This is a genomic window from Snodgrassella sp. ESL0304 (genome assembly GCF_013344995.1).
Lineage (GTDB): Bacteria > Pseudomonadota > Gammaproteobacteria > Burkholderiales > Neisseriaceae > Snodgrassella > Snodgrassella alvi.
This window is the reverse complement of the sequence record NZ_JAAEDR010000006.1, coordinates 1-57,671: the sequence shown is the minus strand read 5'-3', so window position 1 is coordinate 57,671 and position 57,671 is coordinate 1. Positions and strand designations below refer to the sequence as shown.

The following is a 57,671-nucleotide window of genomic DNA, read 5'->3' as shown; positions in this document are numbered from 1 at the left end:
AAGTACATTAAAGAGTATATTTTTAACATATTCACTTATAATGTACTTCATTTATTGATATTTTATCTTGTTTATATTAAGTATTTAAAAATACTTCAATGTTAATCGACTAATCCAAATCTATATTTCTGGCTTTTACTTAACAATGATCTGTTTTACATATTTAATTTATTGGTTTTGATTAATTAGTAAAATTAAAATACTTTCTCTCTATGCAATTATTGGCACTGTATTAATCATCGATATAAATACATCAAATATATTAATCAGCAAAACAAATATACTCTTGCAAAGGGTACAAAATGAATAAAATAACAATACATGATTTGATTATTAAATATAGTTAAAGTAATCGGACATTTACTCGGAGTGCAGAAGAAAAAATTTTATTAGCTGCTACAGATATGCTTTAACAGTCAGAGCAAAATTCAAAAACCAAGAAAAGCTGCTCATATCATAGCACTGCAATTCAGATCAGATTTTTAGACTATGAATTCTGCCCACAATCAATGAATTGTATGATTACAGCGGTAAATCCGACTTTAAATAAAAAATCATATTTATCAAATATCATTATTTATCTCTTATATTGTATACAATATAATCTTAAGTCAGAATTTGTTCGTTCAAATTTTTCCATAATATAATCAGCCCGAATCTTTTTCTATAAAAAGAAAGTTCAATATCCGTCGGACATTAAAGGCAATATGTGATTAGTAAAACATTATTTTTATTAGCCAGTGCACTAAGTATTATATGCTGGGCCCGGCTTCTGTTACAGTGGGCTAAATTACCTTTTCTGCATCCTCTGGCTCAGTTTTGTGTACGCAGTACCAACTGGCTGGTACGCCCTCTGCGTAAAATTATACCGCCATTGTACCAATGGGATATTGCCTGCATTCTGGCTACTGTCATTATTTATTACCTGGCATGTACGCTAAATCTGTTTATCAGCCTTAGATGGGTATTACCGGATATTCGCACTATTGCAGCCAGTCTGGCTCTTTGCATTCTGTTTTCCCTGAAAGCACTGTGCTATGTATTATTCATCGGGCTGGTAATAAGAATGTTTTTAAGTCTGAGCAAACCTTATTCAGTACTGCTATTTACCTTGCAGCGTATTTATGCTCCATTAACCCGTCCGTTTGCCTTTATGCGTATTGGTAAATATGATTTTTCTGCGACAATTATTCTGCTTGTGCTCTGGCTTTGTCTCGAATGGTGGCTGCCGCAGGCAAGCAGTAAGATTTCACACTGGCTGATATTCGGATAATGTTGTCGAATGCAAAATTATTAATAAATTATAAAAACATGCTATTATGCCCGAACTTTTTTAACAGCCTGAAATCCAGTATCTGTTATTTTCAAATCCAGATTAAGCTGTCAGTTCCTGAGCTAATTGCTTAATCGAGCTATGCAAAAGAAAGACTGTACAATGGCCAAACTCACAGAACAAGACATCCAGGCCTGGAATGGCCCTGAAGAAGAATACATGAATGAAGAACACCAAGCTTTCTTCCGTGATTTGCTGTTAAAACTCCAGGATGAGCTGATTCATAATGCCAACAATACGGCCGGACATTTACAGGAGCAGGCTACTACGCCTGATCCTGCAGACCGCGCAACACTGGAAGAAGAATATGCATTAGAACTGCGCACCCGTGACCGTGAACGTAAGTTATTGAGTAAAATTCAGGCTTCATTGCGTCAACTAGACGAAGGCGATTATGGCTTTTGTCAGGATACCGGCGAACCTATCGGTCTGAAACGGCTACTCGCTCGCCCTACTGCAACTTTGTCGGTAGAAGCGCAGGAACGGCGTGAACGAATTAAAAAACAGTTTGTTGATTAATTTATCTGTTATGGATTAAAAACGCTTTCCTGCCGGAAAGCGTTTTTGCATTATTGCTACATATCATCATTGCGATAATGCATGTCTCACCGCTGATTTGCTTAAATATTAACTGCTGCTAATTATTTGAAATTAATTCAATAAAAATCATAAAATGTTGATATAACAGCGATGTACAGGTTAAGCATAAAAAGTACAATCCCGCGGTTGAATAGCCTCAGAGACAGTATTTTCCCTGCGCCAGCAAAGCTTTCACAGGTGCAAAATCCTGCCGATGCTGTGGCAGTACACCAAACTGCTGCAATGCAGCAAGATGTGCGGCTGTACCATAGCCTTTATGACGGGCAAAACCATACTGCGGATAACATTTATCCAGCTCATACATCTCTGCATCACGTGCCGTTTTGGCCAGAATAGAGGCGGCAGAAATAGCGGCTATTTTGAGATCGCCTTTAACTACTGCTTCTGCCGGCAACGTCATATCAGCAGGTATGCGATTGCCATCTATCCACACTTTAGCCGGCTGAATATGTAAACCGGCTACAGCACGAGCCATGGCACGCATAGTTGCAAACAGAATATTAAACTGGTGTATTTCTGCCACGTCTGCTGCAGCTACAGACCATGCAGTTGCCTGCTGCTTAATTAATATTGCCAGCTCATCACGCTTTTTCTCGGACAATTTTTTTGAATCAGTAAGACCGGGTAAATTATAATCTGCCGGTAAAATAACAGCTGCTGCATATACACTGCCAACTAACGGACCACGACCGGCTTCGTCTACACCGGCATGGCTGGGTAAAACCATCAGCTCTGTATTCATATTTGCCCCGTTGCATGCTGCAATACCGCCTGTGCAGACAGTTCATCAGTATTCAAACGCAGCTGCTGATGTAGTGCTGAAAAGTCTGCCTGCAAATCCTGTACTTCCTGTGGCGATTCGTACCAGTGAATCACAGCCTCTGCCAGTTTTTGTGGCGTTGCATTACTTTGCAGTAATTCAGGTACCACACCTCTGTCTAACAGAATATTAGGCAAACCAACATACGGCACTTTAATTTTATGTTTGACATATGCATAGGTTAAAGGTGAGATTTTATAGCTGATTACCATCGGGCATTGGCATAAAGCCACTTCGAGCGTGGCCGTACCGCTGGTAACCAGTACAACATCGGCTGCCTGACAGGCCATTTCTGCATGTGCAGACATTAAACGTATCGGCAATTTTTGCCATACCGGCTGAGCCAGGATATCCTGCATACGCTGCCGTGTTGCCGCCGTAGCCAGTGGTAGTAAAAACTGAGCCTGAGGATAACGCTGGTGAATAATTTCAGCAGCCTGTAAAAAAATCGGTGCCATGAAATCAATTTCACTGACCCGGCTGCCCGGCATTAAAACAAACACTGGAGCCTGTTCAGACAGTTTCAGCTGCTGCCTTTTCGCCTTTCTGTCAATAACCAGTGGCAAAGTCTGAGCAAGAGGATGCCCGACAAAACGTGCCCGTCCGCCTGCCTGCCGGTATAGTTCCGGTTCCATCGGAAACAGGCATAATACCTCGTCCACCTGTTTAACAATCTTTTTTACCCGTTTACGCCGCCATGCCCAGACAGACGGACTGACATAATGTACGGTAGCAATACCGGCCTGTTTTAAACTTTCGGCAACACCCAGATTGAAATCCGGTGCATCAATACCAACAAATACCTGTGGTCTGATTTGTTTCAGTGAACGAATCAGACCGCGGCGGATGGCCAGAATTTCCGGTAATTTTTTGACAACTTCAACAAAACCGCGTACTGCCAGTTTTTCCTGATCATAGAGACTTTGTATTCCGGCTGCCAGCATCCGCGGTCCGCCAATACCAACAAACTGTACCCGCGGATAACGTGCACGAATCGCATTCATCAAATGGGCACCCAGTAAATCACCAGATGCTTCGCCGGCACACAAGGCTATGGTTAAAATGGGAAGTTCAGTTGCAGCTTTATTCATAGCAGGATAGCAGTTTTATAAGCAACTATTATAGTAAGACGTAATAGATAGCAAGTTTAGCAGGCGATAGTGTATTCCCGAAGGGTATCATAAAAATTAAAAGCCCAAGCAAACGGCTTGGGCTTTTATATTGGGGTGGCTGATGGGGCTCGAACCCACGACAACTGGAATCACAATCCAGGGCTCTACCAACTGAGCTACAGCCACCATAAAACTTTTCAAACTTTGGTGCGCCCGACAGGAATCGAACCTGTAACCCCCGGCTTAGAAGGCCGGTGCTCTATCCGGTTGAGCTACGGGCGCGTACTCTCAAATCTATCCGGACAAGGATTCGGTCGATATGGTCGGGGTGGTGGGATTCGAACTCACGACCCTCTGCTCCCAAAGCAGATGCGCTAACCAGACTGCGCTACACCCCGACGAGAGAGGCGAACTATACAGCCCTGAAAAACTATCGTCAAGAGGTAAAGTAAATTTTTTTGCCATATTTTTGAAATATGGCTGATTTATATGAATGGCTATATATAAAAGCAGATGAAACCGCTTAAAAAAAATGCGACAATGCTATTTTTGTAAATATTAGCTGATAGTTACCTGCCATCGGCATAATCTTTTTCTCTGGAATTTTCTCATGACCGCTCAACTCATTGATGGTAAAAAAATTTCCCAACAAATCCTGCAAGAATTAACCATTCGTGTACAGCAGCGTCTGGATAATCAGCTACGCCGCCCCTGTCTGGCCGTGGTTCTGGTTGGTGAAGATCCGGCCAGTACAGTATATGTACGCAATAAAAAGCGTGCCTGTGAAACCATTGGCTTTGAATCCCGCAGTTACGAGCTGCCTGTACATACCACTGAAGCCGAATTACTGGCCTTGATTGACGAAATGAATGCAGATAATGGTATAGACGGAATTCTGGTGCAATTACCACTGCCTGCACATATTGACAGTCAGCAGGTACTGGAACGGATTGTGCCTCATAAAGATGTAGATGGTTTTCATCCGTATAATGTTGGCCGGCTGGCGGTAAAAATGCCATTAATGCGTCCGTGTACACCTAAAGGGGTAATGACATTACTGGATGCCTGTCAGGTACCAATCACCAGTAAAAAAGCTGTTGTAGTAGGCGCTTCAAATATTGTCGGCCGGCCGCAAGCATTAGAATTACTTCTGGCACGTGCGACTGTCACAATCTGTCATAGTGCCACCCGGAATCTGGCACAGGAAGTTGCTGCGGCTGATATTGTGGTTGTAGGCGTCGGCATTCCGAACTTTGTTAAAGGTGAATGGATTAAACCCGGGGCTGTAGTAATAGATGTGGGAATTAACCGTCTGGAAAACGGACAGTTATGTGGGGATGTAGAGTTTGATGCAGCCAGAGAACGTGCATCTATGATTACACCGGTACCGGGCGGAGTAGGCCCTATGACCATAGCTACCTTAATGGAAAACACATTGAAAGCAGCAGAAATTCACGATACAAAACAATCGTGATGCTATCGGTAAAGCTATATTGTGTATTGATTACACAATAATATCAGCCATCATACATAACAACAAACATGTTTGCTTGATAAAATAGACATACCAGTCTTCTGACCTGTACTTGATTATGATGCTGTAGAATGGCTGCCGGTTAAAATAGCTATCCTTATTTACAACCCTAATTGTGGTATTGACCTGATGTATCAATTTTTTCTGGACGCCTGTGCTGCTCTGCGCCTGCGCTTTTATCCCAAAACACATTATCGTTACAATCCATTAATCTTCGTTACCGTTTTACTTGCGCTTGGTCTGATGAATATGGCCAATATGTCACAGATTCTGGGACGGCAAACCGGCATAACCATCTTTGTCATTGTATTAACGGTAGTGCGCTGGAGTGTTCTGAGCATGGCAATGGAGATCATTCTAGGCTATTACAATAAGCAGCCAGGACACTGGTATGGTTATGTACTGGCCACTGAGGTGCTGATCCTGCCTACACTGGCCACACTATACTGGCCACAGGTATTAGCTGCTCCGGGATCTTTATGGCTACTATGGACATTGATAGTACAGATCTTTGGCTTTGTTCGCATCAGTCAGCAAAATATATTTAAAGTATTTTTGGGATATATTATCTATTTCTTAATTACCTGTCTGGCCGGAGGCATACTGCTGTTGTTATTCAGCACCATGGGCTGGGTGGATATTAACAGCATGTCAGATGCATTCCGGCAAATGCTGGAAGCACAGTCAGCTGGAACAGGTATGCGCTGATACAGATGTGGAAACAGGCTGATTCAGCTATAATACATGATGTTTTTGGTACGGTTTAAACCATTTCGCCCTGTACATCCCAAATTTGCCTGATTGGTTTTGTTGATCTAAAAAGGAATAAGCATGACGTTAAAAGTTGCCATTAATGGTTATGGCCGTATTGGCCGCCAGATATTGCGTGCAATCTATGACTATAACTTGAGCAACCAGTTGGAAATTGTTGCGGTAAATGCCAGTGGTTCACTGGAAACCAGTGCACACCTGACAAAATTTGATACGGTTCATGGCCGTTTTGCCGCAGATGTTTCATCTGATAATGATGCTTTAATTATTAATGGCGACCGCATCCGTTTTTTTTCTACCCGTAACCCGGCAGAATTACCCTGGGGTGAACTGGGTATCGATCTGGTGCTGGAATGTACCGGTGCTTTTACTACCAAAGAAAAAGCCAGCATTCATTTACAAAGTGGTGCCAAAAAAGTTCTGATTTCCGCACCCGGCGGTGCCGATGTGGATGCCACCGTGGTATACGGAGTTAATCATCAGGTGTTAACACCGGAAATGACAGTAATATCCAATGGTTCTTGCACAACCAACTGTCTGGCACCGGTGGCAAAAGCCATTAACGACGAACTGGGAATGGTAAAAGGCTTAATGACAACCATTCATTCATTTACCAATGATCAGGTACTGACTGATGTTCGCCATAAAGATTTACGCCGTGCCCGCAGTGCTGTTGAAAATCTGATTCCGACCAAAACCGGAGCAGCCAAGGCTATCGGACTGGTATTACCGGAATTACAGGGTAAGTTTGATGGTTTTGCAGTACGTGTTCCCACAATTAATGTTTCACTGGTTGATTTAACGTTTGAAGCCGCCCGTAACACCAGTGTCGAAGAAGTTAATGCCATAGTTAAAGCAGCCAGTGAAGGCAGTATGAAACATATTCTGGGCTACAATACTCTGCCATTGGTTTCCACCGATTTTAATCATACAACTCAGGCTTCCATATTTGACAGTACATTAACTAAAGTTACCAATGGTAATATGGTAAAAGTACTGGCGTGGTACGACAATGAATGGGGCTTTAGCTGCCAGATGCTGAATACTGCACGTGCTATGTTTGGCATGGAAGTTACTCCACTCGCGTAACCCGTTTTACCAGCAGAAGTACAGGCTGTCTGAATCCGCTTATACAGGCTTCAGACAGCCTGTACCTATTGTGGCAAACAGAATCAGTACCTGTTTGCCATACAAATACCAGAACAAATTAAACCGAATTAATATTAATCTAGGCAATTTCTCTCTGACAGACAGCGCTGATATTTTTTCCGCTTCATTGAGGCACAAATTATGCTTAACTATCATTTGCAACCCCATTCTCTGACTCAGCATCTGTGGCAAGTACGCCTTAGTTTTACACAACTGGATAATCAGAATTTCAGTCTGAGTTTACCCAGCTGGGTACCCGGTAGTTACATGATTCGTGATTTTGCCCGTCATATTGTCACTTTATCGGCCAGTTGCAACAATACACCGGCATCAGCTGAACAGATAAATAAAAATACCTGGGCTTGCAACGGACAGGCAGGTAAATGGGAGATCACTTATCTGGTATATGCTTTCGATACTTCTGTGCGCGGCTCTTTTTTAAATACTGAACGAGGTTTCTTTGATGGTGCCTGTCTGTTTTTACGGCATAATCAGCGTGAACAGGAGAATTGCCAGTTAATCATTACCGGTCTGCCTGAAAACTGGGATATTGCCACTACCATGCCGCAAACATCACAGCCCCATGTTTATCAGGTGAATAATTACCGCTCTTTAATTGATTATCCGGTGGAAATGGGCTATTTGCTGCGTCTGTCATTCAGTGCAGGCGGCATTGAACATGAAATTGTTATCAGCGGCCATTTCTCGTCTTTCGATCAGCAGCGTCTGGTAGATGATGTAAGCAAAATATGTGCCAGTGAAATTGCTATGTTTGCCGCACCGGCACCGTTTGAACGCTACAGCTTTTTACTTTTTGTCGGAAATGGCATTTATGGCGGACTGGAACATAAATCTTCCTCTGCCCTCATGGCCGACCGGCATGATCTGCCGCAAAAAGACGGAAAAAATACCGACGCTTATATCACATTACTGGGTTTGTTCAGCCATGAATATTTTCATGCATGGAACGTAAAATCTATTATTCCTTCTGCATTTTTAAACAGCAAACTGGATGATGAAGCTTATACACAGCTGTTGTGGGCTTTTGAAGGTATCACTTCCTATTATGATGACTGGTTTCTGGTACGCAGCGGTGTGATTACACCAGAACAGTATCTGCAATTACTGGCCAAAACCATTACCCGTGTACAACAGGGCGCCGGCCGTTTAAAGCAAAGTCTGGCAGATTCCAGCTTTACTGCATGGACAAAATATTACAAACAGAATGAAAACAGTGCCAACAGTATTGTCAGCTATTACCAGAAAGGCGCACTGGCAGCCCTGTGTCTCGATCACTATATCCGCCGGCATACCGGCCAGCAAAAAAATCTGGATGATATTATGCGTGCCCTGTATCAGGACTGGCGTCAGCGGGGTATGGGTCTGGCTGAAAATGAATGGCTGAAAATAGCCCAGCAAGCTACCGGAACAGACTTAACTCAGGTTTATCGGCAATATATTATGACCACGGCAGACTTGCCTCTGGCAGAACAACTACAGCAGGCTGGTGTACAGCTTCACTGGGCTGCCCTGCCTCGCCAGCATGGTGGTGCATATGTTGAGCATTACTCCGCTGCCGAACAGCCCGGTGCAGATCTGGGTGCCCGCGTTCAGCCAGCCTCATTCGGCGTCAGCCTGCAACAAGTATTTAATCAAGGCAGTGCCGAGAATGCCGGTATGTGTGCCGGTGACCAGCTGATTGCTATTAATGATGAAATTATTACCGATTTTAATAAGCAGTGGGCACGTATTCATGTTGGTGAAACAGTACAGATACACTTCATCCGTGATGGTTTGCTGCGACAGACTACCTTACAGGCGCAGGCAGCATTAACAGATACTGCGCTGCTAAGTATTGATGATGTATTGCTGTTACAGCAATGGTTACAACCACAATCTTAAATTCAACCGCATATTTTTACCGTTATCTTTACAATGGTTTTAGAATGACAAAAATAGCGAACATTTTTTTATGGTGCTGCTTATGTTTAATCATTAGCAGCTGTCGATCCAATGATAATTCTAACCAGTTACCCGACAACTTTTATAAAGTATCTGACGATATATACCGGTCTGAACAACCTTCTTTAAAAGAGATTGAACAGCTTAATACGATAGGGATTAAAACGATAATTAATTTGCGTTTATGGCATAGTGATCGGGATAAACTGACCAATACCGGAATTGCTGAGGTTCGGATTAATATGCGGGCAGGTAAGGTTACTGATGAAAAAATAATTCAAATCCTTAAAGCCATCAAAAATTCGCCTAAACCGATATTAATTCATTGCTGGCATGGCAGTGACCGCACCGGAGTAGTTATCGCGATGTATCGGTTAATCTTTCAAAATTGGACTAAAAAACAGGTTATTGATGAATTAATGAAGCCTGAACTGGAACATCATTACAATGTTTACCCTAACATACAAAGGTATATTGAAGATGTTGATGTTGAAAAAATTCGTCAGGCTGTATTCGAATAATTCCGTGATGAAATAAATTAAAAGTATAGCATCAAATTAACAATCTGATTTGATAAAAAAATTCAAAGTGATATTGACTTTTATACTGGGAATATTGTGTATTCATGTCTGCCGATTTAAGTATAACTCTCATTCTGCCTGGTTTAATATGGCCGCATCAGGAAGCTGCGGTACCTGACTTACAGCTACCGGCACTGAATACCCTGCGGCAATGGAGCAAACATACATTACAAACCATAAACAGAAGTCAGTTATACCGGCAATATCTGTGGGAAGGTTCATGGGTGCAACAGGCTCAGCAGCAATTAAACCTAAACCCGGAATATTGCGGCTTTATTGTCACACCAATAAACCAGACAGCCGGCATGCATCAGCTTCAGTATCTTGACGGAAATGCTCTTGGTTTGAATCCAGAAGAGGCAAAAGCTTTCTGCGAAGTATTAAGCACATGGTTACAGCCAGATGGCTGGCGGTTTTCTCCGGTCAGACCCGATTTATGGCTAGTTACCACGCCACGGGTACTTGATTTTACCCTGTCATCTTTACTTGATTTGTCAGGTTGCATAGATGGTACCGCCAAACCTTCGGGTAAAGATGCAACCCTGATTCTGCAACAGCAAACTGAGCTGCAAATGTTGCTGCATCAGCATCCACTGAATCAGCAGCGCAGCACACGCGGTCTGCCCACGATTAATGGTTTATGGTTTGAAAAAGACCTTATTGGCACAGCAAAGCACGACACACTACTTTATACCAATAGTTCGTGGGCATTGCATGCGCATGAATTACCGGCAAATTACGCAGCATTAATAGATACTCTGTCTGATTCAGGCCAGCAGGAAATTGTATTGTTTAATGATAGTTTATGCTTACCAGTAAATCAGGGTGATGTTTATACCTATGCACAAATACTGCATCAATGGGAACAAGACTGGTGGCAACCTTTGCTGTCAGGATTAAAAAACAGACATATCAGCCAGCTGAATATCCGCTGTGAAGCCGGATTGCTTCAGATTCGCAAGCCCAGATTTCGTTTGTTCCGGCCTAAAACCCAACCTTTTACCGGATTAAATTTATGAAGCCGGCACATATTATTACCCGTTCAGTAGATACTGATGCTCTGCAAACTCTGCTTGCTCAGGGTGTTGATCCTCTGCTAGCCAAACTGTATGCAACACGGGCAGTTAAAAACAAAAGTGAAACTGAATACAATTTGTCTGCGCTGTTACCGTTTCAGAATTTGAAAAATATTCAGGCCGCCAGTGAGCGACTGGCTCAGGCAATTGAACGGCAGGAAAAAATTCTGATTGTTGCCGATTATGATGCAGACGGAGCCACAGCATGTGCCTTAGGGATACGCGGATTACAGGCAATGGGAGCGCAAACCGATTTTTTCGTCCCCAACCGCTTTGAACATGGTTATGGCTTAACTGAACAGATTGCTGAGCTTGCAGCTCAGGCAGGTACGAACCTGCTGCTTACCGTGGATAATGGTATCGCCAGTGTAGCCGGCGTACAACGCGCACAACAGCTAGGAATGGACGTCCTGATTACTGACCACCATCTGCCGGGTGAACAACTGCCTGAATGTATTATTGTTAATCCTAATCAGCCAGGTGATCAATTTCCCAGTAAAGCATTGGCTGGTGTGGGTGTGATGTTCTACGTACTAATGGCTTTGCGTTACCATCTGCGCCAGCAAAACTGGTTTAGTAAACATCCGGAACCCAATCTTGCTCAATGGCTTGATTTGGTGGCACTGGGCACCATCGCCGATGTGGTACCTCTCGATCAGAATAATCGCCTGCTGGTAGCTCAAGGGCTCAGACGAATTAAAGCTGATAAAATGCAAGCAGGAATTCGTGCCTTGTTTGCAGTGGCCAAACGCAATCCGCAACAGGCACATGCATTTGATCTGGGTTTTGCTATCGGACCCCGTCTGAATGCTGCCGGCAGACTGGATGATATGAGTCTGGGTATAGCCTGTCTGTTGAGCGATGATATGGAAAGTGCAACCGATCTGGCCGAACAACTGAATGATCTGAACCATGAACGTCGTCAGATTCAGCGCAGCATGCAGGATGAAGCTAATCTGCAACTGGCCGGCTTCAATACAGAAAACAGCTATAGCATCGTTGCTTATCATGATAACTGGCATCAGGGAGTAACCGGAATTTTAGCAGGCCGGTTACGCGAAACCTTTCATCGACCCAGTATTGTTTTTGCTCAGGCAGAAAATGGTACATTACGCGGCTCCGGCCGGTCTATTACCGGTTTACATCTGCGTGATGCACTGGATATGGTCAGTAAACGCCGGTCGGATATTATCCAGAAGTTTGGCGGACATGCTATGGCTGCAGGCTTAAGTATTTCCGAAATACATCTGGCAGCTTTCCAAAATGAATTTGAGGCAGTCTGCCGGCAACTCATCCGGCCGGCAGATTTAAACTATACGTACCAGACTGATGGTTCATTAGACAATCAATATCTGAACTTAGCCACAGCACAGCAATTGGCGGCTCTGGTATGGGGCCAGAATTTTCCTGAACCCCGTTTTTGCGATGAATTTAAAGTAATCAGACAACAAATAGTGGGTACCGGCCATATTAAAGCAGTGTTACACAAGAACAACTGTGAATATGAAGTTATGTTTTTCCGCTGTACAGCCACCTTACCGGAACATATTCGCGTGGTTTACCGGCTAATTGCCAACCAGTGGCACCAGCAAATGGAATTACAGTTATATGCAGATTACTGGGAAATTTGTAATTAAACCGATATATAGGCTGTTTAAATACACAAATTCACTTATAATTAGCACAATTAAACATTAACATGAATTTACTCTGGTCTTTTATCTGATACAGGTTAGAAAAAAGTGTGCTGTATGCAGTAATATTTCAGTCAAACCTGAACAGGTACAGTATTTACCAGAATGTAAACTCAGAAGTTATGGAGACGGGAATTAATTTGTATGAGTCTTGGACTGATCAGGGTTTTATATAAGCACCAGATTATTGACGCAGAAAAAGCAGAAAAACTGCGTCAGGAACTGGAACAGAAACGTCCGGTTATACCGGCATTACTACAATCTGGAGCCATCAATGCTGATAAACTGGCCAGCTTTCTGTCCGGTGTATTTGGTATTCCTTACCTGAATCTGGAGCCATATAACCAAAGTCTGGTACCGCTGGATTTAATTAATCTGAAAATAATGCAGCAATACATTTGCGTGCCGCTATTCAAGCGCGGTAATCGACTGTTTTTGGCTGTATCTGATCCTACATCAATTCAGCATTACCAGAAAATTGCCACAGATGCCGGCTGCGTACTGAATCTGGTTATAGTCCGCGATAGTCAGTTACGCCAATTACTGGAAAATCTTGGTCAGGAATCCACCAACCTTCTGGAAGATATGGATTCAATTGGTGACTCCAGTGCTGTAGAAAATAACGCCATGTCTGCAGATGACGAAGATGGCGAAAATGGACCAATTGCAAAATTTGTTTTTAAAATACTTGGAGATGCATTAAACAGCGGCGCATCAGATATCCATTTTGAATTTTATGAAGAAATGGCACGAGTACGCTTTCGCGTTGACGGACAGTTGCGTGAAGTGGTACGTATGCCACTGAATATTCGCAGCCAGATCGCTTCACGTATTAAAGTGATGGCCAAACTGGACATTTCTGAAAAACGTATTCCTCAGGACGGACGTATTCAGATTCAGTTCCGTAAAGGTGCCAAGCCAATTGATTTCCGTGTCAGCACACTGCCCACTCTGTTCGGGGAAAAAATCGTAATGCGTATCCTGAATTCGGATGCGGCTACTCTGAATATTGAACAACTTGGTTTTGAGCCATTTCAGAAAGAATTACTGCTTGAGGCCATCCACCGGCCATACGGTATGGTGCTGGTTACCGGCCCTACTGGTTCCGGTAAAACCGTATCACTGTATACCTGCCTTAATATTCTTAATACCGACAGTGTTAACATTTCCACTGCTGAAGACCCTGCGGAAATTAACCTGCCTGGTATTAATCAGGTAAATGTTAATGATAAACAAGGACTGACATTTGCTGCTGCGTTAAAATCATTTCTGCGCCAGGATCCGGATATCATTATGGTGGGGGAAATCCGAGATTTGGAAACCGCAGATATTGCCATTAAAGCTGCACAAACCGGCCATATGGTATTTTCAACTCTGCATACCAATAATGCCCCTGCTACATTATCCCGTATGCTGAATATGGGCGTTGCTCCGTTTAATATTGCCAGCTCAGTAAATCTGATTATGGCACAGCGTCTGGTGCGGCGTTTATGTACCTGCAAGGCACCGGCAGAGCGTCCGCCTGAATTTGCACTGAAAAAAGCAGGTTTTTCAGATGAAGATCTCGCCAAAGAATGGACATTCTACCGGCCGGTCGGCTGTGAAAGGTGTAAGGGCAAAGGCTATAAAGGACGTGCCGGCGTATATGAAGTTATGCCGGTCAGTGATGAAATGCAACGTATTATCATGAATAATGGTAATGAAGTAGATATCAGCACTCAGGCGCTCAAGGAAGGTCTGGTCGATTTACGCCATGCCGGTTTACTGAAAGTGATGGAAGGCATTACGTCTCTGGACGAGATTCTTGCAAGCACTAATGATTAAAACTGATTGTTCGCCTATACAATTAAGTCAATACTGTGAGAGAACACTATGAATAAACCCGTAGCAGTATCCAAAACCAAATCTTCCGGTACCAGTTTCAGTTTTGAAGGCAAAAACCTTAAAACTGAACAGATTGTACGCGGAGAAGTTGTCGCAAAAGACGAGGCTGATGCACGCGCCAAGCTAACCCGGCGTCAAATTCGTGTAATACAGATTGCCAAGGTCAAAAAACAGCGCCAAAAGAAAATCAGTCAGGCAGATATTACCGTCTTTACCCGACAATTATCCACCATGATGAAATCTGGTCTGCCTATGATGCAGGCTTTCGATATTGCAGCCAAAGGGCATTCTAACCCGGCAATGACCCAGCTACTGTTGCAAATCCGCTCTGATGTTGAGCAAGGTACATCTCTGGCAGAGTCTTTTTCTAAACATCCGAAATATTTCGATCATTTTTACTGTAATCTGGTGCATGCGGGTGAAGCCGGTGGTGTACTAGAGGCTATTCTTGACAAGCTGTCGGTATATAAAGAAAAAACTCAGGGTATCAAGAAAAAAGTTAAAAGTGCCTTGACCTACCCAGCTGTGGTAGTAGTCGTAGCAATCGCACTGGTAATCGTCATGATGATGTTCGTATTACCTTCATTTGGTAAAGTTTACGAGAGTATGGGCGTACCATTACCTGGTTTGACTCAGTTCATGATGAATATTTCCAATTTCTTTGTACATTACGGCATATTTGTCATCATTGCACTGATAGGTGGTGTAATTGGCTTATTTAAGTGGTATCAGAACTCAGATGATCTGAAAAAACGTTTTGATTATATGCTGTTAAAAATGCCTATTTTTGGCCAAATCGTTCGTAAAGCCACCATTGCACGCTGGTCTCGTACAACAGCAACTCTATTTGCAGCAGGCGTACCATTGGTAGAAGTTCTTGATTCAGTTGCCGGAGCTTCCGGTAATATTCGCTATGAAGAAGCTACTCAGGAAATCCGTGCCAAAGTTAATCAGGGTATTTCTCTTACCTCAGCCATGCAGGCAACAGAGTTGTTTCCGAACATGGTGATGCAAATGGCTTCAATCGGTGAAGAATCAGGTTCTTTGGATGACATGCTCAATAAAGCCGCAGAATTCTATGAAGAAGATGTAGATACTGCCGTTGCACAACTGTCTTCATTGATGGAACCGATTATTATGGTTGTACTTGGTGGTATTGTCGGGATAATTCTGGTTGCCATGTATTTACCGCTATTTAATATCGGTAATGCTGTAGGTTAATACCTGATGTTAACTGATACTCTGTTTTTTAGCGTCATTGCATTAATATCGGGATGTGCTGTTGGCAGTTTTCTGAATGTAGTGATCTATCGTTTACCCATTATGATGGAACGAAGCTGGCAGGCAGAAGCACGAATGGCATTGCAACTGCCTGCAGAACACACCAGTCACTTTAATCTCTGTGTTCCGCATTCAGCCTGCCCGCACTGTCAGCATAAAATCCGCTGGTGGCAGAATATACCTCTTGTCAGTTATATACTGCTACGCGGACGCTGTGCTTCATGTTCAGCATCCATCAGCCCGCGCTATTTTTGCGTGGAATTATTAACCGGTATTGCATTTGCTGCAGTAGTCTGGCGTTATGATGTCACACCTGTTGCTGCGGGCGGTCTGATACTGACTGCCGCACTGATTGCACTGACCTTTATAGATGCCGAAACCCAGCTGTTACCTGACCAAATCACCTTACCTCTACTCTGGCTGGGTTTACTGTTTAACTGGTATTGTGAATTTGTTCCCTTAGCTTCTGCTGTCTGGGGTGCTGCATTAGGCTATCTGAGCTTGTGGTCACTTTTCTGGTTATTCAAACTACTAACCGGTAAAGATGGTATGGGTTATGGTGATTTTAAACTACTGGCTGCCCTTGGTGCGTGGATGGGTGCTTCTGCATTGCCTTTAATTGTATTTATGGCAGCAATTGTCGGTATTATTGCTTCACTTATTCTCAGAGTTGCCCGCAGCCAGCCTATGGCTTTTGGTCCGGCACTGGCCATTGCAGGCTGGATTGTGTGGATGACAAACAGTCAGATTAATCAGTTGATTCACTGGTGGCTGCGTCTTTCCGGGTTTAGTACATGACGTTCTGGATAGGTCTGTCCGGTGGCATAGGTAGTGGAAAATCTGCCGTAGCAAGCTGTTTTACTGCTCTGGGCATACCAGTACTGAATGCAGATGAAATCGCACACCAGCTTACTGCTCCTGGTGGTCTGGCTTTACCTGAAATCCGCAGACAGTGCGGGAATAATCTGTTTCTTACTGACGGCAGTCTGGATCGGCCAAAGCTGCGTAATTGGGTGTTTGCCGATTCACAGAATCGTATTCTGCTGGAAAATATTCTCCATCCGTTAATTCTGCAAAGTCTTCAGCAAGCAAAACAGCAAATCGTTTTGAATCAGCATTATGGAATTATTGAAATTCCTTTACTGGCAGAAAAACCGGAATTTCAACAACTGGTACAACGTATACTCATTATCGAAGCACCGGTTAACATATGTATTCAAAGAGTTCGGCAGCGCAGTAATCTGGACGAATCAACAATCCGTGCTATCATGGCGCAGCAGGCTGACAGCAATAGCCGGAAAGCCATTGCCGATGACATCGTTATCAACGATGGCAACTGGCAGGAACTTAACTGGAAAGTTATCCAGCTGCATCATTTCTATCAAGCTCTAACACCAGCCAAGTTATGACAGATATTATCCATTTCGAACATCCTTTGTCTGAGCGCGTCCGTAATTTCCTGCGCATAGCACATCTGTTCAAACACTTCCATGAAGTAGTGATACGCAGTGAAATCTGGGCACATCATTGTGCATTATTCTCACTATTCGAAATCATGGAAGCAGCAGCACGTGCCGAATTGAAACTGGATATTCTGCAAGAACTGGAACGACAAAAAAGTCTGGCCAGACAACGTGGTGAAGAAGGTAAAAATGTCCTGGTAGATATACAAACTGCAATTACAAATCTGCAAAGCGTTCAGCAAAAATTCGGACAGCATTTGCGCGAAAATGAATGGCTGATGGCAATCAAGCAGCGCATGTTCGTACCCGGCGGCACCAGCCCGTATGATTTGCCTTCCTATTATTACTGGCAGCAAAAAAAGCCGGCAGAACGTGAATTACAGTTACGCCAGTGGATCCAGAGTCTGTTACCTACTTATGAAGCCATCAAACTGCTACTGGAAATTCTGCGTCAAAACAGTCTGTCTGTAGACTGTCTGGCAACAAGCGGAAGTTATCAGCATAACAGTCTTGGACAGAACATTCACCTACTGGGTATTAATGTTTCCCAGAATGCCACTGCACTGCCAGAAGTATCTGCTAATAAATATTTTACCCATATTCGCTTTTTACAGGCATCACAACAACAGGCACGTGGCCAGGTTTTAACCACTGATATACCATTTACTCTGGTCATGTGCAGCTTTGATCCGGTAATCAAATAATGACTGAAAAAATCACCACTGTTATTTGCCCGATATGCGGGAAAAATGTTGACTGGACTCCGTCCAGCCGCTTTCGTCCGTTCTGTTCAGAGCGTTGCAAAATGATTGATCTGGGAGCATGGGCTAGTGAAAATTATAATCTGCCAGCCGATGAAGATCAGCCGCTAAGTGAAGAAATAACATCATTAAAGCATTGATAAACAGCGGCAAATATTACTTATAACCTCACAAATATTCAATTTTATGACTTCCCCTGCTCTTTGTATTAAACAAGCAGTAAAAACCTATGCTAATGGTTTTACTGCTTTAAAAGGTGTCAGCTTTAGCGTCCAGCCCGGTGAGTTTTTTGGTTTACTCGGCCCTAACGGTGCCGGCAAAACTACTCTCATTTCCGCAATGGCCGGACTAAGCCGCCTGACTTCCGGACAAATCAGCATTTGTGGTCATGATGTACAACTGGAAGCAAACACTACCCGTAAACTTCTGGGTGTCGTTCCGCAGGAACTGGTTTTCGATCCTTTTTTTAATGTACGTGAAGCACTGAAGTTTCAGTCCGGCTATTTTGGTCTGCGTAATAACGATGACTGGATAGATGAAATTATCGCCGGTCTCGGACTGACAGATAAAGCCGATACAAACACACGTAATCTGTCTGGCGGGATGAAACGCCGTGTTATGGTTGCTCTGGCTTTAGTACACCGGCCGCCTGTTATCGTACTGGACGAACCCACAGCCGGAGTAGACGTAGAATTACGTCAGAATCTGTGGCAGTTTATTACCCGGCTGAATACAGACGGCCATACCATTATTCTAACCACACATTATCTGGAAGAAGCACAATCATTATGCAATCGCATCGCCATGCTGAAACATGGCGAAATTGTTGCACTGGACAGCACACGCAACTTACTGGATACCGAAACAGAATTACGGCTGGCATTAACTACAGATCAAACATTACCGGATAATTTACGTCATTATCTGATTAAAGAAGATGATAATAACCATTATCTGCTCAAACTCGCTGACTACAACCAGCTAACAGCCTTATTACAAATTCTGCAGACTCAGAGAATTAACGTTATCAATCTGAATATTCTGGAAAACGATCTGGAAAACGTCTTTCTGCGCCTGACCAGTGACCATGCGAAAGGCACAAAATGAATACAATTGGTTGCTACACCCTTTTTAAAAAAGAAGTATTGCGATTCTGGAAAGTAGGTTTTCAAACTTTATCTGCTCCTATCCTCACCGCCTTGCTGTATCAGCTGATATTTGCTCATGTAATGCAGGGGCGTCCTGATATATTACCGGGAGTCAGTTACAATGTATTTCTGATACCGGGCCTGGCTATGATGTCCATGCTGCAAAATGCTTTTGCCAACTCATCTTCCAGCCTGATTCAGTCACGGATTACCGGTAATCTGATATTTATTCTGTTGCCGCCATTGGGTACCATTGCTTTTTTTTGCGCTTATGTCGGCGCTTCCATCCTGCGCGGACTGATGGTAGGTATTGGAGTCATAGCAGTAACGGCTTTTTTCGGATTATCCATGCCACATCATATCGGCTGGATAATAACATTTGCTTTGCTCGGATGTGCCATTATGGGTATGTTTGGCTTACTTGCCGGCATTGTTGCAGAAAAATTTGATCAACTGGCCGCTTTTCAGAACTTTCTTATCATGCCTTTAACATTTCTGTCTGGTGTATTCTATTCCATCAACAGTCTGCCTGAATTCTGGCGCTCACTCAGCCATTTCAATCCGGTTTTTTATATGATTGACGGCTTCCGTTTTGGTTTTTTCGGTCAGAGTGATGCCTCTCCCTGGCTTGCACTAACGGTAGTCGGCAGCTTTGCTATCGTTTTGTGTATTCTTGTCTGCGGCATCCTGAAATCAGGCTGGAAATTACGCAATTAGACATAGCAAAACGCTATAATAGCGGCCTTACTAATAACTATTCCGGAGCCCGTTATGTTAACACCAGAAGAAGTTAAAACCATGATTGCAAACCTTCTGCCCTGTGAATATCTTGAGGTTGAAGGCGATGGTCATCATTTCTTTGCCCGGATTGTATCCAGTGCCTTTAACGGAAAAAACCGGCTGGCACGCCATCGTATGATTAAAGACGGGCTAGCGCAGCAGATTGCCAGTAATGAATTACATGCACTATCCATTACCACTGCCGCCACTCCTGACGAATGGGCTGTCAAACAGCATTAATCCGGCAAACAGACACTATTGCCATAATTGAGAATCCATATGGAAAAATTAAAAATCCGTGCTAACGGCGCATTACACGGTGAAATTGTTATTTCCGGCGCTAAAAATGCCGCTTTACCTTTGTTATGTGCCTCCTTACTGACTCGTGATACCCTGCATCTGACCAATGTGCCCATGCTTCGTGATGTTAAAACCACCCAAAAACTGTTACAGGGCATGGGAGCACGTGTACTTACAGATAATATTCAGGAATTTGAAATAAACTGTAACAGTATCAATAATACCTGTGCACCATACGACCTGGTTAAAACCATGCGTGCATCTATTCTGGTACTGGGTCCCACACTGGCACACTTTGGTGAGGCTCAGGTCAGCCTGCCCGGAGGCTGTGCCATCGGATCGAGACCAGTAGACCAGCATCTCAAAGGGCTTGAAGCCATGGGAGCAGAAATCAGTATTGAGCATGGTTATGTCAAAGCCCGGGCAAAACGTCTGCAAGGTGCACATATTGTTATGGATATGGTTACTGTAACCGGCACAGAAAATCTGTTAATGGCAGCAACACTGGCAAACGGAACGACTATTCTGGAAAATGCTGCCATGGAACCGGAAGTTACCGATCTTGCCGATTGTCTGGTTAAAATGGGTGCCAATATTCAGGGAATAGGTACACCTACTCTTACCATTACCGGTGTAGAAAAGTTACACGGATGCAGTCACCGTGTCGTTCCCGACCGCATAGAAGCCGGAACTTTTTTGTGTGCAGTGGCTATGACCGGTGGCAAAGTCGTTCTTAAACATGCCGCACCTAAAACCATGCAGGCCATTCTGGAAAAACTGAGTGAAGCCGGCGCAATTATTGAAGCCGGTGACGACTGGATCAGCATCGACATGCAACAGCGTCCTAAAGCTATCGATATCCGCACCCTGCCCTATCCGGCATTTCCTACCGATATGCAGGCACAGTTTATGGTAATGAATAGTATTGCCAGCGGTAACAGTAAAGTAGTGGAAACCATTTTTGAAAACCGTTTTATGCATGTACCCGAACTTAATCGCATGGGTGCCCGGATATCAGCTGAAGGTAATACTGCAATTGTGGAAGGTGTGGAACAATTATCTGGTACAACTGTTATGGCTACCGATTTACGCGCTTCTGCCAGTCTGGTACTTGCCGGTCTGGTAGCCAGTGGTGAAACTACTGTTGAACGTATTTATCATCTTGATCGCGGCTATGAAAATATAGAACAGAAGCTAGGCGGAGTAGGCGCAATTATTGAACGCATTAATGACCACTAATTGATATATATCAAACAGAGCTATTTAGAAATTTCTAAATAGCTCTGTTTATTTATATTTATACTTTAGAAACATTGAATTAATAAATCTAATAAATTAATATAAAAATAATATTTTAAATTTTATAAATTTAATTTAACTTATAAAAATATACTTCAATTGAAATTTGAAATGCAATTTTAAATAAATTATATCCTGTACTTTCAAAATACCTAAATATAAAAAAAATTTTACATTTTTTATAAAAATAACATAAGCATTAGATTTATATAAAAAAAATATATATAATGAATTTTATATGTAAATTAAAGTTATTTATTTGTAACATATATAAATAATTTTGTTAATTTTATTTATTCTGCTTTCGCAATACCGTATATATTTTTCAACCACCTGAGACATGTCTTATGGAAAACTTTAATAAAAATTCCGAACAATCATTTAATCTTTCTGATAATGAAATTAATTCATTATGGAATGAAATTAAAACTTGTTTTCAGCCTGATAAACCTACAATTATTTCTAATACTCTGAAAAATACTATTAATGAATATATAAAATATACGTATGATGAAACTGAATTATCAGACGTACAGCGTCAGCAACTTGTCGAAATAGTAAGTAACAATTTTGAGAAAAATATAAATCTTGCTAAAGCTCAATATTATGCAAATCAGGTTGCTAAATATAAGTCAGAAAATAATGAAAGTAATGAATATACTAAAGCTTTAGCAAATCAGAATGCCTATCAGCAAATGGCTATGAATAGCAGCCAAAAAGTTATAGACGGCTTGAATAATTTTACCTCAAAAGGATTACTTTCTAAAGATATCGGTACTCAGGCTCTTAATACTTTAGAACCATCGCTTGACAATATTTATAATCAAATGAAACCAACATATATTCCTGATGATATAGGCAGCTATGGCATCAAAGATAGTATGGGTATGTTAGGTTCTCTATTTAAAATAGCTAAAATGGGAAAGGCTCTTTACAGTAATGATGCAAATCAAATTGCCAAAACAGGAGTATCGATCCTAGGCTCAATGGCTGCAGCAGCTGCTGCTGGGGCTATTGCAGCAGCTGCTGGAGCCTCAGCTCCGGCAGTTATAGCAGCAGGTGTAGGTTTTGGAGTGGGTATGGGAATAAACTGGTTATGGGATTATTTTAATGTAGGAGAGAAACTTGGACTTGACCCCAATGAACCTGCATTTGATCCCTTTTTCGGTTTTGTATACGATAAAACAGGCTGGAATGGTGATTTACCTAATTTTGGTGATTGGCAACATTTAAATCGGGATGGGAAATACCATCTCTATGATCCGCTGGTATTAGACTTAGACGGTGATGGAATTGAAACTGTTGCTGCTGGTGGTTTTAAAGGTGCTATGTTTGACCATGATAAAAGTGGTATACAGACAGCGACCGGCTGGGTTAAACCTGATGATGGTTTTCTGGTAGTTGATCGTAATGGTGATGGAATTATTAATGACGGTAGTGAACTTTTTGGCGACGGAACTATTCTTTCAGATGGCTCAAAAGCCACTAATGGTTATCAAGCATTAAGTGAGTTTGATAGTAATGGCGATGGTATCATTAACGATGAAGATGTCAACTTTAATCAGCTGAAAGTTTGGCGCGATTTAAATCAGGATGGCATTAGTCAGGAAAATGAATTATTTACATTAAAAGAACTGGGAATAAAATCACTCAAATTACAATATGAAGACACTAATACTGCACTTGGAAATGGCAATATATTAGCCCAAAAAGGCAGTTACGAAACCATAGATGGTACTGAACGTACTATGGGTGATCTCAATTTCATGTATGATAGTTTATATAGTAAATTTACTAATCATATAGATTTAACTCAAGAGCAGATGCAATCAGCTAATCTTAGAGGTATTGGACGATTACGTGATCTAAGGGAAGCAGCAGCATTATCAAAAGATTTAGCATCAGTTCTTGAGCAATATTCAAAGGCTAAAACCAAAGAAGAACAATTAAAATTACTGGATTCACTAATAATTGAATGGGCAAAAACAGACCCTGCTTTTGATATCAATAAAAGTATAGCATTAAGTGAAGATTGGGTGATAACCAGCGGAGAAGGCATTGGACTTACCCCCGGGCAGGTAAATCGCGGTCAACATACACCGAGTAATGAATGGATTGCCAGCTTTCAGGAATTGACCAAGAAAGTAAATATTTTAAATACTTATACAGGTCAAACTTCTTCAAAATTCTATGCCTTAACTGAAACTGACCAGCAAAATTTATTGAATGCTATCAGATCAAGTTATGACAATATGGCGCAAGGAATTTATGAAGGGTTATTATTTCAGACAAGATTAAAACAATATATTACACAGATTGATTATTTTAAACAGGATAGTCAGTATATTGCAGACTATAGCGGTGTTGCTACTCAGTTTGATAAAGTATTTCAAGAAAATCCATTAACTGCATTTAATGATTTAATAGAATTATTTGCATACAAGCCAGAGATACGTAATGAATGGGTTGAAAGTAATTCAATATTTGCACAATATATACAATATGCCGAAATAAATAATTTAACAACAGACTGGTTTAATCAAATTGATCAAAAAACATTATTAAAAGCTGGAATATACATTGGATCGAATAATGATGACATCATTAGAAATAATAATATTATATTTGGAATGGATGGTAATGATTCCATAATTGGTAATAACTCTAATAATATCCTGTTTGGCGGTAATGGCAACGATTATCTGGAAGGTGGTAAGGGAAACGATATTTATATATTTTCCAAAGGTCATGGACAGGACAGAATTTATGATATTGAGGGTGCTTCTGATACCATCCAGTTTACCGATGTTAATTCTGACGAAGTCAAATTCCGCAAAGATAACTATGATTTAATTATCTATGGTTATAACGAAGGAGATTCTATCCGCGTCACCGACTTCTTCTATAGTGACACTTACGCCATCGAGAATTTTGTCTTTAAAGACAAATCCTTCACTCTGGATGATTTACGTAAAGAAGGTATGGTGCTTTATGGCACTACCGGTGATGATACCATCACCTTAAAAAATGGCCGGGCTATTATCTATGGTGGCGATGGTAACGATACCATTACTACCGGTAATAGCAATGATGTGCTCAACGGCGGTGACGGTGATGATTCTCTTTACGCTTATGGCGGCGACGATTTACTCGACGGAGGCGCCGGTAATGATTATCTGGTAGGTGGTGAGGGAAATGATACTTACGTATTTGCCAAAGGCCATGGACAGGACAAAATTTATGATATCAAAGGTACTGATACCATCCAGTTTACCGATGTTAATTCAGACGAAGTCAAATTCCGCAAAGATAAAGATGACTTAATTATCTATGGTTATACCGAAGGAGATTCTATCCGCATCACCGACTTCTTCTATAATGACACTTACGCCATCGAGAATTTTGTCTTTAAAGATAACTCCTTCACTCTGGATGATTTACGGACTAAAGGTATGGTGCTTTATGGCACTACCGGCAATGATACCATCACCTTAAAAAATGGCCGGGCTATTATCTATGGTGGCGATGGTAACGATACCATTACTACCGGTAATAGCAATGATGTGCTCAACGGCGGTGACGGTGATGATTCTCTTTACGCTTATGGCGGCGACGATTTACTCGACGGAGGCGCCGGTAATGATTATCTGGTAGGTGGTGAGGGAAATGATACTTACGTATTTGCCAAAGGCCATGGCCAGGACAAAATTTATGATATCAAAGGTACTGATACCATTCAGTTTACCGATGTTAATTCTGACGAAGTCAAATTCCGCAAAGATAACTATGATTTAATTATCTATGGTTATAACGAAGGAGATTCTATCCGCGTCACCGACTTCTTCTATAGTGACACTTACGCCATCGAAAATTTTGTCTTTAAAGACAAATCTTTCACTCTGGATGATTTACGAACTAATGGTATGGTGCTTTATGGCACTACCGGTGATGATACCATCACCTTAAAAAATGGCCGGGCTATTATCTATGGTGGCGATGGTAACGATACTATTACTACCGGTAATAGCAATGATGTGCTCAACGGCGGTGACGGTGATGATTCTCTTTACGCTTATGGCGGCGACGATTTACTCGACGGAGGAGCCGGTAATGATTATCTGGTAGGTGGTGAGGGAAATGATACTTACGTATTTGCCAAAGGCCATGGACAGGACAAAATTTATGATATCAAAGGTACTGATACCATCCAGTTTACCGATGTTAATTCCGATGAAGTCAAATTCCGCAAAGATAACTATGATTTAATTATCTATGGTTATAACGAAGAAGATTCTATCCGCGTCACCGACTTCTTCTATAGTGACACTTATGCCATCGAAAATTTTGTCTTTAAAGATAAATCCTTCACTCTGGATGATTTACGGACTAAAGGTATGGTGCTTTATGGCACTACTGGTGATGATACCATCACCTTAAAAAATGGCCGGGCTATTATCTATGGTGGCGATGGTAACGATACCATTACTACCGGTAATAGCAATGATGTGCTCAACGGCGGTGACGGTGATGATTCTCTTTACGCTTATGGCGGCGACGATTTACTCGACGGAGGCGCCGGTAATGATTATCTGGTAGGTGGTGAGGGAAATGATACTTACGTATTTGCCAAAGGCCATGGACAGGACAAAATTTATGATATCAAAGGTACTGATACCATCCAGTTTACCGATGTTAATTCTGACGAAGTCAAATTCCGCAAAGATAACTATGATTTAATTATCTATGGTTATAACAAAGGAGATTCTATCCGCGTCACCGACTTCTTCTATAATGATACTTACGCTATCGAAAATTTTGTCTTTAAAGATAAATCCTTCACTCTGGATGATTTACGTAAAGAAGGTATGGTGCTTTATGGCACTACTGGTGATGATACCATCACCTTAAAAAATGGCCGGGCTATTATCTATGGCGGCGATGGTAACGATACCATTACTACCGGTAATAGCAATGATGTGCTCAACGGCGGTGACGGTGATGATTCTCTTTACGCTTATGGCGGCGACGATTTACTCGACGGAGGAGCCGGTAATGATTATCTGGTAGGTGGTGAGGGAAATGATACTTACGTATTTGCCAAAGGTCATGGACAGGACAAAATTTATGATATCAAAGGTACTGATACCATCCAGTTTACCGATGTTAATTCTGACGAAGTCAAATTCCGCAAAGATAACTATGATTTAATTATCTATGGTTATAACGAAGAAGATTCTATCCGCGTCACCGACTTCTTCTATAGTGACACTTACGCCATCGAAAATTTTGTCTTTAAAGATAAATCCTTCACATCTAAAGATGTGCATATTTATGTGCGTTCAATTGAAATTCACCTAAACGGCACTCAAAATTATAATATTTCTGCTTTTAACAATACTCCAAGTAGAAACAATATTTTGGCTTCTCAGGCACAAAATTTAATAATGGCCATGTCTAATTTTACGTCTTCGCAAAATGGATCACTGGTAAATTCTGATCAAACTCAACATTTTAATCAGAGCAACATTATTGCCACATCTTGGAATAATTAAGTAGTTTATTATTCTAAATAGCCACCGAAATAAAGTTCGGTGGCTATTTATAATTTCATAATTATTTGATATATTTTATATTATCAATAAATATAATATTATGTACTATCAAGCAGCAATTTCAAATATCATAAAGACAAAGCAATCTTGTGATAAATTGTGTTTATGCTATAAATCATATCAATCAATTTCAACATAATTCAACCATTCATGTTCTGAACAATATCACTGTTTCAGTAGGATATAACACTAATAAATTAAACTTTAAAATCGTTTGGTAGAGCTATTTTAGTTTAGTATTAAGAGCAATACATAAGTACATTCCTCGGAGTAATTGCAGTGAATAGGTCATGATTAGCTGGTTATTACTAAGTTATAATAATTCATATAATCAGGCTATTATTTAAGATTTACATAATACTTTACCTGCAATAAAAATATCATTACATATACTATACCGGTGTAGAAAAGTTACACGGATGCAGTCACCGTATCGTTCCCGACCGCATAGAAGCCGGAACTTTTTTGTGTGCAGTGGCTATGACCGGCGGCAAAGTCGTTCTTAAACATGCTGCACCTAAAACCATGCAGGCCATTCTGGAAAAACTCAGTGAAGCCGGCGCAATTATTGAAGCCGGTGAAGACTGGATCAGCATCGACATGCAACAGCGTCCCAAAGCTATCGATATCCGCACCCTCCCCTATCCGGCATTTCCAACCGATATGCAGGCACAGTTTATGGTAATGAATAGTATTGCCAGCGGTAACAGTAAAGTAGTGGAAACCATTTTTGAAAACCGTTTTATGCATGTACCCGAACTTAATCGCATGGGTGCCCGGATATCCGCTGAAGGTAATACTGCAATTGTGGAAGGTGTGGAACAATTATCCGGTACAACTGTTATGGCTACCGATTTACGCGCTTCTGCCAGTCTGGTACTTGCCGGTCTGGTGGCCAGTGGTGAAACTACAGTTGAACGTATTTATCATCTTGATCGCGGCTATGAAAATATAGAACAGAAGCTAGGCGGAGTGGGCGCTATCATTAAACGCATCAGCGACCACTAATCATCAGTAAAACTCAAGGGCATATCTGCATATAGCCAGATATGCCCTTTTATACATGACGAAGCAATTAAAATTCAATTTGTCATATTTTAAATTTCATAAATATATTAAATAAATTAAAAATAAAATTAATTATGCATAATTTTTGATAAAAAACAGATACTTATATAATAAAAAAATCATAGTATTTTTAAAAAAATATAGATTATTTGATATAAATCAAATTTTATACCGGTTATACAGAGTATATATACACTCAGATTATGATACATAAAGCTTTGATTTATAATGATTAAAACTTAAACATCATAATTAGCGCTGATTCTGACTAGTCAGCAAACTTTATTTAAGAATATAAACTTTAATCAAGGAGATTCAGGATTATGGAAACTTTAAACAATTTATACAGACAGCAAAATAATTCCCAGCCAAGAACTGAAATAAACTCTCTGAAATCAGCAGTTTTTGCAGAAAGTCCGAATTCAGCAAACACTAATGGTCTTATTCAGGGTAATGACTGGGTAAAAGACAGGTACGTATTCAGAAACGGCCATGGACAGCATACTATCAGTGATCAGGGATATGATAGTTCTGACTCTTATTGGCAACAACAACGCAATGATATTGTTTTTGAAAATATCAATTCCGCTGAGGCATTATTTAAACGCTCCGGTAATAATTTGATTATTTACACTAATAACTCCAGAGACTCTGTTATCTTAAATGATTATTTTGACTATAACAAAAACAGCCGTGCATTTACCTTTATTTTCAATGATAAAACGATAACCTACGAAAATCTGAAAAGTAGTTATACCTTTAGTGTAAACGGCGATAATAATGACAATATCATTAATGGCTGGCAGGGTAAAGATCTCCTGTATGGAGGTTACGGTAACGATACTCTTAACGGCAACGACGGCGATGATACTCTCTACGGCGAAGCCGGCAATGATATCTTAAATGGTGGTAATGGTAACGACACCCTTTATGGCGGTACCGGTAATGATACGCTGAATGGAGCTGATGGCGACGATATTATCAACGGCGATGATGGAGACGATATTCTCTATGGCGATGCCGGTAATGATCAGCTCAACGGCGGTTACGGCAACGATACCCTGAACGGAGGTAATGGCAACGATATTCTTAATGGTGAAGGTGGCGATGATATTCTCTACGGCGATGCCGGTAATGATGAGCTTAATGGCGGTGCCGGCAATGATACGATAACTGGCGGTACTGGTTTTGATATTCTCAATGGCGGTACTGGTAACGATATCCTCAGTGGTGGTGATTACGAAAAAGACCAGTATATTTTCCAGCAGGGACATGGGCAGGATGTTATCAATGATAAAGGAGATGATTACGCCATTTCTTACTGGCAACAGAAACGTAATGATCTGGTCTTTCAGGGAGCCAATTCAGTAAATGCCCTATTTACCCGTGCCGGTAATGATCTGATCATCCGTGCCTACGGCACTACTGATTCCGTTACTTTGCCGGATTATTTTGATCAGAATAAAAGCAGCCGTGCCTTTAACTTTATCTTTGATGATAAAACCATCACTTACGAAAATCTCAAAACCGATTATGGTATTACATCCAATGGTGATGCCGGTAACAATACCCTTATCGGCTGGGTAGGTAAGGATATTATGAACGGAGGTAATGGTAATGATGTTCTGTGGGGCAGAAATGGTAATGATATCCTGAATGGCGGCGATGGCAATGACGAACTCAACGGAGAAAACGGTGACGATATTCTTAATGGCGGCTACGGTTATGACACATTAAATGGTGGTGCCGGTAATGATATTCTTAATGGCGGAGATTTTGAAAAAGATCGTTACCTGTTCCAAAAAGGGCACGGACAGGACATTATTAACGATATGAGTAAACCTAATCAGACTTCTGCAATTAATGACCTTGTCTTTCAGGGTGCGAAATCTGCGGATGCTGTCTTTACCCGCTCTGGCAATAATCTGATTATCAGTGCCTATGGTTCAAATGATTCTGTAACCTTAATTGATTATTTTGACTATATATTAGGCAGTAGCGCAAATAGTAAAATAGATAGTAGGTTAGACAGTCGCGCATTTAATTTTATCTTTGATGATAGAACGATCACTTATGAATATCTCAAAAATAATTATACCTTTACAGCTAACGGCAATGATCAAAATAATATTATTAGAGGCTGGGAAGGCAAAAATATTCTGAATGGTGGTGCCGGCAACGATACAATATATGGTGATGGTAGTAATGATATTCTTAGCGGCGGGACGGGTAATGACATACTCTATGGAGGAGGCGGACAAAAAGACATTTTTCAGTTCGAAAAAGGACACGGACAAGACATTATCGGTCGAGGGGTTTTTGCCAGTGATACAGCAAACAGTAATGATCTTATCTTTAAAGGAGCCTATTCAGCCAATACTGCATTCAGCCGATATGGAGATGATTTGATTATCCATGCCTATGGTTCTGATGACTCTGTTACTATAAATGGTTATTTTCTCGGTAGCAATAAACAGGCTTTTAATTTTATCTTTGATGATAAAACTATTAATTATGAATATATAGTAAATAATTTTACCCTTACTTTTATAGGTGATAGTCGTAGAAACTGGGAAAATGGCTGGGAAGGCAAAAATATTTTAAATGGTGGCGCCGGTAATGATATTCTATATGGAAATCAAAAAGATGATATTTTAAACGGCGATGACGGCGATGACTCTTTAGGTGGACATGAGGGTAACGATACTCTTAATGGTGGTGCAGGCGACGATAGATTAGATGGTGGTAAAGGTTCGGATATCCTCAATGGTGGTGCAGGCAATGATATTCTTGATGGTGGGGGCAATGAAAAAGACACTTATCTGTTTCAGCGCGGACACGGACAGGATATCATCGAAGAAAGTTATTATATGGGCATAGCCGTGGAAACAGATACAGTGATCTTTCAGGGGGCACATTTTGCAGATGCAGTGTTTACCCGTTCTGGCAATAATCTGGTTATCCATGCCTATGGTACCGATGACTGCGTGACTATAAATAATTATTTTTATAATAATGTAGATCGTTATCATGTCTATAATTTTGTTTTTGATGACAAAGTAATTACTTATTCCGACCTTGTTAATAATAATTATTCTTTTACCGCTACTGGCGATAATACCAATAACAAAATTTATGGCTGGGATGGTAAAAATATTCTTAGCGGTGGTGGCGGTAATGATTTTCTATATGGGCAAAACAAAGATGATGTTCTGAATGGAGATGATGGCGATGACGAACTCAACGGAGAAAACGGTAACGATATTCTTAATGGCGGTGATGGCGATGACAAATTATATGGTGGCAGTGGTTCTAATGTCCTGATCGGAGGTGCAGGCAATGACCTCCTATACGGTAGTTATAATGAAAAAGACACTTACCTGTTTCAGTATGGTCACGGACAGGATATTATTAATGATTTTGGGGAATATAATAGTAGCCACACCTTATATAACGACGTTATCTTTGAAGATGCCTATTCTACTGATGCCACTTTTACCCGTTCCGGGAAAGATTTAATCATACATGCTTATCACTCAAATGATTCCGTTACGCTAACTAATTATTTTAATTCCGGTTCTTATCAAGTTTTTAATTTTATTTTTACAGATAAAACTATCGATTATGAATATATTAAAAATAATTACACTTTTACGCCCACGGAGAATATCAATAAAACAGTAACAGGTACCAATGGTAACGATATTCTGAACGGAGGTATGGGTAACGATACTCTATACGGACAAAGTGGCAATGATACTCTGAACGGAAATGATGGCAACGATATCTTATGGGGTGAAGACGGCAATGATATCCTGAATGGCGGTAATGGCAATGATATCTTAAATGGCGGTATTGGTTATGACATACTGAACGGAGGTACCGGTAATGATATCCTGAGTGGAGGCGGCAGAGGAAAAGACCGTTACCTGTTTCAGCGCGGACACGGACAGGACACTATCAATGATACTGGAGATAATTATAAATCATATGAGATTGATGATATCGTTTTTGAAGGTGCCAATTTTGCCGATGCAGTTTTTACCTGTTTTGGCAAAGATTTGATTATCCGTGCCTATGGAACTGAGGATTCTGTTACCCTGACTGACTATTTTACTAATAATTCTACTAACGCGTTCAATTTTATTTTTAACGATAAATCCATTGATTATCAATATATCAGAAATAATTTTACTTTTACTGCAAATGGTGATGATACTGATAACATAATCACAGGCTGGGCAGACGGTAAAAATATTCTGAATGGCGGTGCCGGTAATGACATTCTGATCGGCATAGTAGGTAGAAATGTGGATGAGGTTCTGAATGGCGGTGATGGCAATGATAGTTTGTATGGTGACGGTGGCAATGACATCCTGAATGGCGGTGCCGGTAATGATTTTCTTGATGGTGGTTATTCCGCAGACCGTTATTTATTTCAGCGCGGACACGGGCAAGACATTATTCAAGATAGCTATCCCTTCGATGATGTTAATGAAGTTGTTTTCCAAGGTGCTAAGTTTGCTGATGCCGTATTTACCAGCTCTGGCGAAAATCTGATTATTCATGCCTATGACTCGAATGATTCTGTTACTATTAATGATTATTTCCATGATGGCAATTATAATGCATATAAATTCATTTTTGAAGATAGAATTATCACCTATCAAGATTTTCAGAATTATTACACCTATATTACCTATGGTGATAGCAGTAATGACACAATTAATGGCTGGAAGGGCAAAAACATTATTAGTGGCGGTTATGGTAATGACAAGCTATATGGTCAAGACAAAGATGATATTTTGAATGGTGATGATGGAAATGATATTCTAAATGGTAAAGACGGAAATGATATTCTGAATGGCGGTAACGGCGATGATTACCTGTATGGAGGCAATGGCTTTGATATACTGAATGGCGGTGCCGGTAACGATTATCTGGATGGTGGTATTTATGAAAAAGATCGTTATCTGTTTCAGCGTGGTCATGGACAGGATATTATCGATGATAGGGGGAATGATATATCCAGGGAATATAATGATATTGTTTTTGAGGGAACAAATCTTACCAATGCTGTATTTAGCCGTTCCGGTTATGATCTGATCGTGCGGGCATATGGTACTGATGATTCTGTAACTTTAAGTAGATACTTTGATTATAGTGCACGAGCCCATTCTTTCAACTTTATATTTGATGATAAAACCATCAGCTATCAAGATATTATTAAAGGAAATTACTTGTCTGCCCAAACCGGTAAATCCGGCTATGGTCTAACTTCAAAAAGTGTACTTAACCGTGATTTATTGACCAGAAATTCTACTCCTGTAGCAAATGAAAGTCCGGCTGTAGCCACTCAGGCTCAGCAACTGGCTTCGGCTATGTCCGGTTTTACCGCCAGACAGGATAGTTCTCTTTCCGGCATGCCAGATCAGATACAACAATTTGTTCAGCAAAATAATTTTGCTGCCTATTGGGGTAATTAAATCATAGATGATTTAATTAAAGCGGCTACCGAATATCATTTCGGTAGCCGTTTTTTATTTATTCAATATTTATTGTGATAATTTTTTTTGAATTATATCTTTATTGGTATTGATAGCTTAGCTGCCATTTAATTAATCTTTTTTCTGCAGATAAAAAATACCTACGATTAATATTTACTAACTTAAAATATTTGAAATTATATAAATAAAAACACATATATAACCGAGGCAGATTTTATTCTAATTTAATTATTTAAAGGCTTTCCGAATAAAATTAATCTAACTAAATCACGTAATCCACCATCTCCGGCAATCTGAACATAGTCAACCGCTGAGGTCTGAACCATACTGTCTGAGCCGGCTGCAATGACAGCGTACGAAACTCGGCCGGCGACAGCCATACCTGTATACGCTGATTATTATCCTCCCGGCGCAACCATAACCTTATTTGTGCACCGATAGCATGTATTTTTTCTACGCATGCACTGGCAATTACATTATCCTGAATATGAGTTAATACCTGTACTTCCTGAGGCCGGATATAAACAGCTACATTCTGACGGGCTTTTTCTCCTGTGGTAATAGGTTCATGATAATGCCCCAGACACAATTGCCCGTGTTCAATACAGGCATCTTCAAATACATTAACCTCACCCAGAAACTCAGTAACAAATACATTTTCAGGATTATCATACAAAGATGAGGCAGCTCCGCTTTGCTCAACTTTTCCCTGATTCATCACTACTATCTGGTCGGCCATTTCCAGCGCCTCTTCCTGATCATGTGTAACCAGTACACTGGTAATTCCCAGCTGATGATGAATTTCCAGCAGCCACTGGCGTAATTCCTTGCGCACCTTGGCATCCAGTGCACCAAACGGCTCATCCAGCAGCAGCAGCTTTGGTCTGGTTGCCAGAGCACGTGCCAGAGCAATACGCTGGCGCTGACCTCCGGATAGTTGCTGCGGATATACTTTAGCCAGCCAGTCAAGCTGCACCAGTTGTAATAATTCATGCACCCGGGCAGCTATTTCTGCTTTATTCGGGCGAATGCGTTTTGGCAGTACCTGTAAACCAAAAGCCACATTATCAAATACGGTCATATGCCTGAATAAGGCATAGTGCTGAAACATAAATCCGACCCGGCGCTCACGCACATGCAGATTACTGACCTCATCATCAGCAAAAAACAGCTCACCTGAATCTGCGCGTTCCAGCCCGGCAATGATGCGTAATAAGGTGGTTTTTCCACAACCGGACGGACCAAGCAATGCCGTCAGTGAACCGGTTGGTACCTGCAGATTAATATTCTGCAAGGCATGATAATCACCATAATATTTATTTAATTGTTTAATACGAATACTCATAATCGCTACCCAGCACGGTACTTTACTTATTCAGTCGCTTACTGCAATCTGCTCGCGCCGTGCATCTTTGAACAAACGTGTCTGCCGCCAGTCGAGATACTTCTGTAATACCAACGTGCATAGAGCCAGCAAGGCCAGTAAACTGGAAACAGCAAATGCCCCTACCATGTTGTATTCGTTATACATCATCTCTACCAGTAAAGGCATTGTATTGGTTTCACCGCGGATATGGCCTGAAACCATGCTGACAGCCCCGAACTCACCCATTGCACGGGCATTAGTCAGAATAATGCCGTAAACCAGAGCCCATTTCAGATTGGGTAATGTGACACGCCAGAACATTTGCCAGCCACTGGCACCCAGTATCAGTGCAGCCTGTTCTTCACTACTTCCCTGAGCCTGCATTAAAGGGATGAGCTCACGCGCCACAAAAGGGAAAGTAACAAACAGAGTCGCCAGCACCATACCCGGTACTGCAAAAATAATCTGTATTCCATGTGTTTCCATCCAGCCACCGAACCAGCTGTTACTACCGAAGAGTAAAACAAACATCAGACCCGCCACGACCGGTGAGACTGCAAATGGCAGATCCAGCAAAGTTGTCCATAACTGTTTACCACGAAATGAAAAATGGGTTAACAACCAGGCCATTGCCACACCCAGTATTACATTCACCGGCACAACAATAACAGTAATCAGCAAGGACAAACGAATAGCTGAGAGTGCCTCTTCATCAGTCAAAGCAGCCAGATACAATTGCCAGCCCTTTGCCAGCGCAAAACTGAATACTGATAACAGCGGCAAAAGTAACAGCAAACTCAGACACAGCAGCGTTATGCTTATCAGCAAGTAGCGCAGCCAGCGCGGTTCGGTAAGCAACTCATTGGTTTTAACTGTGCTCATCAGTATCGTCCCTGCATACGCCGGCTCAGACGCCATTGCCACAAATTCAGCATAAACAAAATGGTAAAGGAAATTATTAACATAAATAATGCGACTGCTGCCGCTGCAGGCAAATCAAACAATTCAAATTTACTGACAATAATCAGCGGCAGAATTTCTGATTTAAATGGCACATTACCGGCAATAAAAATTACGGAACCGTATTCTCCGGTAGCGCGTGCAAAAGCCATACCTGCCCCCATTACCAGTGCCGGCAAAACTTCCGGCAGCAGTACCCTAATTACAATGGTTAATCTGGAAGCGCCCAGAATAGCCGCAGCTTCTTCATATTCTCCTGATAATTCTGCTAGCACCGGCTGTACTGCGCGTACGACGAATGGCAGGCTTACCAGCAACAATGCCAGCCAGATACCTGCCGGTGTAAATGCTATCTGCAAGCCAAACCGGGTTAATAACGCACCTATCCACCCTGTAGGTGCATATAAGGTAGCCAAAGCCACCCCTGTTACTGCAGTAGGTAAAGCAAACGGCAAATCCACCAATGCATTAACCAGATCCTTACCCCAGAAGTGGTAACGTACCAATACCCATGCCACCAAAGTTCCCAGCAGCACACTGGCCAGCATTGCCAGTAAAGACATTTTCAAAGTCAGCCATACCGCAGCAAGTGTCCTTGGTTCAGAAATGACTTGTATAAAACCATGCCAGCCCAGATCAGTAACAGTCCATACCAGCATCGTAAATGGCAACAGCACCAGTACTGACAGCGATAACACACTTATGCCGAGACTAAGCGAAAAACCGGGCAGTACAGATGGCTGTTTTAAAAACAGCATAACCTTCTCTCCCACAGACCTGGCAGGCACAAACAATACCGGTAGCTGTATCAGACACACCGGCACACATTGGAAGCATCCTGTTCGGGCTATGTTCCAAGCGCAAAATACCAACCACAACAAGAAAATGAATTAACAAGTCAAAAAAACAGAATGTAAAAACAAATTCAATCATTCTGTTAAATCAGAATCAGCCAACAATATAAAAGGCTGTTCGGGTGATTGAGAAAGAATATATTTTTGTAACCTAAGAAGCTGAGGTTATAACTCTTATCGAATCAGTAGTATTGCCCGTATCATCACCACGTAATATCATGGACGTAGGTTATTCAATATAAACACAAGTCTGCAAAAGCGAGAACACAATGCCAACATCACTTCTGGACGAGCGTAAAGATGCGCCCCTGTCGGCTGATATCAAATTCCTGACTGAAGCACTATTTAACGTCCTGCAAAACGAAACTACAGCTACTGTGCAAACTGTATTGCGCCAGCTCCTCAGTGGTAATCAGCCACAAACCATCATTCAACAGGTAGTGCCTACTCTGGATTTACAACAACAGCAAGATTTAATTCGTGCATGCAGCCTGTTTGCACAAGTACTGAATATTGCCGAAGATGCGCACCATGAACGGCGGCGACAAGCATATGAAAATGACAGACAGCATCCCGGACGCACCAGTTTTACTCATGTTATCAACCAGATTCAGCAACAGCAGATTAGTGCTGCGCAACTGGAACAGATTTTGCAGCAAACCAGTATCAGTGCAGTGCTAACCGCTCACCCGACTGAAGTACAGCGCCAGTGCATTCTGTGCTTTCAGCGTCATATCCGCACTATTCTCAGTGAATACGACCATTCTGATAATCACTATAACGAACAGCTAAAGCAACAGGCTGAAGCTATTCTGCTGGCCTTATGGCAGACTGATGAAACGCGCCATTTCAAAATCAGCGTAAGTGATGAAATTTATAATAGCGTTACTTATTTTCCATTGAGTTTTTTTAAAGCGGTACCAGCCCTTTACCACAAACTGCAACAGCAGCTCACTAGCGCGTATCCGCAAATAACTCTTCCTGATGTACTCAGTATCGGTGGCTGGGTTGGCGGAGATCGTGACGGTAATCCGTATGTTAATGCAGATACTTTACAGGAAGCTTTCATCTTTCAGGGTGATACTTTGTTAAAGCATTATCATCAATGTCTGGATGAGCTGCATCAGTTGCTGCCGCTTTCTTCTCGTCGTGTTCAGATTGACAGCAGCGTGTATCATATGGCCGAGCAGTCACCGGATACCGCAACGGCTCATAGCGAAGAACCATACCGCCGTGCTCTTACCTATATACAGGCACGCCTGAATGCCACCTCGCGGCAACTGAATATTGCTCCACACAACCAGCATCATGGTCTGCCTCCATATAAACAACCAGAGGAACTTTTGCAGGAGCTTAATAATATAGCCAGTTCTTTACAACAAAATGGCAGTGCCCTGCTCACACAAGGCAAACTGGCTGACCTGATTCGTTCTGTTTCCCTGTTCGGTTTTCATCTGATGTCCATCGACTTGCGTCAGCATGCAGCCAAACATGCCGAAGTTGTAGCCGAACTGTTTACACATGCCGGTCTTGAAACGTTTGAGACATTAAGTGAAGCAGCCAAACAGCGCGTTCTGTTACGTGAATTAAGCACCCAGCGCCCGCTATACAGCCCTTATATTCAGTATAGTCCGCACACCATGCGTGAGCTGGCTATATTCCAGACTGCGGCGAATATTAAAAATAACTATGGTGAAACCGCTATCAATCAGTGCATTATTTCTAACGCCGAAACCGTTAGCGATATATTGGTGGTAGCGTTATTGCTGAAAGAAACTGGTTTACTGAGCATCAGTAATGAGAAACCGACCAGCCGGATTAATATTGTTCCTCTGTTTGAGACCATTGATGCCTTGCATAATTGCATCAGTATTATGGATAAATTATTTAATCTGCCCTGGTATCGTGCTTTTTTGCGTAGTCGTGATAACCTGCAGGAAATTATGCTGGGCTATTCCGACAGTAATAAAGATGGTGGTTATGTAACCAGCCAGTGGTCACTTTATCAGGCTGAATCGAGACTGGTACAACTGTTTGGTCAGCACCATATCCGTCTGCGCCTGTTTCATGGCCGCGGTGGCAGTGTCGGTCGCGGTGGCGGACCTTCATTCGATGCAATCATGGCACAGCCGGCTGGCAGCGTAGCCGGACAAATACGTATTACTGAACAAGGAGAAGTTATTACCGCCAAATATGCTGATCCGACCAATGCAGAACGTAATCTTGAAGCACTCATTGCTGCTACTCTTGAAGCTACTGTTTTACCCATGCACAACAGTGAGCCTGACAGCGAACTGATGAATGCATTGTCTGCCAGTGCATTCACACATTACCGGCAATTAATTACCTTTCCGGGCTTTATTGATTATTTTCTGCAAACTAGCCCGATTCAGGAAATTGCGAGCTTGAATATTGGCAGCCGCCCCGCCAGCCGGAAAACACTGGCCAAAATTCAAGACTTACGCGCCATACCATGGGTATTCTCATGGACCCAGAACCGCCTGATGCTGCCGGCCTGGTACGGTTTCGGTAGTGCAGTAGCGGAACTGATTGAACAGGACAGCACCAATCTGCAACGCTTACAGCAGCAGGTCAAAAACAGTCCGTTTTTTCAAACCATGCTTTCCAACATGGATCAGGTCATGGCCAAAGCCGATCTTACTATTGCTGAGGCTTATGTAGATCTTGCCAGTGATCAGCAAGCTGCCAGAACCATTTACACCATGCTATCTGAAGAGTTTGAGCGCAGCCGGCAGGCTTTGCTTAATATTTTGCAACGTCAGCATTATCTGAGTGATAACCGCACTCTGGCACGTTCTCTGGCCTTGCGTATTCCGTATCTGAATGCACTGAACTGGTTGCAGATACATCTGCTGCAACAACTGCGCCAGCAGCCGGATAATAGTGAGATACTCCAGCTCATCCATCTGACAATTAATGGTATTGCACAAGGGTTGCGTAATACCGGCTAGATATCATCCTGTTTTGCGGACAGTATTTCCATTCTGTCCGCTCATCACCAGTACATATAACCTAAATTTTTCCAATGAAATATTTATTTTTATATCCAAAATAAAATACTTGGATATTGATATATAAATATATTTAATTTTTATAAAAATCAATGTATTAAAATTAATAAGTAAAAGTGATTACAAATCTGTTACAGTCGCTTGAAATCGATATACAACGACCCAATTTAATCACATAACTTACCCTTTTGCAGAGGAAAAAATATGCAACCGGAAAACAATACCGAAAACGAAACACAGGTTAACGATAATACCGAAACCACAGAACCAATTGTCGCTCCTGAAGCTACCGTAGAAGAGTTACAGGAACGTATTAGCGAACTTGAAGGACAACTCAAAGACGAACAGTTACGTTCACTCGCCAATGAACAAAATCTGCGCAGACGTCATCAGGATGAACTGGAAAGCGCACATAAATTTGCCGGACAGAAATTTGCCAGTGCTATGCTGCCAGTTAAAGATTATCTGGAAATGGCCCTGCAAGATCAAAGCGGTAACTTTGACGCACTGAAAATGGGCGTACAAATGACGCTGACCGAATTACAAAAAGCTTTCGATCAGTCTAATATTAAAGAGATCGATCCTAAAGCCGGCGACAAACTTGATCCACACCGTCATCAGGCCTTGCAAAGTGTAGAAAGTGAGCAAGAACCCAATACAGTAGTTTCGGTAATGAAAAAAGGTTATACCCTGTCCGACCGTGTATTACGCCCTGCTATGGTAACTGTAGCTAAGGCTGCTGACGCAGAATAAACCTGCTTACACAAAAACCGTCAGACCCACCCAAGGTCTGACGGTTTTTTATGTATACAGTTTCATCCCCATCCAATTAAATTACGATTCAAAGAGCAAAAACATGCCGTTCCGGCTATCCATCTGAGCAGTAAAACTGTACCTGAAATTATTGCTCAGCAATCACATCAATAAACACCAGCGGCTCCTTACCTATATTGGCCAAAGCATGCGATTGCCCCTTACGCGCAATCGTCACATCACCAGCCGTAACTTGATAAGATTTACCATCAGAATCAGTAAACAGACCTATCCCAGAAACAATAATATAAGTATCCTCATTATGCTCATGCCGATGAAAACCGATTGAATCACCCGGTTGCAACGTCATCCAGCCAATTTCCTTGATCGCTTCGTCTCTCTTTGCCGCATCTCGTCTGAATGCAAACTGCCCATACAAAGTGCCCTTACCACCTGCTGCGGCATCGCGATTAAAACCAATCAATTCATCTTTTGAATACACATCAGCCCATACCTTACTGGCCATAGCGGCCAGCATCAATGCAAGCAACCATCTAGCTAACATCATTCCACCCCCATATCAAAATTCATATATTTAATTAAGTCTTTAGTTATAACTTCCATATTTTGCTCCATGAGGTTAGACAATTTTGCTATATATTGAAAAATATCATTATTTATTTCTTTATTTTCTTCCTTAATAATATCAATCAAAGTATCTAAAGCTAATCCATATTCACCATAATCAACAAAATCTTTTATTTCATCTATTTCTTTAGAGGTAAAACACTTATTAAGTAAAGAAATTAAACTACAAAAATTTTCTTCTACTTCCTGATATTCAATATTCATTTAATGGCTGCCTTGAAACAAAAGTCACTTATAATCCGGCCACACTTTTTCAGAAGCAAGCCGGGTAACATTACATACCAGTATTACTTCACACGCTCCCGCTCCCCTGTCAGTGCGTGACAATGACGATACCACATACCTATTTCCCATATCGACCCTAACCAGCCAACCATCCACACGGACATTATCCCCAACCTTAATACCACTAATCTGAGCAGCTATTTTTTTTTTGCCGGAATCAAATGAACATTCGAAGCATTCTGGTACATATCATCATAAGAATATGGCATAGAGCTCCCATCTTTAGTGCAGGCAATACCACCAAAACGGGCTCTCTGTTCAAATTTCAGGCGCTTTACTACCTTTTCATTAGCCATAAACCCTCACCCCACAAACCTGTCAGTTGCAGAGATACTAGCGGGTTCATCATAAAGATAAGCAGCGCGATGTAGTACACGTGCGGGCATACTAAACCCAGCCAAAGGAGTCATTTTCACTTTTGGCAACACAAACGGCTGCATTCCTTTTGGTATTTCTGTTTGCAATGGTTCATCACCCGTAGCCATCGGCGGAAACTGCGAACAATCTACGCCATCATTTAAATATGCAGGCATAACCACCCGTGGTGAATAAGGCGAAAATCGCCACCAACCAACACATAATAATAAAATACCTATCAATAACTTCCGATATTGATAAAAAAATCCATGGCAAACCTAAGCAAGAATATTTAATCCAGATTTTAGTTTTATACCAAAAATAATATTTCTATCTTAAACAAATGACAAAAATTAATAGTCAATAAATATTAAAATAAACATTCTAAGTGTGTAGCGCCCGCCTAAAAAAACAAAAATATAACCAATCTGTCTGATTATTAAATTTAATTGTTCTTGCCTATTACCAATTAACCAAGTATAAACGCACAGTACCAATATTACCCCATATTGTAAAAAAGGATAAAATCCATGCGTTTATCAAGCCTGTTTTTTATTTTTATCTGCATAGCCATAAAAATGGCCATGGCAAAAGAAGTAGTATTACCGGTAACCTTTACCAAAGATACCCATATTGCCAAAGTAGTCTTAAATATCAACGGTAAACCAAGCCAGTTTCAGCTTGATACAGGTTCACAGACAGCCTTGCATTTACCGCTAAATACACTGCAACAACTGCCAGATACGACCAAAAACCAAAATACCAATAAAAATCTGGATTTAAGTGGAAAAATTAATGAAACACAAAAATTTCTGATAAAACATTTAGATATCAACGGGCTTAACTTTGACAACATCAATGCAGAAGAACTGAAACCATGGGGCTGGAGTTATTCCAGCACTGCGGAACCGCAACAGGCACCTGCACCAGATGACAACCTGCCAGTTATCGGTTTGCCACTCTTTCAGAATCACATCCTTACCCTAGATTTTGCGCACAAAAAAATCATAATCGACGATGGTCAGGATTCTACCCAGATAAACCAGCAATGGATTGCTTTCCCCTACAACATTCATCCCAAAGAAGGCATTATCATCAACCTTACCGACCAGAAAAAAACATACAGCCTTGTTCTGGATACCGGAGCATCAATGACCTTTATCAAAGGAAAATTACTGCCAGCATCATTCAACAGCAGCAATAAAATACCCGCACCCAAATCCGAAGGAGCCACCCTGCGCCTGAATAAAAAAGGCAATCCCCAGACTGTTAAAATCATTCTGACTAACCCATCTATCCGTAAATTCCCCATTCGGGCGGCTATTATGGACGGTATGCCGGAACAATTTGAATCAGACGGCTTACTTGGCGTGGATTTCCTGAAAAAATATAGCGTGAAAATAGACCAGAAAAACCAGCAGCTATGGATTAAACCAGCAATATAATATCAAACTATATATTATAAATTTATCTATTTTGAATTAAACTTAGAAGAGCATTTTAGTAATTCTTAATTTATAATATTACTTTATCATTAAACCAGAACAAGTATATTCTTTCTAGAATATAGAAAGAATATACAATACTTAAATAACATAATGTTAAATTAAAGAGTTGGATGAGCAAATCAAGCAATAAAATAATTGACCAGTAAGATATCTTTTAATTAATCCAATTTCAAGATAAATCAAACTATCTCCTATATGCCAATATCATTTTTAGATATTAATACTTTCCTAAATTTTTATTGAATTAAAATTTTACCTTAGGTATACTTTAAACAAATGGATTGGGTAGCCCAGTCGGCGCTGTAGCCTTGAGTATTCTCAAGGCTCTTCTGCTTTTTGGACTTTATTTTCCGGCAAAATATTTAGCCCATAATTCAGATAATTGTTTCCCACATTAAGCCGGCCACCTTCACAATAAAATTTTAACTTTAATACCTCAAAAGCCCTATTGAGTTTTTTTCCAGAATTATTAAAATCTAAATGATTCCTACCAATAGGTCTAGCACACAAATCAGCAAACTGTAATCCAGTGCTATTAGTGTCTTTTTTCTTAATCAAAATCTCAAATGGAAAATTAGTCTTTAATGAATTATGTCCATCACAAATACGCCTAAATGCTAATTCAATGCTTTTATCTTCCTTTGCACCCCGTGATTCTATGACAACATAAGTTTTTCTAAGGTGACTATTTTTTTCTCTCATAAAATTATAAAGATTAACCAGACATACTTCCATAGCTGTATTATATAAATTATCTTCACATTTACCCTTGCGTTTATCGATAAGAGTGGAAATTAAAATAAAATTAGTTTCGCACATTGCTTTATTCAAATCATTTAAGAATTCATCAGATAAAGCCTTGGAATTAAAATTGAAAGGGTATTCATGTTTTCTTATTTCTTTTTCATGTAGAATAACCATATCATGCCCAAAAAATTTAAATTTCAATGCTTGGATTAAAGGCACCAATTTTTCAGTATAAATACGCTTATTAAAAATGCAAAATGCCAAAACAAAAACTGGATAATTTTTATCATTATCCATAGTTGGCGTACCGCTCTCATCTGCATAAACAATAAATGGGCTAAAAGAATTATAATAATCTGCTAATGATTTTTCTTTACTATTAGCAGATTCATCCAAATCTAAGGCTAATTGAACCTGATTCTCAATATTATATATATTGTTAGTAGCTATCAAATTACTTTTAGTCATATTTATTACTACATACTGTTTAGTACAGAATGCATATCCCCGCATTGATATTTAATCAAACATTTAATATAAACAATAACTACAACTTGTATAAACTTTAATATTAATAAATTTACTTCAACATCGAGCTCAAAAACGCCTGTGTCCGTGCATGCTGCGGATTAGCAAAAAAGCTTCTCGCTTCACCCGATTCAACAATCACACCTTTATCCATAAACAGCACCTTATCAGCCACCTCACGCGCAAAACCCATTTCATGAGTGACCACAACCATAGTCATTCTGTCTTCAGCCAGTTGCTGCATCGTTTTCAACACTTCGCCGGTTAATTCAGGATCAAGCGCTGAAGTAGGTTCATCAAACAGCATAATTTGCGGCTGCATAGCCAGTGCACGGGCAATAGCAACCCGCTGTTTTTGTCCGCCGGATAATTGAGACGGATAATAATCCTGTTTATTAGCCAGACCAACCTTGCGCAACAACTCCTGTGCCAGCGGAACAATCTCATCACGCTTCATTTTTTTCACAGTTATTGGTGCTTCAATGATATTTTGTAATACGGTCATGTGCGGAAACAGATTGAACTGCTGAAAAACCATACCCATCCGAGTACAGATTTTTTTTATCAGACCTTCAGATACATAATGGGCACGATTGTGGATATTGTTCTGTACCAGAAAATCATTTTCAATGGTAATACTGCCCGCATCTATCTTTTCCAGATAATTCAGACAACGCAGTAATGTAGATTTGCCTGAACCGGAAGAACCGATAATGGCAACTACTTCTGAGCGTGCTACCTGAATATCGACGCCTTTGAGTACTTCAGTATTACCAAAAGCCTTATAAATACCGCGGGCATCTATCATTAAATCAGTCGTCGTAGCGTGCATAGCGTTTCTCCATTTTCTGGAAGCCCCAGGTCAGAATTAGAGTCATAATCAGGTAGAATGCAGCCGCCACAAAAAACGGCATCAGATTAAATTCACGCTGTACCAGCTGATAAGTTACCCGCATTACATCCTGTAATGCCAGCACATATACCAACGATGTATCTTTAACCAGTGTTATCGTTTCATTGCTTAACGGCGGCAGAATTTTTTTCCACATTTGTGGTAAAACAATACGACGCATGGTTTGGCCATAGCTCATCCCTAATGTCTTTGCTGCTTCATACTGTCCCTTACCTACCCCCTGAATTCCGGCACGGAAAATCTCTGCAAAATAAGCAGCATAGTTAAGCACAAATGCTACTACCGCTGTAGTATATGCCGGCAGTAAAATATTTACTGCCGGTAAAGCAAAGTAAATAAAGAAAATCTGTAGCATCAAAGGTGTGCCGCGCATCACCCAGATATAAAAATTAACAATATAATCCAGTGCCCTGATTCCGGAAAGGCGCAATAATGCCAATACCAACCCTAACGGAATAGACAGTAATAGGGTAATGGCAAACAGGCTCAGAGTAATTTTTGCTCCTGTCCAGAGTTCAGGCAGCATATTTAACACATAATTCATGTGTATTCCTTAAAACAACAATAACGCTGCCTGAATAAATTCTATTCAGGCAGCGTTGATTCCAAAGTAAAACAACATTTATTTAATGATGTCTTTACCGAACCATTTTGTAGCAATTTTAGCAGATGTACCATCTGCTTTCATACTATCCAGAGCCCCTTGAATTTTTTGCTCCAGAGCCTGATCATCTTTACGGAAAGCAACAGCATATTGTTCTGTACCAAAATTATCACCTAATACTTTATATTCATTAGGTTTTTTTGAAACATAATAGCGACCGACTACTTCATCTACAACCAGTGCATCTACACGTTTGGCGGATACATCCATTAATGCTGTCACATTATCTGCATATTTCTTCAATTCTTTGAATGATTTGGCTGTATTCTGATCAGCTTCTACTGCATCAACAGCACTACTGCCATCCTGAACTGCCACAATTTTACCGTTCAGATCAGCTTTAGTATTAATTCCGCTATCAGGACGGACAACAATAATCTGATGATTGTCCATATACGGTTTGGATAATAATAATTGCTGCTGCCGCTGTGGAGTAATGGTTAATCCGTTCCACAGCATATCAACACGTTTACTGTTAAGCTCCGATTCTTTGGCACTCCAGTCGATTGGCTTAAGCTCCACATTCAGACCGGCACGCTTGGCTGCTTCACGAGCCATATCGATATCGAAACCAACTAACTCATTTTTTTCATTACGAAAGCCCATAGGCGGAAAGCTGTCATCCAGCCCCATTACTACCTTTTGACCTGTACTCTCACCGGAGCTGGAAGCAGTACCTGAGGCAGATTCACCACCACAGGCAGCTAACGCCACCGCAACCACAGAACCAAATAAAAAATTACGTATGGCGTTTTGCATATATAAAGTTCCTGATTTAAAGGTATTAGATAATTGTGTCATACACACTATACCGGAATTTTTTAACACTTTCATCTGCCGGCAATCAGGTATTTACTGCAAATACCAGAACACATAGCAAACAAATACCAAGTTATTATTGGTCATTTTATCTCTGATTCAGCATGAACCGTGCTGATACTAACCATGGAGATTCATTGTGATATTATGCGGCAGCCGAATGCAACGCTTGATGGTTCATACGAAAAAACAGTTTACCATCCTCTTCAATACGCCGGATGGGCCATTGATATACTTCACTCAGCAAAGCAGATTGCATAACATCCTGAGGTGTTCCTGAAGCAACTATCTGTCCTTCATTCATTAATACAATAAAATCAGAATGATTTGCTGCCATAGTTAAATCATGGAGTACCATAACAACAGAAAAATCATCGTGATGCTCATGTAAATAATGCATCAGTTGGTGCTGATGACGAATATCCAGATGATTACATGGTTCATCAAGCAGTAGTAATGGTGCATTCTGAAGCAGCGCACGTACTACATTAGCACGCTGCTGTTCACCTCCGGATAAACTGCCTATGCGTTGCTGTGCCAGTGTGCACAAGTCGAAAACATCAAGTAACTGCCGGAGCTTTGCTGCGGGTGCCCGGGCTTTCTTAAACCAACCGCCCTGAGGAGAGCAGCCAAGCTGTACATACTCAACTACCGTAAGCGGCAAATTATATTGTCCGTGCTGACCCACCCATGCAATCTGCCGGCGCTTTAAACTATTGTCAACCGGTTCTCCAAATAATTTGACACCGGCACCATGCAGGCCTAACAGTGCACGCAGTAAAGTTGACTTACCTGCACCATTCGGCCCGATAATACTGATATGCTGATTGGCCGGTAAATCAAGTTGTGGTACCGATAAAATACAACGGCCACGTGGTTGTACATGTACATTGCGAATGGTAAATAAATTTTCCATATCCAGATCCTAGCGACGCAATGGCTGTAAAAACAACCACAGGAAAAATGGTCCGCCAAGTAAAGAAATTACAATACCCACAGGCAAATCAACCGGATAACTCAGCCAGCGCGATACACTGTCTACCAGCAGCAAAAATATTGCTCCCAGCCAGGCAGATAACAGAATAATTTTACGCCGGCTACCGCCACGATTACGGGCAACCACATTCGGTACCATCATACCCAGAAAACCAATAATACCGGCCATTGATACCGCTGCTCCGGTTAATAGAGCTGAGCCTATCACTGCCCATATTCGGGTATTCCCGACAGCAACACCCATACTAATGGCTGTTTCTTCTCCCAGCATCAGAATATCCAGTCGCCTGCCCACTGCCACCAGAACACACAACCCCAGCAGCATTACTACCAGAGCATACCATGGTGAAGTAAAACCAGATTCAGCCAAACTGCCAGCCAGCCAGCTGGTTGCACTGCGTAAAACCATATCATCCGACATAAACAGAATCATGCTTACCAATGCACCACAAAAGGCACTGATAACAAAACCCATCACCAGTAGCCCCAATGTTCCTCCGCCTAGTAGACGATGTACCGTCAGAATCAGAACACATACCAGCAAAGCCCCCAGAAACGCAGCCATTGGTACTGTTACTGCACCCCAGCCACCCGCCAGGACGGCAATAACCCCCAGTGCGGCACCACCGGAAGTACCTATCAGGCTCGGATCCGCCAGCGGATTATCAAATAATGCCTGCAATGCAGCACCAGAAGCGGCCAGTGCGGCACCCACTATCAGCGCTACCAGTACTCGCGGCAGCCGGATACCTAGTGTTATCTCATCCATGGATTGCGGCCATTGCCAGCCACCCATACCCAGTCCCAGACAAAACCAGCTCAACAGTAAACTGAATAATATAGCGGCGATAAACCAAACCAATTTAGGCCAGAACGCACTTTTCACCCTATTGTGATCAGGCGTACCGGCCGTTTGCTGCACTTGCGTCATAATTATTGTGCCAGTTTATAAAGTTTAGGAATAACCTGCGGAGTATTCAGGCCATAACGAAAAATATCATTTGACGGCATAAAATAGATTTTCTTTTGTTTTGCGGCTGGAGAAGCAGCAATTTCCGGTCGTTTAATCAAGCCCTGCACGCCGCCTGTCAGTTTTTGGTTACGTTCGGCAATCAGAATGATATCCGGTTTCGCGGCCAGCCATGCCTCGCGTGACATCGGTTTCATACCTTCAATAGCAGCGGCTGCATTAATACCACCAGCCCGCCTGATGAGTTCATCCGCAGCAGTACCCCGGCCGGAAACATAACGACCATCATAGCTAATCAGATAGCGCTTACCGGTTTTTGGCATCTGTTTCACCTGACTGAGCCAGCGATCTGCCAATGCATTGGCTTCTTTACTCTTACCAATAAGCTGTCCGATCTGGCGAACACCGGCCGCATAGCCATTAATATCATCCTTTGGCGCAACATTCACCGCTTTAACACCTACCCGGTTCAGATTGGCGTAAATACTGGTTGGCTGAGCCATCCACGAACCCAGAACAAGAGTTGGTTTTCTGGCCGCAATCGGTTCCACACTCAGCCCGTGAAACAAGCCGATACTGGGCACATTCTTTAAAGCCGGATTAGTAGAAGCCCTCTCGCGCCCTACTACTTCTTTAGCACTACCCAACTCCACCACAATATCTGCCACATCAGGCGTCAGCGTAACAATACGAGCAGCAAACGCAAATGGAAAAGCAGCGCACATAGCCGCTGCCAACAGTAATTTTTTCATAATCCACCCTTTAATTACTCATATTACAATGGCAGATATACATATTCCTAGTAATTTATGATTTCACCATAACTACAAAATGCATATCTGCCCCGGCTACTTAGCCTGCTAACAAGCCATCCATCAGCTGATGCCATGATTGCATTTCGTCATTACCTTCTTCACGGCGACCAAAAATCTGCACCACAGTTTGACGATTTTTGTCAAAACCTTCTATACAGGTCACATAACCTTCACTGATCGGACGACGTACCACCCAGGTTTCCACAATATCACTATCGCGCAGATGCAAATCAAAGCCTTCTTCCGGTACTTTGGCATCCAGTACATTCAGATAGCCATGTGAACGTACTACATTGTGTAGTTTACCGGTCTGAATCTGCACTAAGCCACGATTACCGACAAATACCATAATTTCCAGATTATTTGCCTGAACATACTGCAGAACTTCTTCCCATACACTGCGATCGACCTGCTTAGTGCTGCCTGCCGGTGCATGACGGTAAGACTGCTGGCGGTCAATTTTAAAAGTCTCCAGCAAACCGCCAAAATGATGTACATCTTTCAGTTCATTCCAGCGCTCCTGAAAGGCCTGCTCGCGCTCTGGCGACAATGGTTCCGGTACCGTTACATTAATTTCCGGTGCCGGCAGAAATTCCGGTTTACCACTGGTTGCGAATTCATCAATCAGTGCCTGCCATGCGTCCAGTTTAGTTTCATCACGCATGAAAACTTTTTCAATACTCATGCCGTATTCGTCATAAAACTGAATCGAACGCATGGTTCTTTCACCAATCACCACTGTTGTAGCGATAGCATGATGCCAGTTATGCAGGAAAAAACGCAAATCCAGCCCGCCCACATTCAGCGCCAGCCCTGTACGCGCAGTCAGCGTTACATGTTCATAAACACCGACTTTTTCATGTACTGCGGCATCATTACGCACCACACTCAAAACTTCTCCCAGGGTTTCCAGCTTAAGTACCAGATCGCGAATCCGGCTGCCCAGATAAACAGAGTCCGGAGCATCTGCCATTAATGCGCCTTCACTCACACCCAGATCAGCTGCTGCCTGACGCGGAAAGTACATTCCTCCTTCGACAGTTGCCTTTTTATCCAGATATTGTTGCCATAAACTCATGTCTCGTTCCTTTACAAAGTTATTATTGATAGTGATTTAGCAAATAATTCAGCTAATTATTTTATTTTCAGATTTATTTAAAAGGTATAGCGCAACCCTACATTAAATGTCCGTCCCGGAGCAGAATAGAAATCAGCATTGTCTCTGGTTAACTTAGTCGCATTGCCGTCGCTTTGCCCAGAGGTTCCCGACTGACTGTTTACATTCGGCATCATGTAAGCAATATCTGCCCAGTTCCAGTATTTCTTATTAAAAACATTATTCACACCGGCACGGAAACTCAGATGCTTAGTTGGTTTCCAATAGCCACCCAAATCAACCAGTGCATAATTTCTGGACGGATTATAGTAACTTGTTCCTTTTGGAACATTTTGAATGTCGCTATCATCTTTTTTCGCCACATAGGTTAAATCAACATTGGCTCCCCACACTTCCTTATCATAGGCAAGATCAAGTTTCACTTTAACCGGCATCACTGAGTTAAGCGGTCTGTCTACGCCTTCCTGGCGAATCGAGCCACGCGAATAGGCTATTGAACCATTTATTTTCCAGTCTGGTGCGAACTTCCAGCGTGCATATGCTTCACCGCCGTAAATATGTGCCTTACTGAAATTCTGTGCCTGCAATACCAGCGTCTGTTTACTGCCCGGACGGCTCCATACAGCATCAGCCGGTAGCTTCACCACATCAGAAATATTTACATAATCAATAAAGTTTTTATAGTGATTATCAAATCCGGCTATACCGTATTCAAAAACATCATTTTTACCGCGTAAACCAAGCTCAAAATTATTTGCAGTTTCCGCTTTTAGATTCGGATTACCCCAGGAACTGTAGTTTCCCGGATTCCATGAAGAAGCCAGCTGCTGAGATGATGGCGCATTAAAACCACGGGCATACTGAAAATACGGTACCAGCAACGGAGTAATCTGGTAGGAAATACCCAGACGGGGGGTCAGCGCACTTTGATGTTTTTTGCGCAATTCACCGATTTCACCATTGATTCCGGTTACAAAGCCATTGGAATTAGGCTTCATATTATAGTAAGCAGCCGACAAACCCGGACTGACAACCAAATTTCCCCATTGCAGATCTGCATCTATATACGCACTGGCCCGAATAGTTGTGTTATCGGCATTAGGTTTCGATCTGGCATAATATCCTTGCCAGTCACTAGTTAATTCATGGTGCGCAAAACTCAGACCATAGCGCCATTCCTGACTCAGACTACCTGTATCAAAATGCGATGACCAGTCTGTTGTCAATCCCCATACTTTATCTTTATTGGTAAAATCAAAAACGCAACGATTATTCCGGTCAGGAACCATACTGGTACAGCCTTTGACATAGTCACGCCGGGTACTTGAATCTGTTTTAGTCTGTTGCCAGTAAATCTGAGTTTTACCTGAATGAATCAATCCCTCATCACTATGATAATCATGCCCCAGTGAAAACCGTGTTTTCTTGTTGTCATCTATACCGCGTACATCAGTATAGGTACTATTTACCTGAGACAATGAATCAGTCCACTGATTGCGGCTCAAATATTCAGCAGTAAAATTCAGGGTATTTTTGTCATTAATATCAAATTCGTGCTTAGTAAGAAAATACCGGCTATTGTGATCAACAGGGTCTGATTTAGTACGCAAAGCCCCTTTGCCACCAATATTACCCCGGTTATCCACTTCATCACCTTTACGGTAAGTACCCAGTACCATTCCGCGCCAGCGGTCACTTCTCATTGCACCGACACCTGTTACCGCTGTAGATTTATCCACACTGTTATACTGAGTATCAATATAACCACCCTGATCTTTATCCTGCAAAATCTCATCGGGGGTAAGTGTGTGCATAGCAACAACACCGCCCAAACCAAAACCACGGGCATTTTTACTGATATCAACACTACTGAGCGCGGAAACATCCATAAAATTACCACGACCGAAAATCGCATACTGTCCCGTATGCTTCATTTCATTTGCTTCAGGCAACTCAATTCCATCAATGGTCATACCAACCCGGTTACCACTTAAACCACGAATATTGACACTGTCATTACCCTGTCGTGTACCCTGAGTATCCAATACCTCTACACCCGGAACATCTTTTAATGCCGTTTTTAAATCCACCGCACCTTGTTTCTTAATAGTATCTGCCTTGACTTTAGTATCTTTGAATACACTTGGCGTAACACGTTTACCCTCAACATGAATTGTTGGCAAATGAGCTTCGCCTTCGGCATAAACTACTGCAGGAAAGCCGATATAAGCTACAGCCAGCGCAATAATCTTGGGTGAGCGGCGCATATTAAGTTAACCCCTTTTGACACAAATTAATATAAAGATGCCGCATTGTAATCAATAATGATTCTTTTATACAAGTGCAAATAGGAATTATTCTTATTAATTTTAAGTCATATTTTTCTAATACTGCTCATCTGCTTTTTACAGTATTCTTATAAATGACAGTAAGCATAAATATGTTTTAAATCCGGACAGATCGGTTTTGTAAAAATATAATTTTTTATTAATATAAAAACATCACTTCCTCATAATTATTAAAATTACTCTTGTATAAAATTATACAAACTTTGTTTTAGGTTATTTTATATTCTGAATTTATCTTTCAGAGTAATAAAAAATTTATTTTATCAATTATATTATCAAAATAAAATTTGCTAATTTCTATATAATAAGTATCTCTCATCACCGCTTACTGTCGGTTTACCACTGTCTAATTCAGATTATTATTTTTTTAACATTCTAAATGTATCAATGAGAACCAGACAAATACAAAATACTTCCTGAAACAATCATCATAATTAAAATTACACATCCAGATTACAAAACACAGCAGCCTGCTACCAGAGCTTAATCAGGCTATATTACAATTATTCCATTATTTATATTGATTATCACAGACAGCCATGCAACTTGATCGTACTCTTCAGTATCAGATTCTTACCGAACTTACCGATTGTTTTCCGAATCCCTCATCGCAGGAATTTTTTGACCAGTTAGTAACACAATATAGCCTTGATCATGTACTGGGCAATCTTATCTATCTGGACGGACACGGATTAATTCGGTTAAAAATCGATCAGGGATTTAATTATAAAGAAATTCTCTGGACACTAACCGAACCAACCGTAAAGGCATTTGATTTTCTGGCAGACGATGGTGGTTTAGCAGCTATTCTGCAGACCGGAACAGAAAAACCGAATAATAAATAGGCAAATTCCTAACTTGGTCAGAAAATTTAATAAAAATGAGACATTAAAGTATATAAAATCATTTGTTTTTATGTATTCTAATGGTAGAAATGTATTTAGTTTGGTAAATTACAGATTCTGAATTATTGTTAACTGATTCATATTGCTTTTTTCCGTAAGATTACGAAAGAAAGTAATATAGCAGGTGATTATCTTGCATAAAAGTACAAACCTTCATATCTTTTCGCTCAAAGAGAAAATCTATCTTTTTTTTTCATCATTTTATTACCACTTATTAGCATTCGCCTAAGCATTTACTATTATCCCTCCTCATCACAAATCCAGAGCATCAATCAGGAAATCTTTCAGCTTTCATTACAACAGCAAGAGTTACTACAGCAGCCTGAAAGTTATGAGAATAACTGCAAGCGTCAGCAAATAAAGCAAGAAATTAAAAAGCATAATTTCGCACTTACATATGCCAGACCACTCGCTGCAGGCGGCATAGTTAGCGGTATCGTGTGTCTTTTTACCGGCGTGATTGCTTTATTCCTGATTCAGCGCCTAGGCAGAAAAGCAGATAAATCATTAAAACAGTTACGCATTAATTTTACTCGTGCGTCGCATATGATACAGGCAATTTTACTGATATTGCCCATCAGTCTTATCCTGTCTTTTTTATTCGTTTTCATAATACTTACTGATGGTACAAGACCGGAGAAGGCAATCATCCCTCTGTTTGTTGTAGCAGGATTATGCTTTTTCTATTTACACAGATATAACAAACAGGATAATACAGGAACAGCCAGAGTAAGCGGTGTGCTGATCACGACTGAAACCAATCCGGCATTATGGAAATTAATTAGGGAAATTGTACAAAAGCTTGGGTTAAACGCTATGCCAAACCATATTGTACTTTGCATAGGAAATGGCTTCAGGGTAAGTAATAAAGCAGTTCGTCTGTATCCGGACAGAATAGTATTAACAGGAAATACTTTATATCTGGACAGTACTTATATTAATTATTTAACCTTAGCAGAATTATCCAGCATAATTGCGCAGAGATTAAGTCATATTGCCAGTAATGATTTAAATGTATCTGCAAATTTTAATCGTCAGATTGATAAGTTAACTGAAACAGCTAATTTTTTATACCAGAATTATTTATCCTATTCTTTATTCGAAAATTATTTATTCTACCCTCCATATTTGCTAGCCAAATATTTTTATTGTTCGTTCAACAAAGCAATTCATTGGTGGTATCGTTCCACAGAAGCTATGGCGGATTTAAATGTTTTAAAAGTTACCCATAAAGAGCAATTTGCTTTAGCCTTAAGTAAAATGCATCTTTTGCAAACACGAATTAATCAGGCATTGGAAAATTATTACTATAAAACACATATAAACTTTCTGCCTTTAGATTATGTTACACACTATGTAGAACACTCAGAAACACCTTCGCTTAGCAAACTTCTAAAAAAATCACCTTCTGTTTATGCCCGGCACCCGACTTTAGCTCAACGACTGTCTTACATTAAATATGGCGAATTAAACCGTTTGAGTGGGTTGCTCATCAACATTAGTCCGACCACGCTTCTGAAAGATTTATTTAGTAAAGAACTAAACATCCTGCAATCAGATTATCAAAATGATATACAGGAAACAGCAGAAACTAAATTAAATTATCTGAAACATATCAGTAGTCAACCTCAGGAAACCATTACCTTAAAACAGGGCGGAATAATCAGATCGTTTCTGCGATCCCTGCTGGCTGGTCTGTTTATCTTAATAACATATGCTTGTATTACAACTGATAAAGCACATGATTCAGAGTGGCTGATAGGTGTCATTATCCTCTCAATGATCAGTGCTTTTTGCTTATTCAGATGCTACAAAATGTATAAAAGCATTGGTTCAGCACTACTTACCATGAAGCCACGCGGATTAATTCTTCCCTGCTTTGATAAAGCTATTCCATGGAAGCAAATAGACTCTTTTGAGATAACTGGCCAAATGTACAAAAAGCTAACTCTTTATCTCAATCCAGCATTCAAACCGGGAGAATTCAAACCATGTAACGCAAAAATAAAATATAACAAACGAAATAATCATATCCAGATAACTGCATATGAAATCAGAGGCAAATTAAAGTTACCGGATTGTGAGTCTTTAATATCAGACTACATAAGAGTTGCTCATGCCCGAATAGAGCTGCAGTTATTTATGCAAAACAAAAATAATCAATAGATTATGAGTAAATTCATTATTATTCCTATTATTCTGCTTCTTCAGATGGCCGGCTATATATTTCTGTTTTATGAAAATAAACATGGACATGCCGATGTTCCTATTGAATGGGTCATATTTAACATTTTGGGAATTTTTAATCTGATTGTATTGGTACTGTCTTATTTTCTTTTTTTTAATTCTGAAAATAAAATTTCTTTTTGGTGGATTCCCGTAACAATAGCTGTAATTACTATTATTATACTGATTATTCAATATATAAGAATGGCTATGGGTGAATTCTGAATTTATTAGCACAAAACGGGACAGGGAAAAGAGAAAAATTTATTTTTTGCAATAATAGAAAGAAAAGGAGGTAATATAACCGATATAAAATCTTATATTAATTATTTAACTTTAACAGCATAATCGCACATAAATTAAATCACATTGCCAGAAATCATTTAAATGCATAAGCAAGTTTTAATCATCAATTTTAATCATCAAATTGATAAGTTAACTGAAACAATTGATTTATTAAAAAATTATTTATTTTATCGAATATATCTGCCATCTAAACATTTTTTTATCATTCATTTAACTGGACAATTTATCAATGGAATCGTTCCAAAGAGTTTATGGCAGATTTAGATGTTTTAAAAATAATTCCTAAATAATACTTTACCTTAGACGTATCTTTTGCAGGAGCCAATTATTTAGGCATTGGAAAATTAATATTACAAAACAGATATAGATTATCTGACTTAGATTATGTTACATATTATGCAGGAAAGTCAGAAACACTGTCACTTAGCAAACTACTTAAATAATCACCTTCTGTTTACAACCGATACCCGAATTTAGCTCAACGGCTGTCTAGTATTAAATATTACCAGCCTAAATCATTGAATATTTTACTCATTAGCATTACTGCAACCAGACTTCCGGAAGATCCGTTTAATAAGGAGTTAAGCATTCTGTAATCGAATTACCAAAACGATGTACAGGAATTAGTAGAAATTAATTTAGATTATCAAAAAAGCATCATTAATGATCATCAGGAACCTGTAACTATCCCCTAAAATAGTACAGCAAGAAAGTAGAAAATTCTCTATGATATTTTTAAGGAGAATTTCAATATGAAAAAATTTTCAGAGCATCAAATTGTATCTATTTTAAATGAAGCTGAAGTTGGCATCTCTGTCA

At 40.8% G+C, this 57,671-nt stretch carries 45 protein-coding genes and 3 tRNA genes; 27 read left to right on the top strand and 21 right to left on the bottom strand.

The features are described from left to right. Positions 1 to 709: 709 nt before the first annotated feature. Positions 710 to 1,273 carry a YggT family protein gene (locus GYX91_RS00970; protein ID WP_174829716.1) on the top strand — a complete coding sequence of 188 codons (564 nt, stop codon included), beginning with the start codon at positions 710 to 712 and terminating at the stop codon, positions 1,271 to 1,273. Between the two features lie 162 nt (positions 1,274 to 1,435). After that, positions 1,436 to 1,852 (top strand): RNA polymerase-binding protein DksA, encoded by a 417-nt coding sequence (dksA, locus tag GYX91_RS00965; protein WP_025329875.1) that lies wholly within the window; start codon positions 1,436 to 1,438, stop codon positions 1,850 to 1,852. 217 nt (positions 1,853 to 2,069) lie between these two features. On the opposite strand, the gene rnhB is transcribed toward dksA, so the two are convergent. The 5 genes from rnhB to GYX91_RS00940 form a co-directional block, all read right to left on the bottom strand. After that, entirely contained in the window at positions 2,070 to 2,675 is a 606-nt protein-coding gene (rnhB, locus tag GYX91_RS00960; protein WP_174829715.1) for a ribonuclease HII, read from the bottom strand. Next, positions 2,672 to 3,844, bottom strand: a complete 1,173-nt coding sequence (gene lpxB / locus GYX91_RS00955) for a lipid-A-disaccharide synthase (protein ID WP_174829714.1) — start codon at positions 3,842 to 3,844, stop codon at positions 2,672 to 2,674. Before lpxB ends, rnhB begins: the two co-directional genes overlap by 4 nt. A gap of 131 nt (positions 3,845 to 3,975) precedes the next feature. Then, positions 3,976 to 4,051: transfer RNA gene (locus GYX91_RS00950), tRNA-His, on the bottom strand. 19 nt (positions 4,052 to 4,070) lie between these two features. Beyond that, positions 4,071 to 4,147 (bottom strand) — tRNA-Arg (locus GYX91_RS00945). Between the two features lie 38 nt (positions 4,148 to 4,185). Continuing rightward, positions 4,186 to 4,263, bottom strand: a tRNA-Pro gene (locus GYX91_RS00940). 212 nt (positions 4,264 to 4,475) lie between these two features. Here GYX91_RS00940 and folD point away from each other — a divergent pair. The 20 genes from folD (at position 4,476) to GYX91_RS11175 (ending at position 33,714) form a co-directional block, all read left to right on the top strand. Beyond that, positions 4,476 to 5,339, top strand: a complete 864-nt coding sequence (gene folD, locus GYX91_RS00935; protein ID WP_174829713.1) for a bifunctional methylenetetrahydrofolate dehydrogenase/methenyltetrahydrofolate cyclohydrolase FolD — start codon at positions 4,476 to 4,478, stop codon at positions 5,337 to 5,339. 189 nt (positions 5,340 to 5,528) lie between these two features. After that, the gene (locus GYX91_RS00930) at positions 5,529 to 6,107 is read left to right on the top strand and encodes a hypothetical protein (protein WP_174829712.1); all 579 of its coding nucleotides are present in this window, start codon (positions 5,529 to 5,531) and stop codon (positions 6,105 to 6,107) included. Between the two features lie 123 nt (positions 6,108 to 6,230). Then, positions 6,231 to 7,259, top strand: coding sequence for a type I glyceraldehyde-3-phosphate dehydrogenase (gap, locus tag GYX91_RS00925; RefSeq protein ID WP_174829711.1), 1,029 nt, complete (start codon positions 6,231 to 6,233; stop codon positions 7,257 to 7,259). 201 nt (positions 7,260 to 7,460) lie between these two features. Further along, positions 7,461 to 9,221 (top strand): M61 family metallopeptidase, encoded by a 1,761-nt coding sequence (locus tag GYX91_RS00920; RefSeq protein WP_174829710.1) that lies wholly within the window; start codon positions 7,461 to 7,463, stop codon positions 9,219 to 9,221. Beyond that, a complete protein-coding gene (locus tag GYX91_RS00915) occupies positions 9,200 to 9,802 on the top strand; it encodes a tyrosine-protein phosphatase (protein WP_084585188.1) in 603 nt (200 codons plus the stop codon). The genes GYX91_RS00920 and GYX91_RS00915 overlap by 22 nt, the downstream gene beginning before the upstream one ends. 104 nt (positions 9,803 to 9,906) lie before the next feature. Next, complete coding sequence (locus GYX91_RS00910; RefSeq protein WP_174829709.1) at positions 9,907 to 10,881, top strand: hypothetical protein; 975 nt, start codon at positions 9,907 to 9,909, stop codon at positions 10,879 to 10,881. Beyond that, positions 10,878 to 12,575, top strand: a complete 1,698-nt coding sequence (gene recJ / locus GYX91_RS00905) for a single-stranded-DNA-specific exonuclease RecJ (RefSeq protein ID WP_174829708.1) — start codon at positions 10,878 to 10,880, stop codon at positions 12,573 to 12,575. Before GYX91_RS00910 ends, recJ begins: the two co-directional genes overlap by 4 nt. 201 nt (positions 12,576 to 12,776) lie before the next feature. Further along, complete coding sequence (gene pilB / locus GYX91_RS00900) at positions 12,777 to 14,456, top strand: type IV-A pilus assembly ATPase PilB (RefSeq protein ID WP_084547380.1); 1,680 nt, start codon at positions 12,777 to 12,779, stop codon at positions 14,454 to 14,456. Positions 14,457 to 14,504: 48 nt separating this feature from the next. Beyond that, positions 14,505 to 15,737: a type II secretion system F family protein gene (locus GYX91_RS00895; RefSeq protein WP_025329863.1), complete on the top strand. Its 1,233-nt coding sequence runs from the start codon at positions 14,505 to 14,507 to the stop codon at positions 15,735 to 15,737. Positions 15,738 to 15,743: 6 nt separating this feature from the next. Next, positions 15,744 to 16,595 carry an A24 family peptidase gene (locus tag GYX91_RS00890; protein ID WP_174829707.1) on the top strand — a complete coding sequence of 284 codons (852 nt, stop codon included), beginning with the start codon at positions 15,744 to 15,746 and terminating at the stop codon, positions 16,593 to 16,595. Continuing rightward, positions 16,592 to 17,206 (top strand): dephospho-CoA kinase, encoded by a 615-nt coding sequence (gene coaE / locus GYX91_RS00885; protein WP_174829706.1) that lies wholly within the window; start codon positions 16,592 to 16,594, stop codon positions 17,204 to 17,206. The genes GYX91_RS00890 and coaE overlap by 4 nt, the downstream gene beginning before the upstream one ends. A gap of 5 nt (positions 17,207 to 17,211) precedes the next feature. Further along, positions 17,212 to 17,964, top strand: a complete 753-nt coding sequence (zapD, locus tag GYX91_RS00880) for a cell division protein ZapD (protein WP_025329860.1) — start codon at positions 17,212 to 17,214, stop codon at positions 17,962 to 17,964. Beyond that, entirely contained in the window at positions 17,964 to 18,161 is a 198-nt protein-coding gene (gene yacG, locus GYX91_RS00875; RefSeq protein ID WP_174829705.1) for a DNA gyrase inhibitor YacG, read from the top strand. The genes zapD and yacG overlap by 1 nt, the downstream gene beginning before the upstream one ends. A gap of 46 nt (positions 18,162 to 18,207) precedes the next feature. After that, a complete protein-coding gene (locus GYX91_RS00870) occupies positions 18,208 to 19,128 on the top strand; it encodes an ABC transporter ATP-binding protein (RefSeq protein ID WP_025329858.1) in 921 nt (306 codons plus the stop codon). Beyond that, entirely contained in the window at positions 19,125 to 19,886 is a 762-nt protein-coding gene (locus tag GYX91_RS00865; RefSeq protein WP_174829704.1) for an ABC transporter permease, read from the top strand. The genes GYX91_RS00870 and GYX91_RS00865 overlap by 4 nt, the downstream gene beginning before the upstream one ends. 54 nt (positions 19,887 to 19,940) lie before the next feature. After that, positions 19,941 to 20,189 (top strand): BolA family protein, encoded by a 249-nt coding sequence (locus tag GYX91_RS00860; RefSeq protein ID WP_025329856.1) that lies wholly within the window; start codon positions 19,941 to 19,943, stop codon positions 20,187 to 20,189. Between the two features lie 39 nt (positions 20,190 to 20,228). Next, on the top strand, positions 20,229 to 21,488 hold the full coding sequence (gene murA / locus GYX91_RS00855; protein ID WP_084547387.1) for a UDP-N-acetylglucosamine 1-carboxyvinyltransferase: 1,260 nt from the start codon (positions 20,229 to 20,231) through the stop codon (positions 21,486 to 21,488). A 407-nt stretch (positions 21,489 to 21,895) separates the two neighbouring features. Continuing rightward, complete coding sequence (locus tag GYX91_RS10995; RefSeq protein ID WP_238791296.1) at positions 21,896 to 27,100, top strand: calcium-binding protein; 5,205 nt, start codon at positions 21,896 to 21,898, stop codon at positions 27,098 to 27,100. A gap of 447 nt (positions 27,101 to 27,547) precedes the next feature. Beyond that, positions 27,548 to 28,168, top strand: coding sequence for a hypothetical protein (locus tag GYX91_RS00820; RefSeq protein WP_174829727.1), 621 nt, complete (start codon positions 27,548 to 27,550; stop codon positions 28,166 to 28,168). Positions 28,169 to 28,551: 383 nt separating this feature from the next. Then, positions 28,552 to 33,714 carry a calcium-binding protein gene (locus GYX91_RS11175; protein ID WP_174829703.1) on the top strand — a complete coding sequence of 1,721 codons (5,163 nt, stop codon included), beginning with the start codon at positions 28,552 to 28,554 and terminating at the stop codon, positions 33,712 to 33,714. A 283-nt stretch (positions 33,715 to 33,997) separates the two neighbouring features. Here the strand turns inward: GYX91_RS11175 and GYX91_RS00810 are convergent, their stop codons facing one another. Genes GYX91_RS00810 through cysT form a run of 3 tightly spaced genes read right to left on the bottom strand, consistent with a single transcriptional unit; the run spans position 33,998 to position 36,819 of the window. Next, positions 33,998 to 35,080, bottom strand: a complete 1,083-nt coding sequence (locus GYX91_RS00810; protein ID WP_174829702.1) for a sulfate/molybdate ABC transporter ATP-binding protein — start codon at positions 35,078 to 35,080, stop codon at positions 33,998 to 34,000. Between the two features lie 30 nt (positions 35,081 to 35,110). Then, positions 35,111 to 35,983 (bottom strand): sulfate ABC transporter permease subunit CysW, encoded by an 873-nt coding sequence (gene cysW / locus GYX91_RS00805; RefSeq protein WP_174829701.1) that lies wholly within the window; start codon positions 35,981 to 35,983, stop codon positions 35,111 to 35,113. After that, positions 35,983 to 36,819 (bottom strand): sulfate ABC transporter permease subunit CysT, encoded by an 837-nt coding sequence (gene cysT / locus GYX91_RS00800; RefSeq protein WP_174829700.1) that lies wholly within the window; start codon positions 36,817 to 36,819, stop codon positions 35,983 to 35,985. The genes cysW and cysT overlap by 1 nt, the downstream gene beginning before the upstream one ends. A 365-nt stretch (positions 36,820 to 37,184) precedes the next feature. Here cysT and ppc point away from each other — a divergent pair, with 365 nt between their 5' ends. Then, positions 37,185 to 39,887 carry a phosphoenolpyruvate carboxylase gene (ppc, locus tag GYX91_RS00795; RefSeq protein ID WP_174829699.1) on the top strand — a complete coding sequence of 901 codons (2,703 nt, stop codon included), beginning with the start codon at positions 37,185 to 37,187 and terminating at the stop codon, positions 39,885 to 39,887. A gap of 264 nt (positions 39,888 to 40,151) precedes the next feature. Continuing rightward, a complete protein-coding gene (gene grpE / locus GYX91_RS00790; RefSeq protein WP_037476114.1) occupies positions 40,152 to 40,700 on the top strand; it encodes a nucleotide exchange factor GrpE in 549 nt (182 codons plus the stop codon). A gap of 148 nt (positions 40,701 to 40,848) precedes the next feature. Here grpE and GYX91_RS00785 read toward each other — a convergent pair whose 3' ends face one another. The 4 genes from GYX91_RS00785 to GYX91_RS00770 all read right to left on the bottom strand — a co-directional run bounded on the left by GYX91_RS00785 (position 40,849) and on the right by GYX91_RS00770 (position 42,166). Next, positions 40,849 to 41,238 (bottom strand): cupin domain-containing protein, encoded by a 390-nt coding sequence (locus GYX91_RS00785; protein WP_238791297.1) that lies wholly within the window; start codon positions 41,236 to 41,238, stop codon positions 40,849 to 40,851. A gap of 26 nt (positions 41,239 to 41,264) precedes the next feature. Beyond that, on the bottom strand, positions 41,265 to 41,552 hold the full coding sequence (locus GYX91_RS00780) for a MafI family immunity protein (protein WP_100126002.1): 288 nt from the start codon (positions 41,550 to 41,552) through the stop codon (positions 41,265 to 41,267). 218 nt (positions 41,553 to 41,770) lie between these two features. Beyond that, positions 41,771 to 41,929: a hypothetical protein gene (locus GYX91_RS00775; RefSeq protein WP_174829697.1), complete on the bottom strand. Its 159-nt coding sequence runs from the start codon at positions 41,927 to 41,929 to the stop codon at positions 41,771 to 41,773. Between the two features lie 6 nt (positions 41,930 to 41,935). Then, a complete protein-coding gene (locus GYX91_RS00770; protein WP_174829696.1) occupies positions 41,936 to 42,166 on the bottom strand; it encodes a hypothetical protein in 231 nt (76 codons plus the stop codon). 354 nt (positions 42,167 to 42,520) lie between these two features. Here GYX91_RS00770 and GYX91_RS00765 point away from each other — a divergent pair, with 354 nt between their 5' ends. Beyond that, positions 42,521 to 43,435 carry a hypothetical protein gene (locus GYX91_RS00765; protein WP_078475037.1) on the top strand — a complete coding sequence of 305 codons (915 nt, stop codon included), beginning with the start codon at positions 42,521 to 42,523 and terminating at the stop codon, positions 43,433 to 43,435. A 381-nt stretch (positions 43,436 to 43,816) separates the two neighbouring features. Here the strand turns inward: GYX91_RS00765 and GYX91_RS00760 are convergent, their stop codons facing one another. From GYX91_RS00760 to GYX91_RS00720, 9 genes are all read right to left on the bottom strand, one after another. Next, positions 43,817 to 44,713, bottom strand: coding sequence for a DUF3800 domain-containing protein (locus GYX91_RS00760; RefSeq protein WP_174829695.1), 897 nt, complete (start codon positions 44,711 to 44,713; stop codon positions 43,817 to 43,819). A gap of 112 nt (positions 44,714 to 44,825) precedes the next feature. After that, positions 44,826 to 45,581 carry an amino acid ABC transporter ATP-binding protein gene (locus GYX91_RS00755; RefSeq protein ID WP_174829726.1) on the bottom strand — a complete coding sequence of 252 codons (756 nt, stop codon included), beginning with the start codon at positions 45,579 to 45,581 and terminating at the stop codon, positions 44,826 to 44,828. Positions 45,582 to 45,585: 4 nt separating this feature from the next. Further along, the gene (locus GYX91_RS00750) at positions 45,586 to 46,230 is read right to left on the bottom strand and encodes an amino acid ABC transporter permease (RefSeq protein ID WP_037393149.1); all 645 of its coding nucleotides are present in this window, start codon (positions 46,228 to 46,230) and stop codon (positions 45,586 to 45,588) included. A 78-nt stretch (positions 46,231 to 46,308) separates the two neighbouring features. Then, positions 46,309 to 47,109 carry an amino acid ABC transporter substrate-binding protein gene (locus GYX91_RS00745; protein ID WP_025329846.1) on the bottom strand — a complete coding sequence of 267 codons (801 nt, stop codon included), beginning with the start codon at positions 47,107 to 47,109 and terminating at the stop codon, positions 46,309 to 46,311. Positions 47,110 to 47,314: 205 nt separating this feature from the next. Next, positions 47,315 to 48,085: an ABC transporter ATP-binding protein gene (locus tag GYX91_RS00740; RefSeq protein WP_174829694.1), complete on the bottom strand. Its 771-nt coding sequence runs from the start codon at positions 48,083 to 48,085 to the stop codon at positions 47,315 to 47,317. A 9-nt stretch (positions 48,086 to 48,094) separates the two neighbouring features. Next, positions 48,095 to 49,096 carry an iron ABC transporter permease gene (locus GYX91_RS00735; protein ID WP_174829693.1) on the bottom strand — a complete coding sequence of 334 codons (1,002 nt, stop codon included), beginning with the start codon at positions 49,094 to 49,096 and terminating at the stop codon, positions 48,095 to 48,097. A 2-nt stretch (positions 49,097 to 49,098) separates the two neighbouring features. Beyond that, positions 49,099 to 49,887: a hemin ABC transporter substrate-binding protein gene (locus tag GYX91_RS00730; protein WP_084565135.1), complete on the bottom strand. Its 789-nt coding sequence runs from the start codon at positions 49,885 to 49,887 to the stop codon at positions 49,099 to 49,101. A gap of 100 nt (positions 49,888 to 49,987) precedes the next feature. Further along, positions 49,988 to 51,028, bottom strand: coding sequence for a hemin-degrading factor (locus GYX91_RS00725; RefSeq protein WP_037393145.1), 1,041 nt, complete (start codon positions 51,026 to 51,028; stop codon positions 49,988 to 49,990). Positions 51,029 to 51,105: 77 nt separating this feature from the next. After that, positions 51,106 to 53,334, bottom strand: a complete 2,229-nt coding sequence (locus tag GYX91_RS00720) for a TonB-dependent hemoglobin/transferrin/lactoferrin family receptor (protein ID WP_174829692.1) — start codon at positions 53,332 to 53,334, stop codon at positions 51,106 to 51,108. A 620-nt stretch (positions 53,335 to 53,954) separates the two neighbouring features. Between GYX91_RS00720 and GYX91_RS00715 the strand changes: the two genes are divergently transcribed. Beyond that, positions 53,955 to 54,260 carry a hypothetical protein gene (locus GYX91_RS00715; RefSeq protein ID WP_078475043.1) on the top strand — a complete coding sequence of 102 codons (306 nt, stop codon included), beginning with the start codon at positions 53,955 to 53,957 and terminating at the stop codon, positions 54,258 to 54,260. A 498-nt stretch (positions 54,261 to 54,758) separates the two neighbouring features. After that, positions 54,759 to 56,486: a M48 family metalloprotease gene (locus GYX91_RS00710; RefSeq protein WP_078475044.1), complete on the top strand. Its 1,728-nt coding sequence runs from the start codon at positions 54,759 to 54,761 to the stop codon at positions 56,484 to 56,486. Positions 56,487 to 57,671: the final 1,185 nt, after the last annotated feature.

Coding starts and splice junctions, on each gene's coding strand:
- dksA (WP_025329875.1), top strand. CDS start 1,436: ATGGCCAAACTCACAGAACAAGACATCCAGGCCTGGAATGGCCCTGAA.
- rnhB (WP_174829715.1), bottom strand. CDS start 2,675: ATGAATACAGAGCTGATGGTTTTACCCAGCCATGCCGGTGTAGACGAA.
- lpxB (WP_174829714.1), bottom strand. CDS start 3,844: ATGAATAAAGCTGCAACTGAACTTCCCATTTTAACCATAGCCTTGTGT.
- folD (WP_174829713.1), top strand. CDS start 4,476: ATGACCGCTCAACTCATTGATGGTAAAAAAATTTCCCAACAAATCCTG.
- GYX91_RS00930 (WP_174829712.1), top strand. CDS start 5,529: ATGTATCAATTTTTTCTGGACGCCTGTGCTGCTCTGCGCCTGCGCTTT.
- gap (WP_174829711.1), top strand. CDS start 6,231: ATGACGTTAAAAGTTGCCATTAATGGTTATGGCCGTATTGGCCGCCAG.
- GYX91_RS00920 (WP_174829710.1), top strand. CDS start 7,461: ATGCTTAACTATCATTTGCAACCCCATTCTCTGACTCAGCATCTGTGG.
- GYX91_RS00915 (WP_084585188.1), top strand. CDS start 9,200: ATGGTTACAACCACAATCTTAAATTCAACCGCATATTTTTACCGTTAT.
- GYX91_RS00910 (WP_174829709.1), top strand. CDS start 9,907: ATGTCTGCCGATTTAAGTATAACTCTCATTCTGCCTGGTTTAATATGG.
- recJ (WP_174829708.1), top strand. CDS start 10,878: ATGAAGCCGGCACATATTATTACCCGTTCAGTAGATACTGATGCTCTG.
- pilB (WP_084547380.1), top strand. CDS start 12,777: ATGAGTCTTGGACTGATCAGGGTTTTATATAAGCACCAGATTATTGAC.
- GYX91_RS00895 (WP_025329863.1), top strand. CDS start 14,505: ATGAATAAACCCGTAGCAGTATCCAAAACCAAATCTTCCGGTACCAGT.
- GYX91_RS00890 (WP_174829707.1), top strand. CDS start 15,744: ATGTTAACTGATACTCTGTTTTTTAGCGTCATTGCATTAATATCGGGA.
- coaE (WP_174829706.1), top strand. CDS start 16,592: ATGACGTTCTGGATAGGTCTGTCCGGTGGCATAGGTAGTGGAAAATCT.
- yacG (WP_174829705.1), top strand. CDS start 17,964: ATGACTGAAAAAATCACCACTGTTATTTGCCCGATATGCGGGAAAAAT.
- GYX91_RS00870 (WP_025329858.1), top strand. CDS start 18,208: ATGACTTCCCCTGCTCTTTGTATTAAACAAGCAGTAAAAACCTATGCT.
- GYX91_RS00865 (WP_174829704.1), top strand. CDS start 19,125: ATGAATACAATTGGTTGCTACACCCTTTTTAAAAAAGAAGTATTGCGA.
- GYX91_RS00860 (WP_025329856.1), top strand. CDS start 19,941: ATGTTAACACCAGAAGAAGTTAAAACCATGATTGCAAACCTTCTGCCC.
- murA (WP_084547387.1), top strand. CDS start 20,229: ATGGAAAAATTAAAAATCCGTGCTAACGGCGCATTACACGGTGAAATT.
- GYX91_RS10995 (WP_238791296.1), top strand. CDS start 21,896: ATGGAAAACTTTAATAAAAATTCCGAACAATCATTTAATCTTTCTGAT.
- GYX91_RS11175 (WP_174829703.1), top strand. CDS start 28,552: ATGGAAACTTTAAACAATTTATACAGACAGCAAAATAATTCCCAGCCA.
- GYX91_RS00810 (WP_174829702.1), bottom strand. CDS start 35,080: ATGAGTATTCGTATTAAACAATTAAATAAATATTATGGTGATTATCAT.
- cysW (WP_174829701.1), bottom strand. CDS start 35,983: ATGAGCACAGTTAAAACCAATGAGTTGCTTACCGAACCGCGCTGGCTG.
- cysT (WP_174829700.1), bottom strand. CDS start 36,819: ATGCTGTTTTTAAAACAGCCATCTGTACTGCCCGGTTTTTCGCTTAGT.
- ppc (WP_174829699.1), top strand. CDS start 37,185: ATGCCAACATCACTTCTGGACGAGCGTAAAGATGCGCCCCTGTCGGCT.
- grpE (WP_037476114.1), top strand. CDS start 40,152: ATGCAACCGGAAAACAATACCGAAAACGAAACACAGGTTAACGATAAT.
- GYX91_RS00785 (WP_238791297.1), bottom strand. CDS start 41,238: ATGCTGGCCGCTATGGCCAGTAAGGTATGGGCTGATGTGTATTCAAAA.
- GYX91_RS00780 (WP_100126002.1), bottom strand. CDS start 41,552: ATGAATATTGAATATCAGGAAGTAGAAGAAAATTTTTGTAGTTTAATT.
- GYX91_RS00775 (WP_174829697.1), bottom strand. CDS start 41,929: ATGGCTAATGAAAAGGTAGTAAAGCGCCTGAAATTTGAACAGAGAGCC.
- GYX91_RS00770 (WP_174829696.1), bottom strand. CDS start 42,166: ATGCCTGCATATTTAAATGATGGCGTAGATTGTTCGCAGTTTCCGCCG.
- GYX91_RS00765 (WP_078475037.1), top strand. CDS start 42,521: ATGCGTTTATCAAGCCTGTTTTTTATTTTTATCTGCATAGCCATAAAA.
- GYX91_RS00760 (WP_174829695.1), bottom strand. CDS start 44,713: ATGACTAAAAGTAATTTGATAGCTACTAACAATATATATAATATTGAG.
- GYX91_RS00755 (WP_174829726.1), bottom strand. CDS start 45,581: ATGATAGATGCCCGCGGTATTTATAAGGCTTTTGGTAATACTGAAGTA.
- GYX91_RS00750 (WP_037393149.1), bottom strand. CDS start 46,230: ATGAATTATGTGTTAAATATGCTGCCTGAACTCTGGACAGGAGCAAAA.
- GYX91_RS00745 (WP_025329846.1), bottom strand. CDS start 47,109: ATGCAAAACGCCATACGTAATTTTTTATTTGGTTCTGTGGTTGCGGTG.
- GYX91_RS00740 (WP_174829694.1), bottom strand. CDS start 48,085: ATGGAAAATTTATTTACCATTCGCAATGTACATGTACAACCACGTGGC.
- GYX91_RS00735 (WP_174829693.1), bottom strand. CDS start 49,096: ATGACGCAAGTGCAGCAAACGGCCGGTACGCCTGATCACAATAGGGTG.
- GYX91_RS00730 (WP_084565135.1), bottom strand. CDS start 49,887: ATGAAAAAATTACTGTTGGCAGCGGCTATGTGCGCTGCTTTTCCATTT.
- GYX91_RS00725 (WP_037393145.1), bottom strand. CDS start 51,028: ATGAGTTTATGGCAACAATATCTGGATAAAAAGGCAACTGTCGAAGGA.
- GYX91_RS00720 (WP_174829692.1), bottom strand. CDS start 53,334: ATGCGCCGCTCACCCAAGATTATTGCGCTGGCTGTAGCTTATATCGGC.
- GYX91_RS00715 (WP_078475043.1), top strand. CDS start 53,955: ATGCAACTTGATCGTACTCTTCAGTATCAGATTCTTACCGAACTTACC.